The organism is Oceanobacillus senegalensis (assembly GCF_900176885.1).
GTDB classification, from domain to species: Bacteria; Bacillota; Bacilli; order Bacillales; family Amphibacillaceae; genus Oceanobacillus; species Oceanobacillus senegalensis.
Window position 1 is genome coordinate 1,668,155 of sequence record NZ_LT839648.1, and the last position, 57,671, is coordinate 1,725,825.

The window sequence follows — 57,671 nt, forward strand, 5'->3', positions numbered from 1 at the left end:
AAAGATAGAGCGGCTGCAAGACCTTTTCCATCTGCAATACCACCAGCTGCAATAACTGGAACAGATAGTTCCTTTACAATTTGTGGAACAAGCGTCATGGTAGTACTTTCATTTAAGGCATTTATCCCTGCAGCCTCATAGCCTTCACAAACAACTATGTCCGCTCCAGCCTTCTCCGCTTTTTTAGCCTGTCGTACGGATGCTGTAACACATATTACCTTAATATCGTGTTCATGAAACAAAGGAATTAACGTTGACGGATTTCCAGCAGATAAGGAAACAACAGGAACCTTATATTTAATCACTTCTTTGACAACTTGTTCGGTATCTGGATGTACAGATATGGGGATATTAACGCAACATGGCTGGTCCGTGTTTTTTACCATTGTTTCTATTTTCAACCGTACTTCTTCTACCGGGATTGTCCCTACACCAATGGTTCCCAATCCTCCTGCTTCTGAAATAGCTGACGCTAAGTTCGGATCACTTATATTTCCCATTCCTCCTTGAATAATCGGATATTTTATATTTAATATATCCGTTACTCGATTTCCCATCTCTTCACTTCCAATCAAGTTAGAATTTAATAGTTAGGGTTCTGTTTTTATCAAAGGATGATCGTAAATGTCATAATCATTATTTCTCTTCATCTCGCTGTACCCTTTTGAAAAAATTTCCTCGAAGAAGGCATTCGCAGGTTTTGCAAGGAGTTTATAATATTCACTAAATAGATTTGCTGCGGCCTCCCCGATGAAATTAGGTGGCAATAACTCTTGTGGAAGCCCTGGATCGATAAAAAGAGACTTACGGTAATAGTGAACTAATCGAGTACGTTTCACAAAACATTCCTTATCACTAACCGTACCTTTTTTTAATTCCTCTCGATCCTGATAAAATTTTTCAGTATACAGATTGATAAATAACTCATAACGTTTCTTAATATAATCCATGTCCCAACATTCCCTGACAATTTGTTGATTATCCTTGGGACCAATATTTTCAGATTCAAAGAAATGAACATAATCTTCTATTTCATATTTCTGAATGATGTCATTCACTTGCTGGGTTAGATCATTTGGTGTGACCCATAATCCATTCGATAATAGGCCAAACCCACTCCATTCCAACTCTTTTCTTAATTCATCACGAATTTGACGTTTCTCTTCTGGAATGGTATATAGAAACATTCTCCATTTCTCATCCCAGTGTGTTGGCTTCTCACTGTAAATTCTTCCTGCTGCTTCTTCCATTCTTTTTATCCCTTGTTTTGTAAGAGAATAATAACTCTTATTCCCCTCTTTGCGACTAGCTATCCAGTCTTGCTTATTCATCCTAGAGATAGCAGCTCTTACTGCTTGGGGATTATGGTCAAATGGTTCTAGTAGCTCAATTAAGCTACCAATCCAAATTTCATTCCCATAATGACGAATATAATCACCATATAATGTAAATATCATTGACCGAGTATTCGGTTTTTTGTCCATATATAAACTCCTTTTCAATCTTTCACCCTCCAATAAATTCAGGGGGCCTCTTTTCAGCAAATGCCTTTAGCGCCTCCTTTCGATCTTGAGTCGGAATCGTTAATTCATAAGCATTTGATTCTATTTGTAACCCAGTTGCTAAGTCCGTATTCATGCCATTTCTAATAGCGAATTTCGCTTGCTTCACTGCGACTGGTGCATTTTTTAAAATTTCATTGGCTAATTGTTCACATTTGCTTAATAGTTGTTCCTCGTCAATTACTTGATTTACAATTCCGTATTGATAAGCATCATCTGCCGTTAGTCGTTTAGCAGTAAAAATCAATTCCATTGCTTGGGATGGCCCAATTAAGCGAGGCAAACGCTGGGTACCTCCAGCACCGGGAATAATTCCCATACTCGTTTCGGTAAGTCCCATTATCGAGTTCCCAGCAGCGAGACGGAAATCACAGGCAAGTGCCAGTTCGAATCCCCCGCCAAATGCATAACCGTTTATTGCCGCAATGGTTGGTTGGGGAAGATTAGCAACCTGTTCAAAAACCTCACTGATTTTTTTGACATTCCTGCGTACTTCCTTATCATTTAAGGTTTTCCGTTCTTTTAAATCTGCCCCTGCACTAAAGGCTTTGGAACCTGCCCCAGTGAAAATAACTACTCGAACTTTTTGATCAATATGCAAATCCTGCAATACATCCCCTAATTCAACCAATGTTTGATAATTAAAGCAATTCAAAACATCTGGCCTATTAATCGTAATATAAGCGATATGATTCTTTATTCCACATAAGATATTATCCAAAACATATCCTCCTTACAAATTATATGTTTTCAACAACAGTTGCAATACCTTGCCCTACACCTATACACATTGTTGCTAGACCCGTTTTTACATTTCTTCTACGCATTTCATGTAAAAGCGTGGTTAAAATTCTAGCACCACTCGCCCCCAACGGATGACCAAAAGCAATTGCTCCACCATTTACATTCACAATTTCTTGATTTAGTTCTAGCTGTTTCATACACTCCAAAGATTGGGAAGCGAATGCTTCATTCAACTCAACCAAATCAATCGCATCTATAGTGATACCTGCTCGTTTGATTGCCTTTCTAGTCGCATGAATAGGTCCTAGTCCCATGTATGCTGGTTCTACCCCAGCAGTTCCACTCGATACAAAACGAGCCATTGGGATTATTCCTAATTCATCTGCTTTTTCCGCACTCATTAGTAATACCGCCGAGGCACCATCATTCACTCCTGATGCATTACCGGCAGTTACCGTACCCCCTTCAAATATGGGCCTTAACTTAGAAAGCTTTTCCATACTTGTATTTGGGCGTGGATGTTCATCTTTATCGACAGTAACTGTTTCCCCTCTTTGTTGATACGAAATGGGGATAATTTCATCTTCAAATAGATTATTTTCGACGGCTGCTTTTGCCTTCATTTGACTATGATAAGCAAATTCATCTTGTGCCTCTCTTGAAATATCATATCGTTTAGCCACGTTTTCTGCAGTTTGTGGCATACTATCTGCTCCATACATAGCTTCTAATTTTGGATTAGTAAAGCGCCATCCAATCGTTGTATCCATAAGCTCCATATTACCGCGTGGATATTCCTTTGATGGTTTAGCCATCACAAATGGAGCTCTTGTCATGCTTTCTGTACCACCAGCAATATAAATATCACCATCTCCAACCATAATTGATCGCGCCGCCATATTTACTGCATCAAGTCCGGATCCACACAAACGGTTAATTGTCGTGCCGGATACATTAATTGGAAGGTCTGCCAGTAATGCTGCCATTCTTGCAACATTTCGGTTTTCCTCCCCTGCACCATTGGCATTTCCGAAGATAACTTCTTCTATTTCTTCAACAGGTAGTTTGGGCTGTCTGTTTACAATCCCCTTAATTACCTCGGAAGCCATATCGTCTGGACGTACGTGTTTTAGTGCACCTTTATATCTACCAATTGGTGTTCGAACCGCATCAACAATAACAACATCTTTCATCATGCCTCACCACTTTCACTTTTTTTCCCTATAGTCATAGACACCAATACCGCTCTTGCGTCCAAGTCTTCCAGATTTAACATACTTTTCTAACAGTGGAGCTGGTCTGTATTTCTCTCCCAATTGACTATGTAGGTAATGAAGGTTATTCAGACGAGCATCCAGACCGACTAAATCGGCTAATTCAAGAGGACCCATAGGATAATTTAATCCTAGCTTAATCGCTTTGTCGATATCTTCTGCTGTAGCTACTCCCTCCTGTAACATGTGAAATGCTTCATTACCAACCAGACAACTAATTCTACTAGTAACGAAACCAGGAAATTCGTTTACAAGGACGGTTTCTTTTCCCATCTTATTCGCTGCCTCTTCTACCACCTGTACTGTATGATCACTGGTTTCCAATCCGCGTACAATTTCAACAAGTGGCATCTTATGAACAGGATTAAAAAAGTGCATCGCAATCACGGAAGATGGACGATTCGTATATGACCCTAATTCTGTAGGACTCATTGTGGAAGTATTTGTAGCTAAAACACAATCCGCTGGTGCAATAGCATCTATCGTTTCAAAAATATTTTTCTTTAATTCTCGTTTTTCTGGTACAGCTTCGATAATTAAATTTGCTTCTGTAGCAACTTCTTCCACATTTGTTACAAAATTTAATCGTTGTTTAGCCTCTTCGGCCTCCTTTTTTGTGAGTTTCCCTCGTACGATCCCTTTGTCAAAATTCTTATCCATTTCCACTTGCGCATTTTGTAAAACTTCTGAACTTACATCCACTAAACTGACATTATATCCACCAAGTGCACTTACATAGGCGATTCCTCGTCCCATTACACCAGCACCGATAACAACTACTTGATCCTTCATCAAATACCCTCCTTCATTGTGATAATAAAAAGCGAACCTTACCTAGTAGAAGATTCAGTTCGCTTTTTATTTCATCTATAAGCTTATACATTTAACGGATTTAGTGTTTTCGCTCCAGCATAGGAAAGGACACTCTTGGTTTCTGTATAGAGATCTAGTGTTTCAATACTTAGTTCACGGCCGAAACCAGATTGTTTATAGCCACCAAATGGTGTTCCTGGAAATGCAGAGAATGGGCAATTAATCATGACAACACCTGCTTGCAATTTGTCCGTTACTCGTTTCACTAAACCTTGATCTTTGGCCCAAATGGATGCTGCTAATCCATAATCCGTATCATTCCCAAGTTGAATGGCTTCTTTTTCATCCTTAAATTTCATGACAACAACAACAGGACCAAAGATTTCCTCTTGGGCTATAGCCATATCATTGGTTACATCCGTAATAATGGTTGGCGCATACCAGTATCCATTTTCAAATCCTTCAACATCTATCGGTTGTCCCCCAGTAACTACCGTTGCACCATCTTTCACAGCGCCTTCGACATGTTGATGTATTTTATCCAACTGACCTTGGTTAATAATTGCTCCAATTTGTGATTCTTTTGATAGAGGGTCACCTGCTATTAAGTTTTTCGTTTTCGTAACAAAACTCTCCATAAACTCATCGTAAATATCCTCATGTAAGAACAATCGAGATCTTGCTTCACAGGATTGACCTGTGTTATAAAAGATTCCAAATAAAGAACCATTAACAGCTGCTTCTATATCTGCATCTGGGAATACAAGATTTGGAGATTTCCCACCAAGTTCTAGTGTGACACGTTTTAAGGTTTGGGAAGCTTTAGACATAATATCCTTACCTGTTGATGTCTCACCAGTAAATGCAACCTTATCTACCCCTTCATGATTCGCTAAATAAGATCCTATCGTTGCACCTGGTCCTGTAACAACATTTACTACTCCCTCTGGTACTCCAGCTTCATGGCAAATTTCTGTTAAAAGAATAGCCGTAATAGGAGTTAAACTAGCTGGCTTTAAAACAACCGAACAACCTGCTGCAATAGCGGGAGCAATCTTCCACGCAGCCATCATCATCGGATAGTTCCATGGAATAATTTGTGCTGCAACGCCAACTGGTTCCTTTTGTGTATAGTTAAAGAACTGTCCTGGTACATTATTTACTTCTCCGCGATGTCCAACGATGGCACCAGCATAAAACTCAAAGTCCTCAATCGCTTGGGACACCTGCCCTTGGGCTGCAGATAATGTCTTGCCACTATTGATGACTTCTATTTCCACTAATTCCTTGAATCTACTTCTCATAATAGAAGCGATTTTATTTAGAACTCTAGCACGTTTACCAACAGGATATTTTTTCCATTTACCAAAATCGAAAGCATTACGAGCTGCCTCTACTGCTAAATCAACATCCTTTGTACCTGCTTTTGGAACATCTGCAATTGCTTCCCCTGTTGCTGGATTATAGACTGTAAATACTTCACCTGATTGTGCATCAACTAATTGCCCATTCACAATCATTTGATAGGTTTCTCTTTTTACTTCCACTGGAAATGTTTGTTTTTCTTCTGTTTTTAACATTTTATCTCCTCCTCATTAATTCCCTTTATATTGTGGTTCTCTTTTTTCAATAAATGCTTGCACACCTTCTTTATAATCCTCTGTTAAACCAGCTATCTTCTGACCGTATGCCTCGTAATCTAACATTTGACTGAAAGGAGTTTCATAGGATTGATGAATATACCGCTTTATTAATCCTATGGCCTTGGTTGGCAAACTAGCGAGTCGTTCAGCAAATAGTTGAGTTTCTTCTTCCAGGGATTCTAACGAAACAACTTTTGTTACTAATCCATATTCTTTGGCATCGTTTGCTCTTATTTTTTCACCTAACATCGTTAATTCCATTGCTTTTGCCATTCCAACAATACGAGGAAGGTAGTATAAGCTCCCTGAGTCTGGGATAAGGCCTATATTTATAAAAGCTTGAATAAACGAAGCTTTCTCTGATGCCATTCGAAAATCACATGCAAGGGCTAAACTAAATCCTGCTCCAGCTGCCGCACCATTAATTGCTGCAATAGTAGGCTTCTCCACCTTCTGGATGGCCTCCATCATGGGCTTGTAGCGATTCAGGATCATTTCTCTGTGATCTGAATCTTCGCTTAGACCACTTAAATCCTCACCGGAACAAAAAGCTCTTCCGGCACCAGTAATAACAATGGATCGAACTTCAGGATTCTCTCCAAATGATTTTAATCCTTTTATAATTTCTCGGTTCATGGTTTCTGTAAACGCATTTAACTTTTCAGGACGATTTAGTATTAGCCATCCTACATTGTTTTTTATTTGACATTGTATCGTTTCATACATCTAAAACTAACCTCCCATTCCTACTACTTACCTGTAAAGGTTGGTGAGCGTTTTTCCTTAAATGCAGTCATACCTTCCTTTTGATCTTCCGAGGCAAACAGCAGGTAGAAGTTTTTCCTTTCATATTGCATGGCCTCATGAACAGAAAGGTCTTCCGCTTTTTTAACTGTATCTTTAATGAGCCGTAATGCTAAAGGAGGTTGTTGTGCTAATCTTTTAGCAAATACCATTGTTTCATCTATTAATACTTCGTTTGGAATAATTCGATTAATTAATCCAAAACGATAGGCCTCCTTAGCATCCATTTGTTCTCCCGTCCACAGCCACTCAAGGGCTCTTCTATGTCCGATTGCTTTCGTAAGTTTTACGGTTCCACCTGCACTGGGCATAACACCGAGATTTACTTCCGGAAAACCAAATGTGCTATTTTCAGATGCAAAGACCAAGTCAGTACTTAGCATCAATTCAAGTCCCCCACCTAAAGCAAAGCCTTGAACAGCTGCTATGATTGGCTTTTTGATATCAGAGATTTTATCCCATTCTGCAAATTGATTTATTTTTTCTAGTGAGATAGGGTCATCATTTGCCATTTCATCTATATCCGCACCTGCAGCAAAGGCTCTCCCCGCACCAGAAATAACGATAACTGCCACTTCATCTGATTGATCAAAATAAGATAGACTTTCTAAAATTTCTGTTATCATTGGACGCTTTAGTGCATTTAATACGTTTGGGCGATTTAGTTCGATTCTTCCAACCTCATCCTCCACCCAAGTATGAATATATTTATAATCATTCAACTTCTTCACCGACCATCATCGTAACGAGATTTCCGGCGAATGACATTAAATCCTTTCCAGATGCTTTAGATTCTTCCGTTTTCATTGCCTTCTTCAATGATTCATGATCATCATAGTACATTTCACAAAGTAAATAGTACTTACTATCTCCTGTTGGTGAACCAACAATTCTTGTTACTTCCATTTTTCTTAAACCAGGTATTTTCTTGGTAATGGGTGTATGCACATTTTTATAATGTTCATCAAATGCCTCTTTGTCTTCTGGTTGTTTATATAAAGCTATTAGTTTTACCATTATTATTCCACCTTTTCATTTAAATTTGCGATAGGTTTCATCGCTTCAAACGGGTTATTGCATTCATCACAATAAAGAATGCTTCGGCACGCTGTTGGTCCAAAAATGTTCTCCATCGTGACATAGGTTGATCCACAATATGGACAATCAACTTCCCATGGTTCACCATGCTTATGTTCAGCCGGTGGGGGAGAAATTCCATTCAAATTTAACTTTTTTCTGCCTTCCTCACTAATACGGTTTGTTGTCCATGGTGGATGAAAACTAAACTCAACCTGGATATCTAAAGATTCGTTCCATTTGGAGATGGCTTTTCTAACTTTCTCTAACACATCTCCTTTAATCATATCCAGTGCAGGACAACCACTAAAGGTCGGTAATAACTTAACAAAGACATGGTAATCCTCTGCTTCTACTTTTTCGACCATGCCTAAGTCAACAATGCTGATAAATGGCATCTCCGGATCCGTCACATCCTGCAAAACGTGTAGAACCTCTTCTTCCAAATCAGATTGAACCTTCTGCATGTTTGCCACTTCCTTCTTTTTTCGATTACCAGCCAATCGCTTCCTTATCAGAGGTGTATACTTCACTTAAAACGGTTAATGCATCGGTTAAATCACTTGTGTGTTCCCCATTTCGCCCATCACCTTTTTCCATTCCTGGATGTCCTTCGATGGTAAAATCGACTTCATCAAATAAATCATTCATCTGTTTTATCCATTCCGATGCTAATTCTTCTTCGTGTGCAATAAGTCGATATGCACTGATTTCATCTCTATATTTCCCTAGAGAAAGGACTCCTCCAAAATTGCGATAGACCCGGTAGATAGAATTTTCCATTCTATTTCTTGCCTCTTCTGTACTAGACATTAATTGTTTAAACCATGTCTTCCAATGCATGAGGTGATAATATTGTTCCGTATGAATTTTTCTTGCAGTATGAACGAGTGGTTCATAGCTTGATTGTTTAAGTGATTCTAAACGGATATCTTTATATACATCAAAAAATAAATGACGTACAACAGTGAATGACCAATCATATTGAGGTTTATTCAAATAATTACCAGGCCCATTTACTTCCTCTAAAATAATGGCATTCCTAAATTCTTCTGGCTTTCTCCTATGGGAAATATCGTCTACATTACCCTCACCTAAATCTTCAAGGAGCGTATAGTACATAGACGCATGGCCCATGATGTCTTGATTAATGGAAGAAAAAGCGACATCTTCTTCAATGTGCGGAGCTAAACCAAGCCACTCTGATCCACGATAAGAATGAATGAAATTATCATCTGCCAATTGGTAGATTAACTCGCAAATATATTTGTTAGATTCACTCATTGACTAACACCCCCCTCTTCCTTATTTTGTTGGAAACTCTTCCATTTTTTCGGTAAGTCCGTATAACCTTTTGTTTCCCGATATGCTTTATTGTCCAATTTTTTAAATCCTTCTCTTTCCTCTTGAGTCATCTTTCTAATTTCTGAACGTTTGACGACCCACAATTCTTTTATTGGTTCCCTGCGAAAGAAATTTTCTCTAGCCATTACAAAAGCCATTTCCTGATTCGGTGCAAGTAAACTAAATCGATGTTCCAATGACAACCCATCTTTTTTTCTACTAAAAACCTCATATTCTTCATAGAACGTATCTTCCGCCATTTAAGTTTCCTCCTTTCCTAATCTTACATAATTACTGATTCAATTTTTTTACTGCTTGTTAAAGCCTCGCGTACCCATTGATTATCCATATACGATTCTTTTCTTAAATTAATTCTTGCATCTGATCTCGGTCCATTACCCGATACAACCTGTTTAAATTTATTCCAATCTGGCTCTTGATAAACCCATTCTTGTTTTTCTTCATCAAAGTGAACCGTTTCATCTGGAATAGTCAATCCTAATAACTGTATCTTCGGAACATATTTAGTGAAGAACTCCTGACGTAACTCCTCATTCGTCTTAAATCTGATTTTGTACTTCATATTTAAATCTACACTAGAATGTCCGATATCTTTTTTGGATTTAGGACCAAAAAACATTAGTAGTGGCTCCCACCAACGATTGAGGGATTCTTGTAACATTTGCTTTTGCTTAGGAGTACCTGATGCAAGGGCTAACACCAAGCTTTCTCCATGTTTTGCATGGAAAGATTCCTCTTGGCAAATTCGTTTTAGCGCTCTAGCATATGGTCCATACGATGTCTTCAGTAACATGGTTTGTGTAAGAATAGCAGCACCATCCACAAGCCATGCAATAATTGCAGCATCTGCCCATGTTGGAGAAGGCATATGGAAGACATTGTGGAACTTTAATTTCTTAGAAAATAAATCTTGAAGAAGATCCTCCCTTGTTTTACCAAATGGTTTCAATAAATCCTCCGCAACACGGAGAAGTAACTGCCCATGTCCCATTTCATCCTGTACCTTAGCCATAATGGATAGCTTTCTATTGATAGTTGGAGCCTTCGGAACCCATTCTTTCTCAGGTAAAGCACCCATAATTTCACTTACACCATGACTGGAAATCAGCTTAATTAAAGCTTTTCGATAGTCATCCGGCATCCAGTCTCCCGCTTCTATTTTTTCATCACGTTCAATTCGTTCCATAAAATGCTGATATTTTTCCTCTTCGGTTAATTCACTAAGTGAATTTAAATTCATCGTCTTTCCTCCTTATCATCATTTTGTCACTGTGGTAATGATAGAAAATGCCAATTAACTTGGAATAGAAGGGATCTTTTCTTCCCGAATAATACGAATGGCTTTCCCTTCGGATCTAGGTATTTTGCCAGGAGATTCAATTTTCGTATCAATGGTAACCAAACAATAGCTCTTTAATTTTTTCGAGATCTTATTAGAAAGCATTTTTACTTGTTCATGATTCATATCTTGCTCAATTAATTGATGGAATCGCTCATTTATTTCAACTTTTAATGTTACTTTATCCATCGCACCTTGACGTGATATCACAAGCTGATAATGAGGTACAAGCTCTTCAACTTTTAATAGAACGCTTTCAATCTCAGATGGAAAAACATTAACTCCCCGAATAATCAACATGTCATCAATGCGGCCTTTCAATCTAGACATACGAGTCGATGTTCGACCACAGGAGCATCGTTCTTTTGTAATGGAGGCAATGTCACCTGTACGATAACGAATAATTGGTAGCGCTTCCTTCGTTAAGCTAGTAAAAACTAGTTCCCCTTCTTCACCGTCTGGAACCGGTTCTAATGTTTCTGGATTGATCACTTCCACATAAAAATGATCATCAGCAATATGCAATCCCTGTTGTGCTTCTTTACATTCTATCGCCACTCCGGGACCCATCACTTCACTTAACCCATATATATCCATCGCTTTAATATTAAGACGTTCCTCTAAAGTAGCTCGCATTTCTTCAGACCATGATTCAGCACCAAAAATCCCATATTTCAAACTAGTTTTTCTAGGATCCTTACCCATCTCCTCCATCTTATCTACTATATTTAAAACATAAGATGGGGTGCCCGTAATTACTGTTGGTTTAAAATCTTCAATAAGTGTAATTTGACGTTCCGTATTTCCACCTGAAATAGGTACAGTAGCCATCCCTAATTTTTCTGATCCGTAATGGATACCAAGTCCACCTGTAAATAATCCATAACCATAAGCATTGTGAAGAATTCCTTTAGGTTCACCACCACATGCACAGATTGCCCGCGCAACTATCTCTGACCATACATTAAGATCATTTTCTGTAAATCCAACAACTGTTGGTTTACCACTTGTACCACTTGATGCATGCACACGTTTAATTTCCTCTATCGGCCTAGCAAATAATCCGAATGGATAGTTTTTGCGAAGATCACTTTTCACTGTAAAAGGAAGTTTGCGAATGTCCTCCAAAGACTGTATATCTTCTGGTTGTAGATGATTTTCTTCAAACTTCGCTCTGTAAAATGGCACATTTTCAAAAACTGAATTTACTGTCTTCTTTAACCTTTCTAATTGCAATACTTCCTTATCTTCTTTTGCAAGCGTCTCCATTTCTTTGTTAAAATACACTTCAACTAATACCTCCTAACGAATTGGCAACTTAGAAAACATTCTCGAAGTATTTCTTGTTGAGTGAAATATAATGTTCCTCATCTTCCGGTACTTCTTCTTCTGGGTAGATGGCCTGAACTGGACAAGCAGTTTCGCATGCAGCACAATCAATACATACATCTGGGTCAATAAAGTACATGTCATCTCCAGGATGGATTGCATCAACTGGGCAAACCTCTACACACTCTGCTGATTTTTCATTACGACAAGGTGAAGTGATTACAAATGCCATCTCATTTCTCCTCTCTCTCCTATTAGGATTTTATTTTTTCAAATAAACTAGTACTGTGTTGTGGCTGTTGTCTTGCTTTCGGATCAACATATGTTTTTATACTACTTATAGCAGTTGCAGCATCACTGAATCCAGTAGCAATTAATTTTACTTTTCCGTTAAATGTTACAATATCGCCCGCTGCGTATATTCCCTCTATATTGGTACGCATAGCGGAATCAACCACAATAGAATTCTTCCAAAATTCTAATCCCCATTCTTTAATTGGTCCCAAAGAGGATACAAATCCATAGTTCGTGATTAATTCATCCAGCTTTAAATGAATGTTCTCATCTTCGCCATCTTTCTGTATGGAAATCGATTGAATTCTATCGTTATCCCCGTGAATATCTACTAATTGATAAGGTGTAAGAATATTCACCCTTGATTCCTTCAATCTCTCTACACTAGCCTCATGTGCTCTAAACCGATTTCTACGATGGATAATGTTTACCTGATTTGCTATTGGTTCCAACATTAAGGCCCAATCCACAGCGGAATCACCTCCGCCTAATATACAAACATCCTTCTTTGTAAATTGTTCCATGTTATTAACATAATAATGAAGGTTACTCCCTTCATACATTCTTGATCTTTCATCCTGGATGCGCCGAGGTTCAAACGCACCTATCCCTGCTGAAATTAAAATCGTTTTTGAATAATGTACTTCTTGATTTGACACAACCTGGAAATTGCCATCTTCATTTTTTACAACATTTTCTACGGTTTGATTTAAAACAACCTTTGGATCAAATTGCATGGCCTGCTCAACTAATTGTTCGACTAAGTCCTTTGCTTTTGTTTTCGGAAACCCTCCAACATCATAAATATATTTTTCAGGATACAAGGCATTAAGCTGTCCACCTAGATGCGGTAAACTATCTATTATCTTGACTTTCAATTGTCGCATCCCACCATAGAAAGCTGCAAAAAGTCCAATCGGCCCCCCTCCTATAATGGTTACATCGTACATATCTTCATTCACGTATTTCCACCTCCTGTTATATAACGAATAAAATGTATAACGTTTTAAAAACGTCATATTTAAATCTGTTATATGTATAATAACAGGTATAATTAAGGGTGTCAATATTATAAACAATTTTATTTTTTAAAAAATTATTGTTGTTAATAATGGTTTGATAATTCAATTAATCATAATAGGCAGTAAACTTCTACTTGGAATAATTACGGAGGGAAATGAATGGAGCTACTGGGTTATTCGGAATGAACACTTCAATAGATTTAATGTAGAAAAAGTTAACTTCTAAACAAGTAAAAGAGGATACCAATAAAATTGGTATCCTTTTTCTAATAATGATTCATTTATTAACCAACAGAACCATATTTCTTTTTAGCTGTTTTAACTTTTAATCAACTCAATTCATATATCGATACTGCAACAGGCTCTTTAAAGCAGATACCTCTTCTAATAATTCTGCGCCTACATTAGTTTCTCGAACTAATTTTCTTTCTACTTCTTCGTCAACCACTCGCTTCACCGATAAAACGTCCGTTCCATTTTCTAAAAGGTTTTCTTTTGAATTAAAGTGCTTGTGCGCAACAAGCTTCATGCCATAGGAATTATATAACAACGTATATCCAGCAATTCCTGTTGTTGATTGATAAGCCTTCGAAAAGCCCCCATCAATAACAATCATTTTCCCATTTGCTTTAATTGGATTTTCACCTTCAATTTCTTTGACAGGTGTGTGACCATTGATAATATGACTATGTTCAGGATCAAGATCGAAGTCTGATAAGATTCTCCGGCATATTTCTTCATTTTCTCGTAAATAGTAGTATGGATTCTTGGTCTCTTTATGTGTTCCCTTATCCTTAATAAAATACCGTTCAAAGGTTGTCATGGCCCTTTTTCCGAATAAGGATGAATATTCTCCTGTCCATAAATACCAGACCATATCCGTCGAAAGATCATCCGTTTCTTCAGGGTGGAGAAAGGACTGTCGTAAATGATATTCAAAAATATCGAGCAAGTCACGGCCCGCATAGGTTGTATTTTCAATAACCATTTTTTCCATATTTCCTTTTTCGTCTAAAGGAATACAACCATGTATTAGTAAGTTTCCATTATATTTCAAATAGAGACTACCTTTTTTCATAAGAAATTTCATATGTCTTGCTAACTTTTCCGAATGCTGGACAGAAAATAATAATTTATTGATGACCTCCTGTTCTTCTTCTAAAAGTTCTTCCGGCTTATCAGGGTTAACTGTTGCAAAGCAAGTATTTTCTAGCGGGTACATTTTTCCCTGTAAGGTAATTTCATTTTTTTCATAATCTACCTTTTCAAGTAATAGCCTCTCTGACATATTGAAAAAGGGTCTACGCTTGATAATAGGCATTTCGAGTTTAAACTGAATGATGGCTATAGCTTGATGCATTTTCGTAATTTGCAATCGTTCTTCATCCGTTATCTTTTCATCAGAATGAATTTTCGGTCTAAAAGCAGGATTATCCTCATAATATTTCTCAGCAAGGTTAAGAAGTGGTCGAAGATTAATCCCATAGACATCCTCAATAATGTCCAAATTATCGTATCTAGCACAGATGCGAAGAATATTAGCTAGACAAACCTTAGAACCTGCGTAAGCACCTAACCAAAGTACATCATGATTTCCCCACTGGATATCTACCGAATGATAGTTGATGAGCGTATCCATAATTTTATCTGGTTCAGGACCACGATCATAAATATCGCCAACCACATGGAGGTGATCCACTACTAGTCTCTGTGTACAATAGGCTAGTCCAATAATAAGCTTATCAGCCTGCCCGAGAGAGATGACGCGCTCAACAATAACCTTGTAATATGGTTGCTTATTGGTTAATTCTTCATCTGTTTTGTATAATAACTCTTCAATAATGTACACAAACTGCTGTGGCAATGCTTTACGTAGCTTCGAACGTGTGTATTTAGAAGAAGCAAAAGAAATGAGCTTAATCATGTTCTTAATGGTATCTGAATACCACCGATGTAACTGCTCCTTATTATTCATACTATCCTTTATTAACGTTAACTTATCTTCGGGATAGTAGACCAATGTAGTTAATTCATTAATTTCTTCCTCTGATAAATCGCTTTCAAATAACTCTACTATCTTCTCTCTTACCCTACCTGATCCGTTTCGTAGCACATGTTGGAAGGATTGATATTCCCCATGTAAATCACTGACAAAATGCTCCGTGCCCTTTGGTAGATTAAGAATAGCTTCTAGATTAATAATCTCATTTATCACTTTCTCTTCACTATCAAATTTCTCAGCTAGTAAGTCTAAAAATTTTTTATTCAACATGGTGTTCCCCCTTAATGTCCATCATTGTTTTAATTGATTTCTATTCATTTTGGAAAAGTAATTAGAATGATAGACTTTCATCCCTATTATTCATCATATCACATAATATTTTGTTATTTTATATGATTTGATACTTGGATTTTAAAAATTCTAATTAAAAACCCAAGGAACTTTGTAAGAAAGATCCTTGGGTTTCATTTTCAATTGATATTTTACGATAAACAGGAAAATGAACAAAATCCCTTCATCCCACTTCACCCTTGAATAGAGGTAGGAAAATAACGATCCTTTAAACGGTTAGAAATAATTTCCAGCACAATGGCAATGAATAATATTGCATAGGTAATGAACCCTACTTCTCGTAAATCAAAATAAAAACCAGATGCCATAAATAATTCAAATCCAATACCACCTGCACCAGCTGCTGCTCCCATTGCAACTGCTACCGAAAAGTTGATTTCAAACCTCAAGAATGTCCAGGATAATAAATAGGTGAACGTTGATGGAAGTACACCATGAACAACAATATGCCACCAGTTGGAACCGGTTGAGCGTAATGCTTCAATAATTCCTGGATTAACTTCTTCCATCGCCTCTGAGAAAGCCTTTACCAAATAAGCAATCGAGTGGAACAGCATTCCTAATACCGCAGCTTCACTTCCTAGCCCTGCAGCAATCGCAAAAATAAGAACCCAAAGAACGGTTGGTACGGCTCGGATAAAGGCAACAACCACTCGAACTATTTTCGATAACCACGGTTTTGACAAATTTTCTGCTGCCATTAAGGAAAGAAAGAAAGCAATCACAGCTCCTAGTACAGTTGCTAAAACGCCTAGGCCAAGTGTAACACCAATTTGATACATTGCTTCTCCCCAACTGAAGTGATTTAAGGCTGGTTCTAGAAACATAACCCTTAAATTATACAATGTTTCCGTAAACGCCCGTTCCAGTTGCAGACCAGTATAATCAAAAAAGAAAAATGCCATAATGGTTAAAATCGTAAGTACCCATAGTGTCCATTTGACAACCAAATCAATTTTATTTCCAGCTTTGATGTTAATTCGCCCGTCCTTACTCCGCTGCATGTGCGTTGTATGTATACTATGACCTATTTCCATTACAGAATCACCTTCCGTATTTTATTGGATACTAACTCAATAACAATGACTGCAATGATAATGATAAAGGTAATCAAGGCAACGACATTATAATTCATACTCTTATAATAAAGATCAAATATGTACCCAATACCCGTTCCTGTCAAAATACCTACCAAAGTGGCACTTCTAATATTGGTCTCAATCATGAACAATATCCAGCTTAACATTTGTGGAAGGCTTTGCGGAATAACTGCTTTACTAACAATGTGAAAATATCTAGCCCCCGTAGCGGTAAGTGCCTCCACCGAATCTTGATTTGCTTCATCAATGGATTCAATAAATGCCCTTGTTAAAAAACCGAGTGTGGCAACAAACAATGCCAGAAATCCTGTCATTGAATTTTGTCCAAATGAGATTAACAGAATTAAAGACCATGCCACTACAGGTATATTACGTGAGAAAGAGGCAACAAATCGGGCAAGTATAGTAAAGATATTGTTCACCTTTGTTGTTTTTGAACCCAATAAGGCCAAAAACAAAGATACAACAGCAGCAAGAGTGGTTGCCGCAATGGATATAAAAATGGTCTCATTTAGTTTTTCTAATATCGAAGGCAATTTTTCCAATGAATCCTGTGTAACAAATAAATTAGAAAAAATCCATCCTAATGCTGCAGGTATTGTTGTCAAACTTTCCATTAGACTGAATTCGGTTATCGCTGAAGATAAAAAGGTAATGAGAATAATAATGAGTAAAAAAATCGTTGCCTGCCATTTGTTTTTGCGCATCTTCTTTTCGTTCATGAAAACTCTCCTTAAACCGTAATTAATTCTCTCATTTCCATGCCATAGATATTTTTGATTTGGTCTTCATACAGCGATTTACTAGAGCCATCAAATACAATTTCCCCTTGTTTTAGGCCGATAATCCGGTTTGCATACTCTTTTGCAACTTCAACTTGATGTAGATTAACAAGACAAGTTATCCCTAATTCCGTACTAATCGTTTTTAAATAGTCCATGATTATTTTGGAGGAGTTTGGATCTAGTGATGCAATTGGTTCATCACAGAGAATGAGTTTCGGCTCTTGTATGAGAGCTCGACAAATCCCAACACGTTGCTGCTGTCCACCACTCAATTGATCACATCGTTTATAGGCATGCTCGGCTATCCCAAGTTTTTCTAACAAGAAAAAAGCACGTTCTTTCTCTTCCTCTGTAAACCTTCCTAAAATCCCTTGTAGGGTTGATTTGTATCCGAATCGACCATGTAACACATTTTCAATGACGGTTACCCGAGGAACAAGATTGTAATGTTGAAAAATCATTCCAATATTGGTACGCAGTTTACGTAATTCTTTTTTGTTTACGGACCCAACATCCATGTCATCAAATATGACCTTTCCTTCACTAATTTCAACCATTCGATTAATACACCGTAGTAATGTGGACTTTCCAGCACCAGAAGGACCAATAATGCATAGGAACTCTCCAGAATTCACCTCAAAGTTAATATCGTTTAAAACCTTTGTTTCCGCACTATACGATTTACCAAGACCTTCAGCTTTTAATAATGGCATATCTCATATAACTCCCTTTTTAGGTAATTTTAATAATGAGGCCGGGACAAAAGTATTTTCCCACCACCAAACCCAAACATGACCGGCGCGAAAAACCGCTCCGGAAATATATTTCGCTAAGTAGGTGAATTGTTCGTCTTCTGGGTTAAAAACTTTCGTTATGTCTCAGCCTCTTTATTCCGTGTGGATTTTGGAACATTCAACTAGTTAGAAAGTTCGCGAATAGGTTCAAACCAAGCATCTTCTACAGGTGCAAATCTTTCATTGGCAGATTTAGAGAATAGTCCAGATGCCTCGGAATCTTCAGGAACGAAAATTTCTTCATTATTTGCAACCTCATCCGATGTAAATACCTCCTGAATGGTATCGAAATCCTCTTGACTTAGTACCTCTGTGTTTGCTACAAATGGTGCATTTAATACAGGTGTAACACTCATTAATGTAAACTCACTTCCAGTTACCGTGTTAAAAGGCTCAGCAGCATCATCTTTTACTCGGTATACGGCACCTACTGTATTCTCTTCCCCTTCTGCGATTTCTACGTAATTATTAACACAAGTATCACAAAATGCTGCTATATCAGCATTTCCATTTAATAGATTTACAGCTGATCCCTGGTGAGAGCCTCCAAATAGTACTTGTGAGAATAATGGCCCTTCCTCCATTAAATCTTCTTGAGTTAAGTCCTTATCCGAAAAATGTCCAATGATGGTTGATGATGGAACAACAAAACCGGATGTGGAGCTATTGGAAACAAAGGAGAATCTTTTGTCTTCAATTGTATCTAATGAAAATTCACCGTTAACTTTATAATCATCTTGCTTGTCCACATTTACTGCTAGCCAGCTATGATACAAGGCATCATCTAACGTACCAGATGGTCCTGTTGATACAGCAATCGGCTGAATGGCATCATTCTGCTCTTTTGCTTCGATATACCCTTGCGCTCCCATGAATGCAACCTCTGCATTATTATTTACAATCGTTTCAATAGCGATAGCATAATCCGTTGTTAAGTGATGTTGAACCTCTTCCCCGGTTGCCTCGGCAATTTCCGTACCAATTGCATCTCTTGCTGTTTTCAGCTCATTTCCAGATTCATTTGGATACCAAACGATATCAATGACATTATCTGCTTCTCCGGCACTACCCGCAGAACAAGCCCCCAATACTGTAGTTACTAGCAACGTCACGATTAACATCCACTTTTTCATTCTCATTTCCCCTCTCTCTTTCATTTGTTTTTGACACATGGAATGCTTTTGGCAATACTTTCGAGAATCACCAAATCACTACTCGTGTAAAATCTAATTTCATTAAATCATGACTAAATCACTAAATGTTTGAATTTACTAACTTTTAACAGTACCTTTAGGTTATTTACATTCACTAAGCATTACGTTTAAAGGACTGGTAATACTACCAATTTCAACTGGGGTACCAAAGGAACCATGATAATCTGTTCCACCTGTCATTACTAAACCGTACCTTTCTGCTAAAGTCTCTACCATGTGGAAATCCTTTCTGGTATGATCCGGATGATTCCGCTCCACCCCATCCAATCCAATCTTTACTAGTTCTGGGATTAAATCATAGGAATCCAACTGGCCGGGATGGGCAACAACAGCCATCCCATCGTCAGCTTTTATTGCAGATACAGCATCAAACACATCGACATATTCGATATCTCCTGCCGCTATCCCATTATTTTTAAAAAGTTTTTGATAAAGCTCCCTATATGGAGGGGAATCATAATCTGCATTCGTCAGGTGTCCCATAATATGCTGTTTGTAGATGGTATGACTCGGTTTTGCTGATTCCATAATGTTCTCTTCTTCCAGTTGGTAGCCTAATGTTTGAATTTGTCTAATTTGCCATAAGGAATGTTCTTGTCTTCTTTTCAGCAGGGCTTGACATAGAGCTCTAATATGCGATCCTTTTGGGTGATAGTTATACCCAAGTATATGAACCTTTCGATTTCTTTTAAAATCATATGCCGATATTTCAATGCCTGGTATAATCTCGATGCCGTATTCTCTTCCAAGTGTTAAGGACTCTTGTAATCCATCGACCGTATCATGATCAACAAAACTTAGATGTGTTAAACCATTGCGGACACCCTGCTTGATGACCTTCTCTAAGGAATCAGAACCATCCGAATAATGACTATGAACATGCAAATCAGCCTTCATGAACATCACCGACTAATAAGGCAAGCTGTCTTGTATTCATATCAAAAACCTTGTCACAAAGATTTTCCATAAATTCGATATCATGAAAAATACCAACCAATGTGGTGCCACTTTCTTTTAGCTTTTCAATTACTTGACGTACCTTAAGTTTCGATTGCTGATCAAGGCTTGCGGTTGGTTCATCTAGTAATAGTAGCCGCGGTTTTTTCACCGTTGCGATGGCAATATTCAATCTCAGTTTCTCCCCACCTGAAAAGATATTTGGAAATGTGTCCCACAGACTTGGATCAAGTTCAAAATGTGCTAATGATTTTTCTGCCTCTACCCTCACAGTCTCTTCTGTTTCATCCATTTCCCTTAATGCCTGCTCCACTAATTGTCTAGCGGTTGTCCTTGGCATGACATTTAAAAATTGTGACACATAGCCAATTTCATGTTTTCGTAAATAAATGATTTGTCTTTCCGTAGCTTTCATTAAATCAATCCGTCCAAATCGTTTGGAGTGAAAATAAATACTTCCCTGATCAGGTAAATACGTACGATAGATGCTTTTTAGAATCGTTGATTTGCCACTTCCACTTTTACCGACGATTCCAATAAATTGCCCCTTGTCTAAACTAAAATTAATTTGGGATACAGCTTGCCTAGTTGTTCCCAGTTGATGACTGGTAAATTGCTTGCCAAAGTTGTCAATTTCTAGCATGGGCATGTTTTTTCCTCCCTTCACCTAGTACGATAATTGGTTGTCGTTATGATTTCGCCGTTAACCATGGTCATGGTGAGCATCGGATAACCATCCTCCATTTGTTCAATAATAAGAATATCTGCCTTCTTGCCTGGTTTAATTGAACCGAGCTCGTGATCAAGCCGGACTGCTCTTGCTGGATTTAATGTGACCATCATAAACATTTGATGAAGGTCATTGCCATATTTTTCGTTCAGCGTAAAGATAGCATGTAATAATGCGGCCGGGTAGTAATCACTGCAAAGTATATCGGCACACTGACAATGAATAGCTTCTGCTGCGGATAAATTTCCGGAATGCGAACCTCCAAGCATCACATTTGGAGCTCCGACTATTGTCTGTAAACCTTCTTCTTTTGCTTTTTTTGCCACTTCTAATGTAATCGGAAATTCACTTATAGTTGTCCCAAATGATTTTACTAATTCTAGTTTTTTTATATTGTCATCGTCATGAGAGGCAACGGCAATACCTTTTCCGATTGCAATATTTGCCACTTCTTTTATTTTTTCAATAGTTAGCGATTCCCTGCTTTTTCGTTCGGCAATAACGACATTAACCTCGTCATCCGTTAAATCCCGATAACCCTGAAGTGTATCACGAAATACTTCAAGATCACGGTATTGGCCCTGTCCTGGTGTATGATCCATAAATGATAAAAAATGGACCTTATCTTTTTCGATATTATCAATTAGATTTTCTACCTCATCAATGTTGTCAAGTTCAAACCTGGCATGCAACCGATGCCGAATCAAATGCAATCTATGATGGGTCGCATCAATAGCATCAACCAATTTCTGCACATTTTTCGGAAATCGTATCGGTTTATGTGTTAAGACATCCTCCCGGTAAAAAGAAAGTGAATGGAAAATGGTAGTTATACCGTGGCTAATTAATATTTTCTCCGCTTCCCTTAAACTGATATCAAAGTCCATCATGCTGGTTGGCCTTGGGGAAACAATCGACTCGATATAATCTGAATGAATATCGATAAATCCCGGTGAAATATACCCACCACCCGCATCAATCAATTGAACACTTTCATCATCAATAACCATATTTTTTGGGATAATATCCTTAATCACTTCCCCCTCTACCACGACTGCATAGCCATCTAAAATTTTTTCTTCCGTTACAATTTTTCCATTATGAATGATATACAACGAAACGAGCCTCCTATAACAATGAATAAACTAGTTGCTGGGTATAAGCATGGATTGGGTCTTCTAATATTTGATCCGTTAATCCTTCTTCAATCACCTCGCCATTTAACATCACCAATGTCCGATCGGCCAACATTCGGATTACCGCTAAATCATGAGATACCACAATCATGCTAATGTGGAGCTCTCTTTGAATTTTTTTAATCAAATCAATCACGGCTGCTTGTACAGAAAGGTCAAGTCCTGTCGTTACTTCATCCAAAAATAATACTGGCGGGTTATTGGATAATGCCTTAGCAATTTGCACACGCTGCTGCATTCCCCCAGAAAAATTCTTTGGTTCTTCCTTCATGCGAAAAAGGGGAATATGTACCGTACCAAGCAGCCGCTTTCCGACAGTTTCCATCTCACCAACATTTCTGTTTCCAGCTGCTATTAATTTTTCCGCGATATTGCCAATCGACGAAAAGTTCATTTTCAGTCCATTTACTGGATTTTGATATACCATTCCATATTTATGGTTACGAATATAACGCTTTTTCTGGGATGATAAAGTAAATAAATTCTGATTCCTTAACTCCATGTCATTGAAATACACTTCACCCGATGTTACCTCTGTGTCAAAATATAAACATTGCATCAACGTGGATTTTCCACTCCCACTCTCTCCAACAATTCCTAAAATTTCACCAGGATATACTTCAAAAGAGACATTGCGACATGCATACACTGTCCCACAATGGGCGCAGTAGTTTTTGGTTAACATCCTGGTTTCGCTATCTTTACAGCTTTCACATCCTGAACCAAACTTTTTCTGAAGGTTTTGGACATATAGTAATGGCTGTTCATGCTTCAACATGCTCCACCTCTTTTCGTTCAACCGCATTTAAACGTTCGATACAGTAGCTTGTATCATTACACTGATAAAAGCTTTCACCTGTATGAGAGTCGATTAATTCATCGAGAAAAACATCTGTTGCTCCACATAAATGACAATGCTTGCCAGAAAAGTCTTCTATTACGAATGGATAATCGTCAAAAGCAAGAGACTTTACGTCTGTATATGGTGGTACCGCGTAAATCTTTTTTTCTCTTCCGGCTCCCAATAGAATTAATGCATCGGATTGGTGCATTTTATGGTTGTCAAACCTTGGAATGGGACTAGGTGCCATGACATAACGATCATTCACATAAACAGGATGATCTGCGTCAGTAGCTGTTTTTCCGTATTTCATAATCTGTTCAAACAGCATCATCCAAGCACCACTATATTCATTTTCTGCATGGAGGATTTTTGTCAGGTACTCCTTTTCCTCATACACTCTTAGCGGTTCAGGCATTGGTACCTGCAATACAAGAATCTGTTCTTCGGTTAACGGAACTTCAGGGATACGATGTCGAGACTGAATAACCGTTGCTTCCTCTGTGCGTTCTGTTACCCTTACTCCTGTTGTGGAATGTACCAATTTTTTTATACTAACCGCATTTACTGACTCGTCCGCCCCTTGATCAATCACTTTTAATACATCCTGTTTACCAATAAGGGATAATGTTAGCTGTAAGCCACCCGTTCCCCATCCCCTAGCAATCGGCATTTCCCGGGATGCAAATGGAACCTGATATCCAGGGATAGCAACTGCTTTTAAGGTTGCACGGCGGATTTCCTTTTTGGAGCTTTCATCTAGAAATGCAAAATGCAGCTTATTTTCCATCTTTCTCTCCCCCTTGTTTGACATTTCGTATACTGTCCAGTTTGGATTGGAATGTGACATAATGTGGCAGCTTTAAATGAGAAATAAACCCTGTCGACTCCACCGAATCCACATGTAGCAGTACAAATTCCTCATCATGGGTCGGAAGTGGGGCCTCTGGATGCTCTAGACATTGGTCCAAAATGCTCATTGCAATCGCCTTTGTTTCGTTTTGTCCATAGCAAATACCATAGCCAATCTCAAATTCTAGTTCATTCTCATTCTTTTCATTTTTTTTCGTCACCGGAACAAAGGATTCCACTTCCGTCATTTTCACTTCCCCTATGTAATAGTCCTCCTCACTATCTGCTCCATCTTCGTTTAATGGTGCAATATAAATTGGCAAGGAACCAACACGAACTTCACCGACCGTGGGATGAACTTGGCCATACCCTCTTAATGAAGCATATCCAAGGGATGTTACAGCACCGGTTTGCCCTCTTGACAGTACTTGTAATCTCTCACTTCTGGAAGCCGGGAATTGTAAACTTCTTTTGGTTATATCATCTGGAGGCGTATGGTCTAATTCATAAGTTTCAAAAAGGCCTTCTTCCCGTAAATATTCTACTACTTTTGGAAAATAAGTAATGTCGTCTGGTGGGTTAGTAGATTGTAATTTCTGCTGGTAATCCCTTAACCATTCATCTATTTCTGCTTTTGTTTCTTCTATTAAATTAAAATCCAATAGTCGATGGGTGTAATCATAGGTGGCTCCAAGAATTTGTCCTCCTGGTATGTCTTTAAAACTTGCTGAAATCCGGCGCTCCACAAACATAGACTCCGATTCAACGGTTTGACTATAATAAATTCTGGGTAATGTGGAACGGTAAGCGCGCAAAAGGAAGACCGCTTCCTCCATACTCCCCTCTGCTTGCTTAATAGCAAGCGCAGCCAAATATGGTGAATAGAGACTAGCCTCTGACATCACTTGATCAATATGTAGTCTCATGGTGGATAAAATGGTTTCCACATTGATGGTACCCCGTTCCTTCAAACGTTCGTATTTCAAACGCCGAATGGAAGCATCAATGGCTTTGGTTCCACCCTTTACTGCAACATATCCCATAATTTACTCCGCCTCTCCTTTTACTAAAGTGGTACGCGGTATACAGACCACTTGAGCTTGGTCATCTGTAAAAATAATATCGATACCTAATGGAAATTCCTTCGTTCTTTCCTTCCTTGCTCTCCATAATTGTTCCGAAACGTCCACATGAAGTTGAACTTGTTCTTTAATCCCTGGCCCTCGAAGGTTCCATTTCCTTCCTTCTTCTATTTGTTTTCTTTCCATTAGCCATGTTGCCGACTCCTGTGGGTCTTGGAGGCTTCCAATTTTACAGTGTTTCATCTTACTAGTTATTTCATCTTCTTCTGCACTCTGTAACACAATGACATAATCCGCTTCTGTCATTGATGTATGTCGAGCGAATGTATATTCCGAGATTTTTTTTGCTACATCCGACTGATTTTCTGGCAGAACATGAAAGGTAACCTCCGCATCGAATAACGTTAATGCCAACAGAAAAGTTGCTCTATTACATGGAAGGCGGTGATTTAACCTTTCTACATTAGTCTCAAGTGATGAAATGGTGCCTGGTCGTGACATACTATGTAGCAACTTACGATAAACCACTTGCATATCGTGTACAGAATCAATTTGCATTTTCTTACCTCCCTTTTAAACATCCATCGTTTCAAAGTTAACCTTTGTTTCAAATAACTCCGCCTGTTTCTGCGCTTTTTCTTGAATGATGGATTGTTCAGCATCCAGGAGTCGCCCTTCCCATTTCTTCGTCTCTGGCAAATTCGCCTGATATGCTGCATCAATAATGGCTAACTGTTTCGCAAGTGTCTCGTTCATTCCAACCACAATTCCTGTCCCGATTTGCTCATGAATTTCTACTTTGGCCTCCGTGATAAGAACCTCACCAACATAAAACAGGGAATTTTTAGCTGTTTCCCGCATCTTTATCATTGTTAAGCCATATCTAGGTGCAACTAATTCCTGGCAGGGGTAATATCGTATAATTTCATCAGCAAAATCCTTTGCTAAATCGGGATTACCTTGAATGAGAATTTCTGTTCGTTTTCTTCTTTTCATTTTTTACTGTAACCTCCCTTACAAATTCATCGTAACTTGTCGCCAAGTTGCCGTGTGTTAAGAGTCTATAAAATAATTGTAAATCTTGCCTTAAAAAAACAAGTACAAAACTCCTATTCGGAATTTTGTACTTGTTTTTTTATTAAGCATCCATTGTTATATCATATTTAAATCTATCACTACGGTATACTATTTTAGTATGTTCCAGGACATTTCCCGTTTCCGCATCAATACAGTCACTCTCAACTACAATTAATGGTACCATACTTTTAGAGGAAAGCATTTCTTGCTCCTCAGAGGTTGGAAAAGTTACACTAAGTAACGTTTTGTTGCTTGCAAACTGATTTATTCCATACTCTCGATAATAGGAAAACATAGAAAGAATGTTAGGGCCATCAACTACAATATTCGGAAATTTACTCCGACTGACAAACGAATAGTGAATGGCAATTGGTTCTTCATCAATATAGCGTAACCTGCCAATCTGAAACACTTCTTCTTTTTCATCAACATTTAAAATACGAAAGATAGTTGGGTCATAAGTTATTCTTTCACAGCAAATATTTTCTGTTTTTAGCTCATAACCCATGTTCTCCATTTTTTCAGTGAAACTAACTTTTCCCGTTAATGATAACTGTATTTGGATGGATTCATTGTTTAAAAAGCGTCCTTTCCCTTGCTTGGAGTAAATATATCCCCTCTCCTCCAATTTATTTAATGCATTTCTTGCAGTAAACCTGGGAACATGGTATTTATCAGCAAGTTCATTTTCAGAAGGAAGCTTTGAACCAGGACTCCTTTTTTTCATCAAAATTTCCTGCATCAAATCATCAACTATTAACGTTTCCTTATTTACAGAAATGGCAATCACCCCCACTTTAAACCAATATTACCACATCGCCACATTAGGGACATCACGTTCCTTATCCAAAAAGTATTTCATTAATCTCATTTTTACATAAACTCCATACTGTCTCAAAATTCATTTGTTACATTGACATTAGGATAGCAAAAGTGGATATAAAGAGAGGAGTGTATGAATGCGAATTGCTATCTTTTCTGACACTTATGTACCGGAAATCAATGGAGTCGCTCTAACGTTGAATCATTATACCAATTATCTTGAAAAAAAAGGAATGGAATATCGATTATTTGTTCCATCTTCAAATGAAGTTGTTCGAAGTGTTTCTACAGTTCAACGACTAACTAGTATTCCCTTTTTGTTTTATCCAGAATGCCGATTCACCCTCCCCAATCCTACTCATATTAAACAAGTACTCGACGAATTTAAACCTACTTTAATTCATATTGCTACACCATTTAACCTCGGATTATACGGACTTCACTATGGAAAAAAACATGACATTCCAATGATAGCCTCTTACCATACTCATTTTGACAACTACCTCGAATATTATTATTTAACGTTCCTCAAAAAATGGATATGGAGGTATATGAATTGGTTTCATCGCTCTTTCGAAAAAGTTTATGTTCCTTCTTTAAGTACAAAAGAAAAGTTACTATCTTTGAACATCCATCCTGAAATTGAAGTATGGGGACGTGGGGTTAACCACCAACTTTTCTCACCTACTAAACAAAAGAAAGACTTATTCAAAAATCATTACCATATCCATGATCAAAAGATTATCCTTTACGTTGGACGGATTGCACCTGAAAAAGATATTCATATTGTTTTAGAAACATTCTATTCTTTACCAGATCATGTCAAAAAAGATACACACTTAGTAATGGTTGGGGATGGTCCCCTGTATCGTACCTTGTCTGAACAACATCAAACAAATATTACTTGGACGGGATTTATGGAAGGAGAAGCTTTAGCACAGTTATACGCATCAAGTGACCTTTTCTTATTTCCATCACCAACAGAAACGTTTGGTAATGTCGTCTTAGAAGCTCTATCATCAGGATTACCTGTCATTGGTTCAAACGCAGGTGGTGTGCAAAATTTAGTAGAAGATGGGGTAACTGGTTTCTTATGTGAGCCAAAGAATGTTGAAGAGTTTGCACAACGAACAGCTGCTTTATTAGAGAATGGTTCATTACAAGCTTCCTTTTCAACTGTGGCTCGAACGTTTGCAAAAACCAAGTCATGGGATGAAATCTTTGGTCAGCTTATTGAAAGTTTTGATGAGGTATTAGAAAGAAAGAAAAGAATTTCCGCCTAGAAAAGAGAGGATACTTGGTTTTAAATGCTTAAAATTAAAAACCCAAGGAACTTCGGATGAAGGTCCTTGGGTTTTCGTTAACAACTGATTAAGTGTGGGAGATCTAACCCCTTCCCTTAACACTGTGATATCACTTCTTTATTGAGTATGAGCTTTTTCATTCGTTAGCTTTACAAATTTATTTTCATAGAAACGTTTTTTCTTAGCATTACCTGTACTTTCAAAAAATGCAATAATATCTGCAAGAGCGCTTTCCAATACATCGGCATCATTTGATTTTTCCAACTGTTCCAATGCATTTTCATAATTTCTTCCTGCAATCACTTTGTCGGGTTGCTCCTTATGCTCCATACAATAAGCATATTGCATATAAATCATTCCAAGCTCTCTTGCAGAATATGGAGGAAGCTTTCGATGAATGGCAATTGCCTTTTCATAGTATGGAATGGCTTCATCAAGTCGGGATTGTTCAAAATAATTATACGCCATCTCTGTATAAGCCTCTGCATGGACCAATTTATTAGCAAGTGTTGAATTTTCTAGCATTGGAATTGCTTCTTCTAAATAAATAAAAGCTTTTTCATATTCATTTTTGCTGCCATACATCTTTGCAATACTTACTAAGCTATTAATTTTTATTTCTGAATGACTTTCGCCTGCAAGTTCAATCGTTTTTTGCAAATCCTCAATTGCTTCATCTGTTTCATTAATCAAGGAATGCAGTGCACCGAGTTTAAAATGTAAAAAGAGTATCATTTGATTGTCTGGTTCATTTTCTTTCTGGAAATAGGTCAAGCCCTGCTTATAATACTTTATTGCCCGAACATACTTTTCTAAGTTTTCTTCCGCCTCTCCTAGTACTAGATAAGCTTGAGCTGCTTGCATAGGGTTGGGGGCTTCCTCCTTTTCAATTTGTTTCACAGCATCCGACATTATTTTTCGAGCAAGTTTATAGTCACACATGAAAGCCAAGTTACCATATAAAATTAAATCATCTATCGACTTTTCACCTGAATTCTGATACATGTTCTTGATAATATCTGCCGCCCGCTTATTTTCCCCTATTTGTGAATGACAAGTGGCATCAAGTATTGATAAAATTCTTTCTAAACTTACATCTGTTTCATGTTTTTCCCAAAATACCTTTGTTTTAGACAAGACATTTGTAAAGTGGCTCCGTTTAAATTCTTCTACGATTACATCTAAGTCCTCTTTGTTAGCCTCATTTCTATGTTCTTTGATATTTTCATCTAAATTAAAAACATCCATCGTTGACATACGATTACCCCAATCTTATCCCTTTGGTCCCATTGTAACCATTTTTTAGAAAATATAAAAATAATTAGAGGTTCCCTAAAGTAGGAAATATTCCTTTTGGGCCTCTATTTCATATTTAAGAATCTATTTTATTCTACAGTTAAAAGAATGCCTCATATTTTTAAATAGTTCAAAACACTTGGATTTTTATACTGCCAAGCTTTTTTGTATTCATATTTCTCTCTTAAACTAATATGTTTCCGTGACAGGAAGAGAAGCAATGTTATAATATATTTAGTAATTTTTGAGGAGTCACATCTAATGGAAAAAACGTTAGGAACTAAGTCGAAATTAGGATTATATCCAAAAGTGAAATTTAATTTAAAACTAAAAATGATTACACTTATTAGTCTATTAATCGTAGCCATTCTTGTTATATTTGCATTGTTCCTCAATCAATTCATTTCAAAAACGATTGAAGAGCAAGTAGGAAAACGGGCGTTAAATTTAGCGCAAGGGGTTGCGCATATACCAGAAATAAAGGAGGCTTTTGAATTAAGTAATCCGTCATCCGTTATTCAAAGGATTGTTACGCCGATTCAAGAAAAAACCGGAGCTGAATTTATTGTTATCGGGAATAGAGATGGAATAAGGTATTCCCATCCAATTTCAAGTCGAATTGGTGAAAAAATGGTAGGAGGAGATAATAAAAGGGCCTTACTCCATGGACAGTCCTATGTTTCGAAAAAAGAAGGTACGCTTGGTTTATCCATACAGGGAAAGGTGCCAATATACTCAGCTGGGGAAATCATCGGTGTCGTGTCTGTTGGATTTCTGAATGAAAATATACAGGAAATCATCAACAACCAAAGTAAATCAATCTGGTATACACTTGTTCTAATTGTCCTGCTAGGAATAATTGGTGCTATTTTTATTTCCTACTATATTAAAAAGTTACTTTTTCATATGGAGCCAGAAGAGATATCTTCCTTGTATTTACAGAACGAAGCTATTTTACAATCCACACATGAAGGGATTATAGCCATTGATCATAAAGGAAAAATTACAACATTAAATGTAGCCGCAAAACGGATTATTACAAGGGAAGATGGACAGAAGGATTATATTGGTACTTCCATTAAAGAGCTCCTTCCAGCTTTCCATAATTTTAGGGAAAGGTTTCATGGCAGAGAAATGATTCTTGGAGACAATATTGTCCTTATCAATCAAACCCCAATGCATAAGGAAGGTAACATAACTGGAGTGGTATTTACCTTTCGCAAAAAAAGCGAGCTTCAGGAAATGACTGAAGAATTATTACGAATTAAACAATACGCGAACGCACAACGTGCCCAAACACATGAGCATTCAAATAAGCTTCATATTATACTCGGTTTATTGCTAAATAACAAATTAAGAGAAGCAATTGATTTTATAAAAAAAGAAAATAATTTTCAAAGTAATACATTAAAGATTTTAACAGAAAAAGTATCTGACCCTTTAATAAATGCGTTATTACAAGGGAAATTCAATCAAGCACAAGAGCTTGGGATATCATTATCTATCCATCTAGATAGTCATCTTGTGTATCAGTTGAATGAGGCTCAGAGAGATGCCCTCTTAACTGCGTTGGGAAATGTGATTGAAAACGCCTTCGATGAAATTAAAAAATATAAAAACAGAAAAAAAGCTGTTTCTATTTTCTTTTCAGATATCGGTGATGATATTATTTTCGAAATAGAAGATTCCGGTAATGGCATCAAAGCACAGAATGAGATAAATATATTTGAACAAGGATTTTCCACAAAAAACGGGGCACACCAGGGTACAGGTTTGGCATTGTCTAGGAAAGTACTACATGATATTGGTGGAGAAATCTTTTCAGAAGAAGGAGATTTAGGAGGCGCTTGTTTCATCATAAGTGTTCCAAAGGACTAGAGGTGATAAAAATGAATAATGATTTTTCTGTACTCATCATAGAAGATGATTTTAGGGTTGCGGATGTTAATCGACAATATGTTGAAGATGTTAAAGGTTTTACTGTACAAAAAGTCGTTAATAGCGGAAAAGAAGCATTAACATATCTCGAAGAAATGAAATATACCCCCGATTTAATTTTATTAGATATTTACATACCAGATGTAGAAGGTTTAGATCTCTTTTGGCAAATCCGTAATGCTTATCATGAGGTTGATATTATCATTGTCACAGCTGCGAAAGAAGTAACGACGATACAAGGAGCGCTTCGTGGAGGTATATTTGATTTTATTGTCAAACCATTCGATAATGTACGTTTTGAGCAAACATTGAAAAGGTATAAGGATTTCCGATTCCATTTAGATACGAACATAGAATTAAATCAGAAAGAGATTGATTCTCTTAAGGACTTTAAGAAAATCCCAAGTTCAAGTTCTCATTCTAATAAAAACACAAATCACCCAAAAGGGATAGATTCTATTACGTTAAATAAGATTACTCGTTTATTTGAAGAGAAGAAAATGGAAGGAACCACTGCAGCAGAACTAAGCAAACAAATTGGAACTAGTCGCTCAACAGCACGGCGTTATTTAGAATATTTGGTGTCGATTAAAAAAATTGAAACAAAATTAATATATGGAACTGTTGGAAGACCAGAACGTAAATACATTCTTCGTGAAACTTATGAACAAAATGAATAATATACTGATTATTATACTTATGTAATAATTATTCCCCCCTTCCTATCTTCATGTTACTATCTCAGTAATCTAAAAATTTAGATATGTATTTCTACTCTACTAGAATGTGATACAACAAATAAATCAAATGCTAGTTGGTAGATAAAAACTTTAATTAATTAGGAAGGGGACAAAATATGAGTCTAAGTTTAATTGGTTTTATTATTATTTTCATTATCGTAGCATTGCTTATTAGTGGAAAGGTAACGCCGATAGTTGCAATGGTTTTACCCCCGATAATTGGTGCGCTATTAGCAGGATTTACGTTTTCAGAAATTGGTAGTTTTTTTGAACAAGGTGTTGGATCGGTCATTTCCGTAGCCGTTATGTTTATTTTTGCAATCCTCTTCTTTGGGATTTTGCAAGATACCGGTCTATTTGATCCTATGATCAACAAAATGGTAGCCCTTACAAAAGGGAATGTCATCACTGTTAGTGTCGTTACAGTTCTAATTGCAATAGTTGCTCAATTGGATGGGTCAGGTGCTTCTACATTTTTAATAACAATACCAGCACTACTACCAGTATATAATCGATTGAAAATGAATCCGTATTTGCTCCTTTTATTAATAGCTGGAAGTGCGAGTATTATGAATATGCTCCCATGGGCTGGCCCCTTAGGACGAACCGCTTCCGTTCTGGAAATGGATGTAACAGAATTATGGCAACCTCTTATTCCAATTCAACTGATAGGTATTGTCATTATGCTATTACTAGCCGTTTTCCTAGGAATGCGGGAAAAGCGTCGGATCATTAAAAAGTATGGTTCTTTAGAAATCGCTGCAACAACCGAATATGCATTAACGGAGAACGTCACCAATGATACTATAGAGCCAGCTAAGGATGAAATTAGTTTAAATCGTCCAAAATTACTATGGGTAAATGCTATTATTGCTATAGCAGTGATTGGTGTTCTTGTTTCCGGCATCATTCCCTCAGGTTTAGCTTTTATAATTGGTGTTAGTATTTTGCTACCAATCAATTATCCGAGTGTTAAGGCACAGATGGCAAGAATTCGAGCTCACGCACCTAATGCATTAACCATGGCATCGATTATTATAGCTGCAGGCCTGTTTCTAGGCATCCTTAATGGATCAGGAATGTTGATAGCAATTTCCAATGATATAGTAGGTATCCTTCCAACAATGATTGCTCCTTATTTACATTTAATTGTGGGAATTTTAGGAGTACCATTTGATTTATTATTAAGTACAGATGCTTACTATTTTGCGTTATTTCCTATCGTAGAACAAATAGCAACGGGATTTGGTATCGATTCTCTATCAACAGCTTATTCCATGATCATAGGAAATATTGTAGGTACATTTATCAGTCCTTTAGCGCCAGCAGTATGGCTAGCCTTAGGTTTATCAAATTTAGAAATGGGTCGCCACTTGCGCTATTCCCTATTTTGGATGTGGGGAATAAGTCTAGTTTTACTAGCCATCGCTGTATTTATTGGAATTATCCAAATTTAGTCTATATATTGTAAGAAAATAGGTATCAGTCCACCACCGCTTTATCACTGCAGTGGTGGGCTGAGAGCCTATACTTATTTTGTTTTTATAGCTTCTTCAACTTGTTCTATTACATTATTCAACCACTAAATAGGGAGGTTGACCGATTGCAGGAAAGTAAATTTCAGCCCTAAAGTTATCCTTTTCTTGATCAGGTATCTACCTTTATAAGAGATCATTACAATACTTTAATATAAGAAGTAAAGATTCGCATATGAATTTACCCAAGGCTGTTCCAGAAGAATTGGTATCCTGGTGAAAAGTTAAAGTTCCTTATAAAATTCATCCATATCATTCTCCCCTTTCCCCTCAATATAGGAGGTTAAGCCAAAGACAACTTTCATAGGATACAGAACTCCCCTATCCCGAATATACAAAACAGGAACGTTCTTTCTTTTCACGCAAGAAAGAAAATGTCCCTGTTCATTAACATTAAATATTGATTTTTTCTTTAATAAACGCTACAACTTCTTCGACGGTACCCATTGCTAATAATTGATTCTTATAAGCATGAAGTTCCTTCTTAGAAAGATTTCTAATCTGTGTCCTTGCTGGTAGGATGGAAGTTGCACTCATACTGAATTCATCTAATCCTAGACCAAGTAAAATAGGGATAGCAATCGGATTTCCTGCCATCTCTCCACACATTCCTACCCATTTTCCTTCTCCATGCGCAGCTTCAATTACCTGATTAACTAGGGAGAGAATTGCAGGATGGTATGGTTGATAAAGATAAGAAACCTTTTCATTCATACGATCCGCGGCCATTGTATACTGAATTAAATCATTTGTTCCAATGCTAAAAAAATCTACTTCCTTAGCAAATTGTTTTGCGGCTACAGCAGTTGATGGTATTTCAACCATCATCCCAATTTCAATATCCTCTGAAACTGGGATGTCATCTGCTTTTAACAATTCTTTTTCATCTAACAAGATTGCTTTCGCTTGGCGAAATTCTTCTAATGTTGCAATCATCGGAAACATGATTTTCAAATTCCCATATACACTAGCACGTAGTAATGCTCGTAATTGTGGACGGAATACGTCTTCATTTTCTAAACAGAATCGAATTGCACGAAAACCTAGAAATGGATTTAATTCTTCAGGTAAATCCAAATAGCTTAACTCTTTATCTCCGCCAATATCTAACGTACGAACAACTACCGGCTTGTCTTCCATTCCTTCGAGCACCTTTTTATACGCTTCAAACTGCTCATCTTCTGAAGGGAGGTCACTTTTACCCATATATAGAAATTCAGTACGGTATAATCCTACACCTTCTGCACCATTTTCTGACACGGAATCAATATCTTCAGGTGTACCAATATTTGCAGCAAGTTCTACATGGTAATCATCAGAAGAAACGGTAGGCTCATGAATTAGCTTAGCCCATTCTACCTTTTGAGCTTCATAGGCAGCTTTTTTCTCTTCATATTGTTGAACCATTTCTTCTGTTGGGTCGATGATCACATCTCCCTCGATTCCATCTATAATGATTATTGATCCGTGTTCCACTTTAGTTGTTACTGTTCTCGTTCCAACCACTGCAGGAATTTCCAATGATCTTGCCATAATTGCTGAATGAGACGTACGTCCACCGATATCTGTCGCAAAACCTTTTACATATTTTTTATTTAATTGCGCCGTATCTGACGGTGTCAAATCCTCAGCAATAACAATGGCTTCTTCCGTAATCATACTTGGGGAAACAATTGTAACACCTAAAAGGTGACTTAGAATACGTTTGGTTACATCTCTTATATCGGCAGCACGTTCTTTCATATACGCATTATCCATCGTTTCAAACATGCTAACGAACATCGTTGATACTTCCTTGAGAGCAAATTCCGCATTTACTTTTTCACCTTTAATCTTATCCTTGATGGAATTGACTAATTCTGGATCATTTAAAATCAGAAGATGGGCAGCAAAAATAGCTGCCTTATCTCCACCAAGTTCTTTTTCGGCGTGAACTTTTATTTTCTCGAGCTCTGATGCTGACTGCTCAATCGCTCCATCCAAACGTAGAATTTCTTCATCTACCATTTCTATCGAGTTCTTATCCACGTTTAATTCCGGTTCTTTTAATCGATATGCCCTTGAAATGACAATACCTGCTGAAGCACCAATACCTTTTAAAAATTGTGTCATTCCGCTAACCCCTGCTCTTTTAATGTTTGAGTAATTTTTTCCATTGTCTCCTTTTCATCTGATCCAGAGACAATGACCTTTACTTTTGCTCCTTGTGTCATTCCAAGAGACATAACACCCATAATGGATTTTAGATTAACTTTCTTCTCGTTGTACTCCAGATTAACCTCTGATGATACATTTGTTACAGACTGTACTAGTGTCGTTGCTGGTCGTGCATGAATTCCTGCTTTATCTATAATTTTAAATTCTTTTTCTAACATTTTTTAACCTCTCCTTAGTGGATGATTTATGTGAAAATAATTTGCCAGTATCTCTTCCTTAAAGTTGTTTCTTTTCTTTACATGATGATATCTCCCATATCAACTTGTCCTTTTTTCTTAAGTGATAGTGGTTGTCCACCTGTTAAATTAGTAAAAACAATTGGAGTTATCGTTGATTTAGCGTTTTGCTCAATAAATGCTAAATCTGCTTTTAATAAAGGTTGGCCAGCCTTTATTGTATCGCCTTCATTAATAAGCATTTCAAACCCTTCCCCTTGTAAATTTACGGTGTCTAGTCCAACATGAATAAGAATTTCTTTTCCACCTTCTGATTGAATTCCAATAGCATGTTTCGTTGGAAAGACCGTCATGATTTTTCCATCTACAGGAGCTACCACTATTCCGTCAGATGGTTGAATAGCAAATCCATCTCCCATCATTTTACCGGCAAATACCTCGTCTGGTACGTCGGTAATGGAAATAATTTCTCCTTTCATTGGTGAAAGAATGCTATCATTAACTTTTATTGAAACTTGATTAGCTTCTTTTACTCCTTCTTGATCAGGAGCGTCTACAGGTCTAGGCTTCTTACCTGAAATAATATCCTGCATCTGGCTTTTAATGGTGTCGGAACGAGGTCCAAATATCGCTTGAATATTATCCCCTACTTCAAGGACACCAGCAGCACCTAGTTCCTTTAATCCATCTTTATCCACGTTTCCAATATCGTTTACAGAAACACGAAGTCGAGTAATACATGCATCCAAATGCGCAATATTTTCTTGTCCACCCATTGCTTGAAGAACGTTATACGCTAGATTTCCGTGATCTTTCGTATTTTCAGATCCTTGGTCTGTACTTTCTTCTCGTCCCGGTGTCATCAAGTTAAACTTCTTAATAAAGAATCGGAACAACACGTAATAAATGACAGCAAAAACAAGTCCTGCTAGGATGACTAACCACCATGGTTCCTGTCCTGGTAATAAACCAAATAAGGCAAAATCAATTGCTCCACCTGAGAATGTATATCCAATATTGACCCCTAAGAAAGTCATCAAGACAAACGATAATCCATCGAGTACCGCATGCAAGAAGAATAACAATGGTGAAACAAACATAAATGAAAACTCAAGTGGCTCCGTAATCCCTGTTAAAAATGAGGTTAAGGCACCTGAAGCAAGCAATCCTGCAACTAATTTCTTTCTCTCCGGTCTTGCTGCATGATACATGGCCAATGCCGCTGCTGGCAGACCAAACATCATGATTGGGTATTCCCCAGTCATAAAGTTACCAGCCGTAATTTCTACCCCATCTCTCAACTGTGCAAAGAAAATCGTCATATCCCCACGCACAACCTCGCCAGCTGCTGTTGTATACGATCCAAATTCATACCAAAACGGGGCATGATAAATATGATGTAATCCAAACGGAATAAGCAGACGCTTAACAAATCCAAATAAAAATACTGCTAAATATGTTCCTTCTTCAATTAGCCAATAAGAAGCAGTGTTCATCGCATCTTGTACAGTTGGCCAAATAAATAACAAAACTAGACCAGCAACAAAGGAAACTGCAGCAGTCATAATCGGTACAAATCGTTTTCCTGCGAAGAATCCTAAGAATGACGGCATTTCAATATCATGATAGCGGTTATAGCAGAACGCTGCGATTAAACCGACTATAATCCCTCCAAACACACCTGTCTGCAGTGTGGAAATACCTAAAACGTTTGCAAAACTAGGATCATTTTCAACCATTTCTGTTGTTACCCCCAACCAGGATCCCATCACCTGATTTAATACGAGATAACCAACCAGTGCTGCCAATCCAGCTGCTCCATCACCAGCTAGACCTATCGCCACTCCAATGGCAAAGATTAATGCCAAATTACTGAATATAATATTACCCGCATCTTCCATTACCATCGCAATTAGCTGAACCCATTCAGCACTTAAAAATGGAAGATAGTTGAGCATCGTATCCTGCTGGACCGCATTACCCAACCCAAGCAAAAGACCTGCTGCAGGCAACAATGCTACCGGTAACATTAATGCCTTACCAATTTTTTGTAAGACACCAAATATCCGCTTAAACATCTACATCCCCCTCAATTTATATGCAACAAGCATGAAACAATTAAAAAAGGCATGAGTAGAGAGCATTAAAAAGAATAATTAGGAACATCCTGAATTATCTTCTTAACGTTTTTCTCCACTCATGCCTGATCGAATCAGTTACACGTAGGTAAATTATGATTCATATTTATTTGTTAGACGTTGTAAATGCATGGTTAAATAAACCGCTTCCGCATCATATACATCTTTTTTCATTGTTTGCTGCATAATTTTAATCAATTTCCAGGAAAGATTATAGCATACTGGATATTCTTCTTTCAAGAGATTTCTAATTTTTATTGGTTCCTCCACATATTCATCATTCAACACGCGTTCAATTGTATAGCGTAAATGTCGAATTAATCGAATATAATTAACACTGTCCTTTGTAATCTCTATTTGCAGCTGATTTTCAATAATCTTGATTAATTGCGTTATTAAATTGGAATATTTATTAATATCTGAGATGGTTCGATCGGAAATGGCACTGTGAATATGAAGTGCAATAAAACCAATTTCCCCTTTTGGCAAATGTATAACTAACGAGTGGTTAATAAAATCAACTACCTCTTCAGCAATCTCATACTCGGCAGGATAAAGCGCTTTCGTTTCCACCAAGAAAGGATTTTTTATCTCCATTCCTTTCATCAATCTATTTACCGCAAAAAGAATATGGTCTGTTAATGCAACATGTACTTTTTCATTTAAGATAGAATTTGATTTATTCCGTATGATTGCGATGGAATCGATAATGGTTTTTAATAAATTTTCATCAATCTGCGGAAGTAATTTCATATAACTTTGACGTTCCTTTTGACTACGAAGAACAAATAATTTTTCAACCATGTTACCAGGAATATATTCGTCTTTTTTACGGTTAAATCCGATTCCTTTTCCTATCAGGATAACCTCTTCGTCTCTATTATCCTCAGCAATTATCACATTGTTATTTAATACTTTTTTCACACAATACATAAGTCTGTCCCCTCTTAAAAAGTACCGAGATTCTCAACTACATGAAAACCTAGCAGTATTATATCACTACCATATTGGAAAGTGAAAGCTTATAGGTTCAGGGAGAATTTAAATTTCCATAAAAATCTAGTATTCAATAAATTCCACTCTCGTTTTATCCTTTTATAGCTCAAAAAAATAGACAGGGTTACTAGCTTATAGCTCCCTGTCTATTTATACATGAGTTATTCTTCTTCCTCTTTGGCTTGATGAAATAATACTTCTGGAATCATTTCAAATCCCTCAATTACTGTATTTTCATCCACTTCAATCATTAAACTAAGCTTTCCGTTAAATTGAATTTGACGTACATATCTCAAGTCTTGTGGACTAATGGAAATATCCGCTACTTTTGTCTTGATTTTAATGGATTTTGTCGTATATTTCGGAACGATGTTATTCGCTTTAAACTCATATGTTTCATCATCAATCACCGTCTTAAAAGCCTCTTCTACTTTTTCTTTATTAACATCCTCTACCCCGCTACTCTTTAATACTTTTTCTACATCCTTATAGTCTAATTTCGGTATTTCTTCCTCCTCTTCTTCATTCTCTTCTATTACTTGATGAATCTCTTCGTAAACGTTCGAAAGGGTGGACGTATTGATGCGGTCTCCAGTTACTTTTCTAACAATTTCCTCAAAAACAATTTTATCTTCTTGGGCAGTCATCATTTCTTCGGCATTTAACACTTCTTCTATGAAATGGTAATTCGGTTCATTCGCTTTTCCCGCCGAATAAAGGACATGATTAACATCTGCTGCATTATCTGTGAAGCAAGGAAATAAAAATCCGGAAATTGGTGACTTCAGATTAATAATTGGATCTACGACAAAATTATACTTAAACTCCTTTTCCACATAGTCAAAAAGTAATTCCTTTTTCGGATCTTGCGTTTTATTCATACTACATAAAATAAAGGAATTTGAATAGACTGTATCTCTATCACTTTCTTCCGATTCCTCACTACGGCGTTTCATAGGTTTCATATATTCTCCCCGGATAAAAGTAATAACAATGTCCATTTCATATTGCTTATCCTTCAACATTTTTTCTACAAGGAGAAGCATATGTGCTTTCCATTCTTCTGTATCATTACTTAATAGACCTTGGTGTAGAATGAGCTGACTATTATCTTCTACATCACGTTGAAATTTTAATTCAAATAATTTTTGGTCTAACTGGCCTGACAATACTTTCTTAAAATTCGCCAAAAATAGTTCCTTTTGTTCCTCTTCTAACAAATCAAATGGTAGACTCTGATGATGATAAATCTCACTTGACTCTCTCATAATGTACACATTAAAAATTTCGTGGATTTTTAATAAATCATTATTTACTTTGAATTGTTTACGAATATTTGCAATGTCTTTTTTATTCAACCTTATTCCACTCCTATATATCCTATCTCCATTCTCTCATTTTACCATAGTGAACATTTCATTAAAGGAATGAACAATCGAACCGTCATAAATCTAATAATCTTGTGCGCATCATTCAATAGAATCGCACATTTCAATGATTGTAATTATACCTGTCTAGCCAAGTTTAGTATAGCAACATATGTTGTAGCAAACGAAAGAAAGGAGGGATTTTCATGCGTGTTTATCATAGAAATGGCAACGATAATGGTGGGAATAACCAAGATAATGTCTTTATTCGTGCTAACAGAGTGATTGTAGTTGAAGATGGTGGTAGAGGAAACAACGGTTGCAATCGTAATAACAATCGTCCAAGGGTAATTAATGCGGATACAGTATTTGTGAGCGCAGATGATGTAAGAGTTATTGAAGATGATGGAAAGGGTCACCACGGCGGCTGCTAGTTAGACAAGCCAAGGAATAAAGTAGAGACGTATGGTATGTCTCTACTTTATTCTTTTCACCGATGCTGAAATTCATATTAGCTAGAAGGCATCTTTACCTTTTCAAAAAACAACTCTCCTTTCTACTAAGGAGAATCGTCCATACTTAGTTCAATGCCATACAAATATTTTTTACTTCCGTAAAGAACTCCATACTATGTTGACCACCTTCTCTACCAATACCACTCTTCTTAAATCCACCAAATGGGGCACGAAGATCACGGACGAACCAGCAGTTTACCCAGATTGTGCCTGCTCGAACATTATATGAAATTCGATGTGCTCGTTGAAGATTTTCTGTCCATACTACACCATTTAATCCATATTCTGTATCATTTGCTATTTGAAGCGCCTCCTCTTCTGTATCAAATGGAATAAGGGTTACCACCGGCCCAAAAATTTCCTCCTGACAAATACGTGATTTTGGATTATTGTGGACATATATGGTTGGTTCAAGGTAATAACCATTTTTCACATGGTCAGGTAGGACTGGTCGTTTCCCACCACAGACAAGTGTTGCACCTTCTTCCTTTGCAACATCAAGATAACTAGTAACTTTATTATAATGTACTTTACTAACTAATGGTCCCATGTCAATGCCCTTTTCTTGCGGATCACCAACCTTTAAATCCATTGCAGCTTTTTTAAACTTTTCTAAAAAATTATCAAAAATGGAGCGCTGTACCAAAATTCTTGACCCCGCAAGACAAACTTGCCCAGAATTCATAAATGCAGCACGAATAGAACCTGGAACTGCTTTTTCAAGATCAGCATCATCAAAAATAATATTTGCTGCCTTTCCACCTAACTCAAAAGAAACCTTTTTCAATGTATCTGCTCCGCTTTTTAAGATACTTTTTCCAGTAGTTGTTGAACCTGTAAAGGAGATTAAATCAACCTCTGGATGTGTCGTCAATGTATTACCTACCGTAGCACCCTGTCCTTGCACAACATTAACTACTCCATCAGGAATTCCTGCTTCTTTTGCAATTTCACCAAGTAAGGAAACAGATAAAGGTGTACTTTCTGCTGGCTTAATAACAGCCGTATTTCCTGCTGCAAGGCAAGGTCCAAGCTTCCATGTTGTCAGCATAAATGGGACATTCCATGGTGTAATTAATGCCGCAACACCTACTGGTTCATACCTTGTAAAGTTAATGTACGCTTCCCTCATTGGGTAGGTTTCTCCACCTTGTTCCTCCACAAAATCCGCAAAGAAACGTATATTATTTGCAGCACGAGCAACTTCATGTGCAACAGTAGATTCATAGGGTTTACCTACATCCATTGCATCATAGCGTGCAATATCTTCTTTTCTTTCTAAAATAATATCAGCCATTTTTCGAAGTTTTGCACTACGTTCTTGCACTGTTATTTTTCTCCACGGCCCAATTTCAAACGCTTCTCTTGCTACTTGGCAGGCACGTTCTACATCCTCAACTGTCGCTTCACTAACACGTGCAATTAATTCCTGTGTAGCTGGATTCGTCACATTGAATGTTTCATTATCACTGGAAGGTACGTACTCCCCGTTAATATATAGTCCGATTTCCTTCACTTCTGTTTTCATACTGGTCACTTTAACCTTCCCTCCGCTTTTTTACCGATTCACCGGCAATTCCCCAATGTTCCGGTTTTAATTCGTTAATCATTACACGAACACTCTGTTCAGGGGCCTCTAAGACTTCTGAAGCCACACTCGTCATTTCCCGAATAAGACGTTCCTTCTTTTCTGCCGATCTTCCTTCTAAAATATTGACCTGTATAAAAGGCATTTTTCTACCTCCTTTAATCTGTAAATTTAGTATGCACAGAGCCAATACCATCGAAACTAGCAGTAAATTGATCTCCAGAGGTTATTTTTATTGCCGCAGATAAAGAACCGCTTAAGACAACTTCTCCTGGTTTGATACACTTTCCTACTTTATATAATTTATTTGCTAACCAAGCTACTGCCTTAGCTGGGTGCCCCATTACAGCTGCTCTTGCACCTGTTGCAATAACTTCATCATTCCTGCTATATACCATTCCCATCAATTCTAAATCTAAATTTTCTGGACGATAGACTCGTTCTCCAATAATAAACCTGGAAGAAGAAGAATTATCACTTACAGCATCTGGGAGTGTAAACTGAAAACCATAAAAACGACTATCAATAATCTCGATGGCTGGTGCTACGTATCTAGTCGCATCCAAAACGTCTGCAACTGTCACGTGTGGCCCCTTCAACTCTTTGTTTAAAATAAATGCAATTTCCGGTTCTGCTTTAGCATGAATAAATGGAGAGATGGAAATTGCTTTTCCTTCGCACAATTTCATGCTTTCTAATAAGACACCATAAGAAGGTTCGTGAACTCCCATCATTTCTTGTTTCGCTTTACTTGTTAAACCAAGTTTCCAACCTACTACCCTGGTATTCTCTTCCTTACTTTTTATCTCCATTAAATGGTTTTGTACTTGATATGCTAATCTCTCATCAAGTTCCGGAAATCTATCGACGAATTTATTAACGGGTTTTTTGTTTCTCGGCTTCAAATAGCTTCTTCGCGATCAAATCTATAACTTCCGTTTTAATCATGCGTTCACTCCTAGCTTCAATAAGGGTATTCCTATATATAGTTGTATCTACTAAAGAAGTCTACTTTTGCAGCTTACTTGGATTTTGCTACTTCAGGAACGGTTACCGGTGTCCCTTGATTCCACCATGAATCAGGAAATGCAGTTCCAATCCAAGTATCTCCGTTTCCCGGAACATCTTTCATCTCCCATGTAACCGTTTCCCAAGTTGGATCTAATATAAGATATCCTGCATCACCAAATAATTCCACACGGTTTCCACCTGGCTCATAAACATACATACAAAAGGCTTGACTAATTCCATGCTTATTTGGTGGCACTTCAATAAATACATCATTATCTTTTAATAAATCAGCGATATCATATAAATTTTGTGGTATCCCATACCAGTAGCATAAATGATGTAATTTTCCAGGAATCTGATTTGGTTCAGGCATAAATGCAATCTCATGAACAAGATTGGATACACTCATCCAACTAGCTATCGTAGTCCCATTATCTACAATTTGTTCTCTTACACGGAATCCCAGTGCATCTGCCATAAATTTCATATTTTTACTCGTATTAGATGCCATAAGATTAATATGATCTAAACGTCTAACAGGTACACCACGTTCAGGACGTTTTGTGGAACGATTTAAAAGCTTGGTCTGTTCTCCCTCTTTAGACTTATAATATTCCACATCAAAAAGCAATTCCATAGGATGACCATCCGGTGTTGTAAATTGATAAGCGGGCCCATGCCCAATATCCCCATCAATCCAACCACGACCTAACCCGGTTGCCTTTACAGACTCCACACGTCGCTCTAGTGCTTGTGGAGAGATCGTACGCCAAGCAGCATGACCTAAGCCTGCCTCCTTAGATTCCGTAATTTTCAAGGTATTATGGTAAGTATCTTCATATGCTTTTAAATAAACAGACTGACCAGATTTTGCTGTTACATTCATTCCTAAAAATCTAGTAAAAAACTCAACACTTTCCTCTGGCTTAGGAGATAATATCTCCAGATGGGCTAATTGTGCTACATCTAAAATAGGTTCTTTAAAAATACTCATATCCAAAATCCTCCCTATTTATTAACATCAATAATTTTTATTTTGATATCGTTAGGAGAAGATAACAAGTCGTTCTATACCCTAGCAAATTGCTATCTTAACCCATTACATTACAACGCTGGAGTTTTCTATTGAAGAATATTTTCCTTTATAGAATAATAGCGGATCCGCGTCCCCTTGGAGGTTGATATCGATTACCTTTCCTATGAACAGAGCATGATCTCCTTCTACATGTTCATTGACTACTTCACAGGAAATTTGTGTAGGAGCATCCTTGATTACTGGTAAATCTCCTAACCTATCAAATGAAACGTTCCTATCCGCTTCCTTTTGACCAGCAAATATCATAGATAATTCCTTTTGACTCTGAGAGAGTATATTAACAGCATATCGATTGCTTTTTCTAATTTTTTCTAGCATACTTGCATTCTCACCGATAGAAATCACTACTAATTTCGGGTCTAATGATACAGACATGAATGCATTTGCAGTCATTCCATGCACATCACCATCCACTTCTGTTGTAATGACATTTACTCCCGTTGCAAAGTTTCCCATAGCATTTCTAAATTGACGATCGTCCATTCAAAAATCCTCCTCATAATTTCTAATAGATTAGCCATTTATGATAACCTCATAACTCAAATATCTTCTTTATTGTTTTACTAAATTGTCGATTTCAGAAGAGTTTATCCACGTATCATTTGTCCATCCGTACAAATCATAGTCACTCAAAGCTGAACCCGCAAATGCTCTGTACCTATCTGCAGCTCCTGAACCTTCCGCATGTTTTAATGCCTCTAATCGAATATTTTCCGTATTTCCAGCATAATTAATTTCATATAGCTCATGACGACCGCCAAATTCAGACCCAATGGCATCCCAAATCATCTTCAATAATTTGATACGCTGCTCTGAACTAGTATTTGTTCCACGATAGAATTTATCAATATATGGTCTCAAGTCTGAATTTAACAGGTCCTTTGAACTTGAAGGTAACTGAATCAACCCGCCTGCAACCACTTGTTCAAAGATATTTTTTACCCTAACCCACGTGTTTGGAGCTAAAACCCGATATGCATTGGCATAATAACCATTGGGAACAGCTACACCATTCATTCCCACGTCCGGTTCACTAGCCATTGCTGTTGTCAACCCCCATACCATATTACGAAGAGCTAATACTTCACCAATATTTACTTGTACGCCCCTAAATTGCTGTGTACCTGCAGCTTCTGTCGCTTTAAGCAATAACCCCGCCATAAAGTCAAGCTTAACAGCCAATCTTGTAGCTCCATGAAAAGAAAATCGATTAACAAACTTAGTTTCTGTGAAAAATTTGTTTGAAACATCAACGTTCTTATATGCAAGAACATCTTCCCAAGGGATAAATACATTATCTAGTACGATAACTGCATCATTCTCATCGAAACGGCTAGATAATGGATAGTCAAAAGGAGAGCCATTTGTTGCCGCTTGCAATTCATAAGATTGTCGACTAATCATCTTCACACCTGATGCATTCATTGGCACAAAAAAAACAAGCGCGTGGCTTTGGTCACCGTCTCCGAGATCTTTTGGTCCATAATTTGCTACAAAATTGTAATGTGTTAATGGTGCAGCTGTTCCTACCATCTTGGCACCGCTTACAACAATACCATTATCCTTTTCATCTACAGCACGAACAAAGACATCCTTGTTTTCATGTAGTGGCTTTGAACGATCTACCTGTGGATTAATAACAGTATGGTTAATAAAGGACACATCACGCGATGCTTTCCTATACCAAGATCTAGCATTATCCTCAAATCCTTTATAAAAATCAGCATAACTGTTTAAATGCCCCATAAAAGAAGCTTTATAATCAGGAGTACGTCCCATATACCCAAAGTTTAATTTAGACCACTCTGCTATGGCATCTCTAGCTTCGATAAGGTCTTTTGAACACGTAGGTGTTTTAAAGAATTTATGAGTTTTATCTCCGTATTCATTTTCGGTGACTATCTTTTTGCTTTTTTCCGGATCGTGTAGACTATCATACATTCTTGCATAAGAACGAGCCGCATTACGAAACGCTGGATGTAATGTTACGTCATCTACTTTCTCACCATTTAGATAAACTTCTCGACCATCTCTTAAACTTTCTAAATACTCTTTACCCGTTAACATATTGTTTCACCCTCCATTACTTTTAATATTTCTATATTTCTTAATCTTATTTTATTTTAAAACGCTTTCATAAACAACGACAGTTGTAGTCTGAATATAGTGAATTATTAAGCATTATATGTTAGTTGTATTCGATAAAAAAATGTCTTCACTAATGAAGACATTTTCTATCACTTTAAAATTCCAATTTTCCTATTGAAATTAACGCTTGAATGGACAACAATAGGTTATACGTTACCTCAGGATTTCTTAAATCTTTCCCAAGTAAATCTTCTATTTTCGCTATACGATATCGAAGTCCACTCAATGACAAAGCCAAGCTTTCTGCTGTATTCTCTAAATTCCCACCATTCCGTAGATATTCGTACAAAGTCCTAATCAATTCCATATTTTTGTGATCTAAATTACTAGATAATGGATGAAGGGTATACATTGCAATTTTTTCTATTTCTATTTTGTTATTGGTATTTACTAAGGGGCCCAAAATACCTAGCGAATAAAACGGAACAACTTTATTTGTATTCGTGGCTATCCTCATCGCAGTAAGGGCTTCTGAATAACTCTCGGAAGCCTTTTCAATTTGATCTGACTCCATGCTAAGGCCTGCCTGAAACGAAACAGTTGGATACAATTCAGATAGATGGTTCATGTAATGTTCGCAGGTTGAAAGAATTCCATCTTTCTTGTTTATTTCGCCATCTAGAAACAAAAAAGCAAGTTTATTTGATAGCTGTCCCATCAGAATGTTCATTCCCTTTTTCTTAAAATAAGTAGATGACTGATTCATGACCTCTTCTAAAAATGACATTTCTTCCCGATAATCCTTTTGATATGTTTTATATTGAATAACAACGATATGAAAAGGCTGAAAAAGGTTCAATCCGATAAAACCGCTACGTCTTATAATTTCTTCCTTTGAATATTCCTCACTTAATAATTGCTCTAAGAATCTCCCCTTCATCCTTTCCTCCGCTTCTGCTTCTGTTTTCTTATTTAATAAATACAGAGCACAAACAGATGATATTCGCTCTATAATTGCTCGGAGGTTATACGTATCTTCTTTCTTCGAATTTTCATAAATAAATGAGCAATAACCAATAATTCTTCCTTGAAGATAAATTGGGGTAACTAATCGTGTATGATGATCTATTTGAAGTGTTTGGGTATGATGGAAAGATGACTCTACCGATTGAACATAATCTTTAAATAATTGATTTACTTTAAATAACATTTCATCTGGAATACCAGATGATGCCAATTGATGGAACTCTTGATCTTCTACTATAATAGCTGTCCCTGTATAATCATGGACAATATCCATCATAGCACTTAAATCCTTCCCCTTTAAAATTTCTTCTGTCAATTTATTATATATAATTGATACATTCTTTAAATTATTTCTTTCTTCCAATAATTTCTCGTATGTTAATTCCAGTTCTTTTATCACTGGTTGTTCTTTGTAGTACTGAAGTTCATCACTCATTTCATCTGTCCAATAATCAATGGTTCTTCCAACCCATCTACATTCCTTATCACCTTTACCAACACAAGATATTTCGTTAAATAGGACCGTTTGATTGCAAATTTCACTAAGGTATCCGTTTCCATACCCAACAGACATATAACAAACAGGTTCCTCTGCCTTACCAAAATGGTGAATATGTTCTTCCGCTTCAAAGGAACTTTTCCATATCCCCTCTATATAAGTAGATATTTTATTTTCCTCTTCTATCACTTCAATTTTATTAAGCGTGGCGATAACATGTCCTTGTATTTGGTGAAAGATAGGTCCTTTTTTTATAATAGATTCAACCGATTCATTTTTAAATTTTTCTAACACCATTTTTGCATCTCTACGACCTAGATCTGTGCCATAACGCATTAGAAAGCCCTTAACTCTTTCTTTACCGATATTTCGATACAGATCCTTTCTTAATATACCAAAGGATGATGTGGGGGTTAACACTGATCTACTATTCCCTGAGTAAATCAATCCATCTTCCGTAAATCCTATGTTATCTAGAGGGCTAAGGCTTTTATTCACATGCAAATATAATCCACTCCCTTGCTATCATTACCTCTTTATTTTTTATTAATGAATATCAATGCGATATACTGTTACATTATAATGAATATTCTGTATTATATCAAAACTCCAAATTACCCATTTTCTATTAACACATGTAGGAATATAGAAATATTTTTCTTATATTTTATCTTCACATATTTCGTCCTGAAAGTTGAAAAATTCCACGTTCCCCCCCAGTAATTTGACCGTTTCTGTATTTGAAAAATATTCATAAAATGTATAAAACGAATCATAATCTCCATGAGAAAGGAGGAATACTGTGCCTTGCTTACCAGGTTATCGTTACTGTGGTCCCGGATGTAGTGGTCCGGGTGCACCAACCAATCAATTGGATTTCTATTGTATGCAGCATGACGCTTGTTATCGGAAAAACAAACTAAATAAACATAAACATTGTGATCAACTTTTTTTAAAACAACTTGAACCTTTTACCCGTCATCCAGGAAAAATAGGTAAAGATGCCAGGTTCATGTATCGAATAATGAAATTAAAACAGGGACTAATATAAATTCCTGATAAAAACCTGCATACAAAAGGGGTAAGACAGAAAAATACCTCCTGTCATACCCTTTAATTTTCATATGCTCCATATTCGCCAACCTAAGATGTTTAAAAGGATAAATAATTCTACCATATAAATATGCAAATCCGAACTGTAAACCAGATGCTAAATAAACAAAAAGATATTTTTATCCACATCCTATTTGTTGTAAATTCCAATCAAAAGGAAGTAACAACAAAATAAAAGCCGGCCAAACCCACTTTGAGTTTGCCCAGCTAAACATTTTTTTCTTATAAAAACCTTAATAACTTGTAATATACTGCTCTCTTTCCCAAGGATGTACTTGAGTACGGAACATATCCCACTCAATCTCTTTAGCTTCAATAAAGTGCTCAAATAAGTGTTCACCTAGAGAATTAGCAATGATTTCGTCCTTCTTCAGGCCTTCTAATGCATCGTATAGGTTGGTAGGTAAATCCAGAATACCAGCCTCTTCGCGCTCTTCTTTCGACATCACGTAAATATTCCGATCTACTGGTGCTGGTGGAGTTTGCTTGTTTTCAATTCCATCTAAACCAGCTGCTAATAACGTTGCTAATGCTAGGTATGGATTAGCAGAAGGATCAACACTACGAGCTTCTACTCGTGTACTGATTCCACGCGACTTCGGTATACGTAAAAGCGGACTTCTGTTCGAACCAGACCAGGCAACATAACTAGGTGCTTCATAACCAGGTACTAGACGTTTATATGAATTAACCGTTGGGTTTGTAACTGCCGTAAATCCTAGTGAATGCTTCATAACCCCAGCTATGAATTGATAGGCAGTATCACTTAACTCCATATCACCCGTTTGATCATAGAATGCATTTTCCCCATTTCGGAACAAGGACATATTTATATGCATTCCGGAACCACTAACACCGAATAATGGCTTAGGCATAAATGTTGCATGTAAATTATGTTTTCTAGCGATTGTTTTTACAACTAGTTTAAAGGTTTGAATATCATCTGCATGTTTTACAGCATCCGAATATTTAAAATCAATTTCGTGCTGACCTGGGGCTACCTCATGATGAGATGCTTCAATTTCAAATCCCATTTCTTCTAACTCTAATACAATATCACGTCGACAATTTTCCCCTAAATCTGTTGGGGCTAGATCAAAATACCCCCCCTGGTCATTTAATTCAAGGGATGGATAACCTTTTTCGTCCAATTTGAATAAGAAGAATTCTGGTTCTGCACCGATATTAAATGCATCAAATCCAAGTTCTTCCATTTTCTTTAGATTACGTTTAAGGTTATATCTTGGATCTCCCTCAAATGGAGTTCCATCTGTATTATAAATATCGCAAATAAAACGGGCTACTTTCCCCTTTTCAGATGTCCAAGGGAAAATGACAAATGTGTCGATATCAGGATATAAATGCATATCTGATTCTTCAATACGTACAAATCCTTCAATGGAAGACCCATCAAACATCATTTTATTATCTAAAGCCTTCTCCAATTGACTTACCGGAATCTCCACATTTTTTATCGTACCTAGCATATCCGTAAATTGTAATCGAATAAATTTAACATTTTCTTCTTTAATCTGTTTTACAACGTCTTCCCTGGTGTATCTTCCCAAAGTATTTCCTCCTAGTAGAGATTTATTAAGTATAGGTTAAAAGAAAATATACCTAACAAGCATATATAAGTATGATTCCCTTTTTTAACGGTTTATAAAAAAGCGTGAAAGTTCTCCTTGCCTTAGGTTAGATTGACCTAGATTTCCGGGGTGTTTTAATTCATTCTTCAAAATTTCTCTTAATTCTTTATCAGTTAATGCCTCTTTCTTTTGGTTATCCCGTTGTTTCTCTTTTATCTCACTCGATTCATTCAGCACGAGTTTAATCCCTGCTAGGTTAAGTCCTTTATCTAAAAGGTTTTTAATTTCTAGCAATCTATCAACATCATTGAATGAAAATAGTCGTTGGTTCCCAGACGTTCTTTCGGGAAAAACCAATTCATTTTCTTCATAGTATCTAATCTGTCTTGCACTTAATTCCGTCAACTTCATCACTATGCCGATTGAAAACAAGGGCATCGAACGACGCTGTATATCATTCAAATCATTCCCCCCCTGCTTCTTTACTTGTATTAGTATAGTATGTGTTAGGTTACATGTCAATATGATGTAAGGTTTCCTAACATACACTTTCGATAGTTAAGTATCCCTTATCAATAAGGTGTTTTACAGATTCAACTAATGCAATTTTTACGTGGGCATAAGTAAGGCCACCTTGGACATAGGCGGTATATGGTTCACGAATTGGGCCATCTGCTGATAATTCAATACTTGACCCTTGGATAAATGTCCCGGCAGCCATAATAACATCATCCTCGTATCCTGGCATTTCACTAGGATATGGTGTCACATAAGCATTTACTGGTGAATTTTTTTGTATAGCCTGACAGAAAGCTATCATCTGATCTGCCTTTTGGAAGGTAACGGATTGAATTAAATCGGTTCGCCTATCTAAATAATGTGGTGCCGTTTGAAAACCAACTAATTCTAAAAATCTGGATGTAAAAACGGCTCCTTTAAGTGCCTCTCCAACGACATGTGGTGCTAAGAAGAAACCTTGATACATTTCTTGAAGCATGTTAAATGTAGCACCAGTTTCCTTTCCCAAACCTGGTGCAGTTAAACGATTAGCGCATTGTTCAATAAGATTAGATTTCCCTACAATATATCCGCCAGCTCTTACAATTCCCCCACCAGGATTCTTTATTAAAGAACCAGCCATAATATCTGCACCAACATGTAGCGGTTCTTTCTCCTCTACAAACTCACCATAGCAGTTATCTACAAAGATGATGATTTCCTCATTAATTTCCTTAATAAATTTAACCATTTCCTCTATTTCCTCTATAGTAAAGGATGGACGACTGTCATATCCTTTCGAGCGCTGTATCCCAATAACCTTTGTCTTATCCGAAATAGCTGCAGCAACTTCCTTATAATTAACGGCTCCTTCCCCTGTTAAAGCAACCTGATTAAATAAAATCTGATAATCCATTAAGGAACCGGCATTATTCCCTCTAATACCTATCACTTCTTCTAACGTGTCATAAGGCTTACCAGTAATATAAATTAATTCCTCATTCGGTCGGAGTAACCCAAATAGCGTTGTAGAAATGGCATGGGTACCAGAAACGATTTGTGGTCTTACTAGCGCATCCTCCCCACCAAACACTTCCGCATAAACATCCTCTAACCCTTCACGCCCAAGATCATCATAGCCATATCCACTTGTAGAATGGAAATGGCTATCACTAATTCGATGATGAACAAATGCATCTAAAACACGTTTCTGATTTTTTTCAACGATTTGATTAATCCCCTGTTGAATTGGAAGACAATCTGCTTCCGCTTTCTGTATAATTTTTTCAATCATTCTTCTCAAAAACTCCTTAATTCTTAGTTATGTAGATTAATGGATCATTTATATTTTTATACCCTTGTATGATATACTTATTTTCATCCTCATCAAACTGTTTGTCTGTCACAATTGTATTACGTTCCAACTTCACTAACGCATTACCATTTTCTGGCTCAATCTCAACAGAATATTCTTCCCAAAGCTCCCGTAATACCGATTCTATTTTATACAGAAGCTTCTCTAAGTCCTCTGACTCGTATGCACTAATAAAAATATACGGATGTTGTAATGGAATAACATCCTCCTCTGTGAGGTCCCTTTTATTATAAACCGTAAGCATTGGAATGGACTTTGCATCTAGTTCCTCTAACAGTTTCATCACTGTTTTCTGCTGTTCTACCTGGTTTTCCTGTGATACGTCCACAACATGAAGTAAAAAATCTGCCTCATTCACTTCTTCTAAAGTAGATCGGAATGATGCAATTAATGCTGTTGGAAGATCCTGAATAAAACCTACTGTATCCGTGAGGAGTGCCTGAAATCCAGATGGTAAATTAATTTTCCTTGTTAAAGGGTCTAATGTAGCAAATAATTGATTTTCTTCCAGAGAGTCACTGGATGTTAAACGATTAAATATCGTGGATTTTCCAGCATTCGTATACCCTACAATTGCAATTTGAAACGCGGCATTCAATTTCCTCCGTTTCCGATATTGCTCGCGCTGCTTGACCACTAGCTTTAATCTCCGTTTTATTTCTGTAATCCGGTTCCTAATATGGCGTCTATCAGATTCTAGTTTCGTTTCCCCTGGGCCCCTTGTTCCAATTCCTCCACCAAGTCGAGACAGCTCCACACCTTGTCCACCAAGTCTAGGTAACATATACTCCAACTGTGCTAATTCCACCTGAAGCTTCCCTTCCTTTGTCTTAGCGCGCCCAGCGAAAATATCCAAAATAAGCTGACTACGGTCAATGATGCGAACACCAAAATAGTTATTTAAATTTCTTAGCTGTCCAGGTGATAATTCATCATTAGAAATGATCAAATCTATATCAAAATTCTTTACATCTCTTTTGATTTCTTCCATTTTGCCTTCACCAATATAGGTTGCTGGGTGAATCCTAGTCCGGTTTTGTGTAATCACTCTTTCTACAGTTCCGCCTGCCGTTTTACCTAAAGATATTAATTCCTCTAAAGATGACTGAAATCGTTCATCCTTTTGTTCTGGCTTTTTTACCGCAATAATAAGAATTCTTTCCTCCGACATAAACCTACCTCTTTCTCATTAATCATCTTATACCTATGTTTACCTAATAACACCGATTTCATCATACCAATTACACTTTAACTTTTAAAATAAGCTGTTTTTGTAGACTCCTGTGGGAGGAAGACCTCAGAGGGACTCTGGATAGCCCAAGAAGGATTGGCCAGCCGTCCACGGAAAGCGTATTGTATTTCCGTAGCGGTAATAACGCACCATATTACGGACAAATACTGCACACATCCTTTAAATATAAAGTAAAAAAACAACAGAACATACGAAGTGAGTTTAAAATAATTCCCCCAATACATAGGACTGGAGGAATTATTTGTTTATGTGGATGCATGAGAGAAATGATTCAGTTGTAAATCCTTCGCTGTTAAATGTATTAAATCGTTTTCTGAGTACCGATTCTCTTCCAAAAGACGGACAGCATGCAAACGGATGGAATGTTCAATAACGTTACGAATATATCGGGCATTGGCAAAGTTTCGAAGTTGTTCCTGTGTTTTTTTATATAAATGATTTCTCAGTTCCCATTCCGCTTCTTTGGTTAACTGATATTCGCGTTGAGCTGCCATTTGCTTAGCTATTTGTAATAATTCATTTACCTCATAATCTTCAAAGTTAAGAATAAATGGAAACCTTGACTTTAGACCTGGATTCAGCCGTAAAAAGCGATCCATCTCATATGGGTATCCAGCTAAAATAAGTACAAAATCGTTGTGATTATCCTCCATGTGTTTTACCAGCGTATCTATAGCTTCCTTCCCAAAGTCCTTCTCACCACCTCGGGCAAGTGAATACGCTTCATCTATAAATAATACACCACCCATGGCTTTCTGGATAATGGAACGAGTTTTTTGTGCGGTTTGACCAATATATTCACCAACTAAATCCGCTCGTTCCGCTTCAATGAAATGGCCTTTCGATAATAGATTCATATCGTAATATAACTTAGCAAGTTTCCTAGCTACTGTCGTTTTACCTGTTCCTGGGTTTCCTCTAAATAGCATATGCAAAACCTGTTTATTATTTTTTAGGCCTAACTCTCTTCGCTTTTCATTAATTAATACCGTAGCATAAATCTCTTTTATCGTAGTTTTCAATTTATGCATACCGATAAAGGATGAAAATTCATCATCTATATTTTGAAATGGATTATTTTTATGGTAGCGCATCTGATTTTCTTCTGCTTTTACCTTTTTATTTTCATGTAATATGATATTAATTTGACTATTTTTATATCGGTTCTTTTGCGATTCCACAACATCACCCCTTTAGACAGTAGCATTATACGCAATTACAGAATAGTTGTGACAAATGCCTACAGAATCTAAAGTGGAAAGCACCTACTTTGTACGGGGAATCAGCAATGTCGCTTTCATTTCTTGTGTGATGAGTATGTAAACGAAAGATCATCTCAGATAATTTTTACTGTATATTATCTTGAGACCCCTTATGAAGACCATTTCCACATTACACCAAAATCCGGTCTATAGAGTCCTTATTAGTTCTGTTTCTTACTAAATTAAAAAACGGGCGTTATCATCCGCCCGTTTATAGCCTATTCTTTTTCAAGTGTAATGTTCTTAGCTGGCGCAAAAGTGGAAATCGCATGCTTAAAAATCAACTGCTGCTTTCCTTCTGTTTCCACTAGTACAGTGAAATTATCAAAAGCTTTCACGACACCCCTTAATTGATAACCATTAGTGAGAATGACGGTAACTGAGATATGATTTTTGCGCAACTGGTTTAAGTACTGATCTTGAATGTTTACAGTTTGTGCCATCGTGCTTCCTCCTCTTTTCTATCTATAATTATAAATTCTATTTATTTTTTAAAATTCCTGCTAAATCATCTAAAATCTTATGAATCTTTTCTTCACCATTTGGAGGCGTCATATCATACCAGTTTATTTTCATCTTATTTTTAAACCATGTAAACTGACGTTTAGCAAACCTTCTTGAATTTCGTTTTAAAATAGTAATAGATTCTTCTAACGACTGCTCTCCCTTAAAATATGGTATAAATTCTTTATATCCTATGGCTTTCATGGATTGACAATTCTCATACCCTTTTTCAAATAGTTCTTTGACCTCTTGAACTAACCCTTCTTCTATCATCAATTCTACTCGATGGTTAATTCGTTCATAGAGTTTTTCTCTTTCCATTTCTAGCCCAATAAGAACTAAATGATACGGTGAATCTAATGCTTGTTTTTGCTGATATTCTGTCATCGTCATTCCAGTTGATTCATAGATTTCTAATGCACGAATCACTCGCCTATGATTATTGGGATGTACTTTTTCTGCTTGGTTCGGATCAATTTCTTTTAATTCATTATATAGAGAAAGAGAACCTTCTTCATTCAGTCTATTTTCTAATCTTTTCGTAATAGACTCATCTCTTTTTTGATTAGAAAAATTATAGTTATATAAACCGGCTTGTATGTATAGACCACTGCCTCCAACAATAATGGGTAGTTTATTTCGATTGGAAACCTCATCAATATACATTTGAACATAGGATTGAAAATCAGCAACCGAAAATTCCTCGTTCGGTTGCTTCAAATCAATCATATGATGGCGGATACCTTGCATTTCCTCTTTCTTAATCTTAGCGGTACCGATATCCATTCCTTTATATATCTGCATCGAATCGCCACTTATAATTTCTCCTTGAAACCTTTTGGCAATCTCGATACTTAGAGCAGTTTTTCCTACAGCTGTAGGACCCATAATGGCGATTACGGTTTTTTTCATTAGTATTCCCCTAGTTACAATTATTTATTCCTGTTCATCATAGGCCAGGTAACTATTAAGCATCCAAACATATTTTTCAAGTTTACCTTGAATAGAGATTAACAAATCATTGGTTGGTTCATCATGATGCTTTTCAGCTAATGGTAGACCAGTTTCCTGAATTTCATCAATGATTTGCTTATAATCTTTCGTTAACTGTTGAATCATTTCATTTTCTTTATCATCTGCATTTGCTTCTGTTAATGTTGTTTCTTTTAAATACTTTTCCATTGTAGCAAGTGGTTTTCCATCAATAGCCAATACTCGTTCTGCTATATCATCTAAATCACTTGCAACCATTTCGTACATCTCCTCAAATTTTTCGTGTAATGTGAAAAAATGTCTTCCCTGCACAAACCAGTGATATCGATGTAATTTCACATACAGCACAAAATAGTTTGATAACTGTTGATTTAAGAAATTGATTAATTCTTGATTCTTATTTTCCATATTAGCACACCTCTTTTTTCTATAAAGTCTTCCCATGGTGAGGTGCTAATTATACTCATTACATCACTCGTTTGAACA

At 36.9% G+C, this 57,671-nt stretch carries 59 protein-coding genes (2 of these 59 running past the window's edge); 6 read left to right on the plus strand and 53 right to left on the minus strand.

Going from position 1 to position 57,671, the window contains the following annotated elements; translation table 11 throughout:
- The 30 genes from CAO17_RS07935 to CAO17_RS08080 form a co-directional block, all read right to left on the minus strand.
- Positions 1-557 carry the 5' portion of an NAD(P)H-dependent flavin oxidoreductase gene (locus tag CAO17_RS07935; RefSeq protein WP_085992295.1) on the minus strand. The gene continues 394 nt to the left of window position 1, outside the view, so only the first 557 of its 951 coding nucleotides appear in the window; the start codon lies at positions 555-557; the stop codon falls past the left edge of the window.
- Positions 558-590: 33 nt separating this feature from the next.
- The gene (gene paaX / locus CAO17_RS07940) at positions 591-1,484 is read right to left on the minus strand and encodes a phenylacetic acid degradation operon negative regulatory protein PaaX (protein WP_085992296.1); all 894 of its coding nucleotides are present in this window, start codon (positions 1,482-1,484) and stop codon (positions 591-593) included.
- Positions 1,485-1,506: 22 nt separating this feature from the next.
- Positions 1,507-2,283, minus strand: coding sequence for an enoyl-CoA hydratase-related protein (locus CAO17_RS07945; RefSeq protein WP_085992297.1), 777 nt, complete (start codon positions 2,281-2,283; stop codon positions 1,507-1,509).
- Between the two features lie 19 nt (positions 2,284-2,302).
- Complete coding sequence (locus CAO17_RS07950) at positions 2,303-3,499, minus strand: thiolase family protein (RefSeq protein ID WP_085994436.1); 1,197 nt, start codon at positions 3,497-3,499, stop codon at positions 2,303-2,305.
- 15 nt (positions 3,500-3,514) lie between these two features.
- Positions 3,515-4,372: a 3-hydroxyacyl-CoA dehydrogenase gene (locus CAO17_RS07955; protein ID WP_085992298.1), complete on the minus strand. Its 858-nt coding sequence runs from the start codon at positions 4,370-4,372 to the stop codon at positions 3,515-3,517.
- Between the two features lie 83 nt (positions 4,373-4,455).
- Positions 4,456-5,973: an aldehyde dehydrogenase family protein gene (locus tag CAO17_RS07960; protein ID WP_085992299.1), complete on the minus strand. Its 1,518-nt coding sequence runs from the start codon at positions 5,971-5,973 to the stop codon at positions 4,456-4,458.
- A 15-nt stretch (positions 5,974-5,988) separates the two neighbouring features.
- On the minus strand, positions 5,989-6,762 hold the full coding sequence (locus CAO17_RS07965; protein ID WP_085992300.1) for an enoyl-CoA hydratase-related protein: 774 nt from the start codon (positions 6,760-6,762) through the stop codon (positions 5,989-5,991).
- 23 nt (positions 6,763-6,785) lie between these two features.
- A complete protein-coding gene (locus CAO17_RS07970) occupies positions 6,786-7,562 on the minus strand; it encodes an enoyl-CoA hydratase/isomerase family protein (RefSeq protein ID WP_085992301.1) in 777 nt (258 codons plus the stop codon).
- Positions 7,555-7,857, minus strand: coding sequence for an EthD family reductase (locus tag CAO17_RS07975; protein WP_085992302.1), 303 nt, complete (start codon positions 7,855-7,857; stop codon positions 7,555-7,557). Before CAO17_RS07975 ends, CAO17_RS07970 begins: the two co-directional genes overlap by 8 nt.
- Before the next feature lie 2 nt (positions 7,858-7,859).
- Complete coding sequence (gene paaD / locus CAO17_RS07980) at positions 7,860-8,384, minus strand: 1,2-phenylacetyl-CoA epoxidase subunit PaaD (protein ID WP_085994437.1); 525 nt, start codon at positions 8,382-8,384, stop codon at positions 7,860-7,862.
- A 25-nt stretch (positions 8,385-8,409) separates the two neighbouring features.
- Positions 8,410-9,201: a 1,2-phenylacetyl-CoA epoxidase subunit PaaC gene (gene paaC, locus CAO17_RS07985; protein ID WP_085992303.1), complete on the minus strand. Its 792-nt coding sequence runs from the start codon at positions 9,199-9,201 to the stop codon at positions 8,410-8,412.
- The gene (paaB, locus tag CAO17_RS07990) at positions 9,198-9,521 is read right to left on the minus strand and encodes a 1,2-phenylacetyl-CoA epoxidase subunit PaaB (protein WP_085992304.1); all 324 of its coding nucleotides are present in this window, start codon (positions 9,519-9,521) and stop codon (positions 9,198-9,200) included. Before paaB ends, paaC begins: the two co-directional genes overlap by 4 nt.
- 23 nt (positions 9,522-9,544) lie before the next feature.
- Positions 9,545-10,522 (minus strand): 1,2-phenylacetyl-CoA epoxidase subunit PaaA, encoded by a 978-nt coding sequence (gene paaA / locus CAO17_RS07995; RefSeq protein ID WP_085992305.1) that lies wholly within the window; start codon positions 10,520-10,522, stop codon positions 9,545-9,547.
- A gap of 54 nt (positions 10,523-10,576) precedes the next feature.
- Entirely contained in the window at positions 10,577-11,890 is a 1,314-nt protein-coding gene (gene paaK / locus CAO17_RS08000; RefSeq protein WP_085994438.1) for a phenylacetate--CoA ligase PaaK, read from the minus strand.
- Positions 11,891-11,939: 49 nt separating this feature from the next.
- A complete protein-coding gene (locus tag CAO17_RS08005) occupies positions 11,940-12,182 on the minus strand; it encodes a DUF362 domain-containing protein (RefSeq protein ID WP_085992306.1) in 243 nt (80 codons plus the stop codon).
- 22 nt (positions 12,183-12,204) lie between these two features.
- A complete protein-coding gene (locus CAO17_RS08010; RefSeq protein ID WP_085992307.1) occupies positions 12,205-13,206 on the minus strand; it encodes an NAD(P)/FAD-dependent oxidoreductase in 1,002 nt (333 codons plus the stop codon).
- 394 nt (positions 13,207-13,600) lie between these two features.
- Positions 13,601-15,535, minus strand: coding sequence for a fructose-1,6-bisphosphatase (locus CAO17_RS08015; protein WP_085994439.1), 1,935 nt, complete (start codon positions 15,533-15,535; stop codon positions 13,601-13,603).
- A 257-nt stretch (positions 15,536-15,792) separates the two neighbouring features.
- Positions 15,793-16,623 carry an ABC transporter permease subunit gene (locus CAO17_RS08020; protein ID WP_245831805.1) on the minus strand — a complete coding sequence of 277 codons (831 nt, stop codon included), beginning with the start codon at positions 16,621-16,623 and terminating at the stop codon, positions 15,793-15,795.
- A gap of 32 nt (positions 16,624-16,655) precedes the next feature.
- Entirely contained in the window at positions 16,656-17,441 is a 786-nt protein-coding gene (gene phnE, locus CAO17_RS08025) for a phosphonate ABC transporter, permease protein PhnE (protein ID WP_085992309.1), read from the minus strand.
- Between the two features lie 11 nt (positions 17,442-17,452).
- Positions 17,453-18,217 carry a phosphonate ABC transporter ATP-binding protein gene (gene phnC, locus CAO17_RS08030; RefSeq protein WP_085992310.1) on the minus strand — a complete coding sequence of 255 codons (765 nt, stop codon included), beginning with the start codon at positions 18,215-18,217 and terminating at the stop codon, positions 17,453-17,455.
- Positions 18,218-18,420: 203 nt separating this feature from the next.
- On the minus strand, positions 18,421-19,431 hold the full coding sequence (locus CAO17_RS08035; protein WP_143833736.1) for a PhnD/SsuA/transferrin family substrate-binding protein: 1,011 nt from the start codon (positions 19,429-19,431) through the stop codon (positions 18,421-18,423).
- Positions 19,432-19,593: 162 nt separating this feature from the next.
- A complete protein-coding gene (locus CAO17_RS08040) occupies positions 19,594-20,409 on the minus strand; it encodes a PHP domain-containing protein (RefSeq protein WP_085992312.1) in 816 nt (271 codons plus the stop codon).
- Positions 20,399-21,118 carry a phosphonate C-P lyase system protein PhnL gene (locus tag CAO17_RS08045; RefSeq protein ID WP_085992313.1) on the minus strand — a complete coding sequence of 240 codons (720 nt, stop codon included), beginning with the start codon at positions 21,116-21,118 and terminating at the stop codon, positions 20,399-20,401. Before CAO17_RS08045 ends, CAO17_RS08040 begins: the two co-directional genes overlap by 11 nt.
- Before the next feature lie 14 nt (positions 21,119-21,132).
- On the minus strand, positions 21,133-22,314 hold the full coding sequence (gene phnM / locus CAO17_RS08050; protein ID WP_085992314.1) for a phosphonate metabolism protein PhnM: 1,182 nt from the start codon (positions 22,312-22,314) through the stop codon (positions 21,133-21,135).
- Between the two features lie 13 nt (positions 22,315-22,327).
- Positions 22,328-23,173, minus strand: a complete 846-nt coding sequence (locus CAO17_RS08055; protein ID WP_085992315.1) for an ATP-binding cassette domain-containing protein — start codon at positions 23,171-23,173, stop codon at positions 22,328-22,330.
- Complete coding sequence (locus CAO17_RS08060; protein ID WP_085992316.1) at positions 23,160-24,026, minus strand: alpha-D-ribose 1-methylphosphonate 5-phosphate C-P-lyase PhnJ; 867 nt, start codon at positions 24,024-24,026, stop codon at positions 23,160-23,162. The genes CAO17_RS08055 and CAO17_RS08060 overlap by 14 nt, the downstream gene beginning before the upstream one ends.
- Positions 24,016-25,131: a carbon-phosphorus lyase complex subunit PhnI gene (locus tag CAO17_RS08065; RefSeq protein ID WP_085992317.1), complete on the minus strand. Its 1,116-nt coding sequence runs from the start codon at positions 25,129-25,131 to the stop codon at positions 24,016-24,018. Before CAO17_RS08065 ends, CAO17_RS08060 begins: the two co-directional genes overlap by 11 nt.
- A 3-nt stretch (positions 25,132-25,134) precedes the next feature.
- Positions 25,135-25,728: a phosphonate C-P lyase system protein PhnH gene (phnH, locus tag CAO17_RS08070; RefSeq protein WP_085992318.1), complete on the minus strand. Its 594-nt coding sequence runs from the start codon at positions 25,726-25,728 to the stop codon at positions 25,135-25,137.
- Positions 25,729-25,743: 15 nt separating this feature from the next.
- Positions 25,744-26,166 (minus strand): phosphonate C-P lyase system protein PhnG, encoded by a 423-nt coding sequence (phnG, locus tag CAO17_RS08075; protein WP_085992319.1) that lies wholly within the window; start codon positions 26,164-26,166, stop codon positions 25,744-25,746.
- A 142-nt stretch (positions 26,167-26,308) separates the two neighbouring features.
- The gene (locus CAO17_RS08080) at positions 26,309-27,037 is read right to left on the minus strand and encodes a GntR family transcriptional regulator (RefSeq protein ID WP_342744195.1); all 729 of its coding nucleotides are present in this window, start codon (positions 27,035-27,037) and stop codon (positions 26,309-26,311) included.
- 169 nt (positions 27,038-27,206) lie between these two features.
- Between CAO17_RS08080 and CAO17_RS08085 the strand changes: the two genes are divergently transcribed.
- A complete protein-coding gene (locus CAO17_RS08085) occupies positions 27,207-28,352 on the plus strand; it encodes a glycosyltransferase family 4 protein (RefSeq protein WP_085992320.1) in 1,146 nt (381 codons plus the stop codon).
- Positions 28,353-28,490: 138 nt separating this feature from the next.
- Here the strand turns inward: CAO17_RS08085 and CAO17_RS08090 are convergent, their stop codons facing one another.
- Positions 28,491-29,621: a tetratricopeptide repeat protein gene (locus CAO17_RS08090; protein ID WP_218775547.1), complete on the minus strand. Its 1,131-nt coding sequence runs from the start codon at positions 29,619-29,621 to the stop codon at positions 28,491-28,493.
- 309 nt (positions 29,622-29,930) lie between these two features.
- Between CAO17_RS08090 and CAO17_RS08095 the strand changes: the two genes are divergently transcribed.
- From CAO17_RS08095 to CAO17_RS08105, 3 genes are all read left to right on the plus strand, one after another.
- Complete coding sequence (locus CAO17_RS08095) at positions 29,931-31,547, plus strand: ATP-binding protein (RefSeq protein WP_085992322.1); 1,617 nt, start codon at positions 29,931-29,933, stop codon at positions 31,545-31,547.
- A gap of 11 nt (positions 31,548-31,558) precedes the next feature.
- Positions 31,559-32,287 carry a response regulator gene (locus CAO17_RS08100; protein WP_085994441.1) on the plus strand — a complete coding sequence of 243 codons (729 nt, stop codon included), beginning with the start codon at positions 31,559-31,561 and terminating at the stop codon, positions 32,285-32,287.
- Between the two features lie 176 nt (positions 32,288-32,463).
- Positions 32,464-33,804 (plus strand): CitMHS family transporter, encoded by a 1,341-nt coding sequence (locus CAO17_RS08105; protein WP_085992323.1) that lies wholly within the window; start codon positions 32,464-32,466, stop codon positions 33,802-33,804.
- 302 nt (positions 33,805-34,106) lie between these two features.
- Here CAO17_RS08105 and CAO17_RS21370 read toward each other — a convergent pair whose 3' ends face one another.
- The 6 genes from CAO17_RS21370 to CAO17_RS08130 form a co-directional block, all read right to left on the minus strand.
- Positions 34,107-34,244, minus strand: coding sequence for a hypothetical protein (locus tag CAO17_RS21370; RefSeq protein WP_218775548.1), 138 nt, complete (start codon positions 34,242-34,244; stop codon positions 34,107-34,109).
- A gap of 31 nt (positions 34,245-34,275) precedes the next feature.
- The gene (ptsP, locus tag CAO17_RS08110; protein WP_085992324.1) at positions 34,276-35,994 is read right to left on the minus strand and encodes a phosphoenolpyruvate--protein phosphotransferase; all 1,719 of its coding nucleotides are present in this window, start codon (positions 35,992-35,994) and stop codon (positions 34,276-34,278) included.
- Positions 35,991-36,257 (minus strand): phosphocarrier protein HPr, encoded by a 267-nt coding sequence (locus CAO17_RS08115; protein ID WP_085992325.1) that lies wholly within the window; start codon positions 36,255-36,257, stop codon positions 35,991-35,993. Before CAO17_RS08115 ends, ptsP begins: the two co-directional genes overlap by 4 nt.
- Before the next feature lie 77 nt (positions 36,258-36,334).
- On the minus strand, positions 36,335-38,353 hold the full coding sequence (ptsG, locus tag CAO17_RS08120) for a glucose-specific PTS transporter subunit IIBC (protein WP_085992326.1): 2,019 nt from the start codon (positions 38,351-38,353) through the stop codon (positions 36,335-36,337).
- A gap of 153 nt (positions 38,354-38,506) precedes the next feature.
- Positions 38,507-39,346: a glucose PTS transporter transcription antiterminator GlcT gene (gene glcT, locus CAO17_RS08125; protein ID WP_085992327.1), complete on the minus strand. Its 840-nt coding sequence runs from the start codon at positions 39,344-39,346 to the stop codon at positions 38,507-38,509.
- Positions 39,347-39,570: 224 nt separating this feature from the next.
- Positions 39,571-40,767, minus strand: a complete 1,197-nt coding sequence (locus CAO17_RS08130; RefSeq protein WP_085992328.1) for a DUF4317 domain-containing protein — start codon at positions 40,765-40,767, stop codon at positions 39,571-39,573.
- Between the two features lie 215 nt (positions 40,768-40,982).
- Between CAO17_RS08130 and CAO17_RS08135 the strand changes: the two genes are divergently transcribed.
- Positions 40,983-41,210: a hypothetical protein gene (locus CAO17_RS08135; protein WP_085992329.1), complete on the plus strand. Its 228-nt coding sequence runs from the start codon at positions 40,983-40,985 to the stop codon at positions 41,208-41,210.
- 145 nt (positions 41,211-41,355) lie between these two features.
- Here the strand turns inward: CAO17_RS08135 and CAO17_RS08140 are convergent, their stop codons facing one another.
- From CAO17_RS08140 to CAO17_RS08170, 7 genes are all read right to left on the minus strand, one after another.
- The gene (locus CAO17_RS08140; protein ID WP_179152019.1) at positions 41,356-42,819 is read right to left on the minus strand and encodes an aldehyde dehydrogenase; all 1,464 of its coding nucleotides are present in this window, start codon (positions 42,817-42,819) and stop codon (positions 41,356-41,358) included.
- 10 nt (positions 42,820-42,829) lie between these two features.
- Positions 42,830-43,024: a 2-hydroxymuconate tautomerase gene (locus tag CAO17_RS08145; protein WP_245831807.1), complete on the minus strand. Its 195-nt coding sequence runs from the start codon at positions 43,022-43,024 to the stop codon at positions 42,830-42,832.
- Between the two features lie 13 nt (positions 43,025-43,037).
- Positions 43,038-43,784, minus strand: coding sequence for a 2-keto-4-pentenoate hydratase (locus CAO17_RS08150; RefSeq protein WP_245831809.1), 747 nt, complete (start codon positions 43,782-43,784; stop codon positions 43,038-43,040).
- A gap of 116 nt (positions 43,785-43,900) precedes the next feature.
- Entirely contained in the window at positions 43,901-44,884 is a 984-nt protein-coding gene (locus tag CAO17_RS08155; RefSeq protein WP_085992332.1) for a catechol 2,3-dioxygenase, read from the minus strand.
- Positions 44,885-44,989: 105 nt separating this feature from the next.
- Positions 44,990-45,469 carry a flavin reductase family protein gene (locus tag CAO17_RS08160; RefSeq protein ID WP_085992333.1) on the minus strand — a complete coding sequence of 160 codons (480 nt, stop codon included), beginning with the start codon at positions 45,467-45,469 and terminating at the stop codon, positions 44,990-44,992.
- 69 nt (positions 45,470-45,538) lie between these two features.
- Positions 45,539-47,053, minus strand: a complete 1,515-nt coding sequence (locus CAO17_RS08165) for a 4-hydroxyphenylacetate 3-hydroxylase family protein (RefSeq protein WP_085992334.1) — start codon at positions 47,051-47,053, stop codon at positions 45,539-45,541.
- 175 nt (positions 47,054-47,228) lie between these two features.
- Complete coding sequence (locus CAO17_RS08170; RefSeq protein WP_245831940.1) at positions 47,229-49,097, minus strand: XylR N-terminal domain-containing protein; 1,869 nt, start codon at positions 49,095-49,097, stop codon at positions 47,229-47,231.
- 304 nt (positions 49,098-49,401) lie between these two features.
- Between CAO17_RS08170 and CAO17_RS08175 the strand changes: the two genes are divergently transcribed.
- Positions 49,402-49,650 carry a Parvovirus coat protein VP1-like protein gene (locus CAO17_RS08175; protein ID WP_085992336.1) on the plus strand — a complete coding sequence of 83 codons (249 nt, stop codon included), beginning with the start codon at positions 49,402-49,404 and terminating at the stop codon, positions 49,648-49,650.
- Between the two features lie 295 nt (positions 49,651-49,945).
- Here CAO17_RS08175 and glnA read toward each other — a convergent pair whose 3' ends face one another.
- From glnA to mutL, 9 genes are all read right to left on the minus strand, one after another.
- Entirely contained in the window at positions 49,946-51,280 is a 1,335-nt protein-coding gene (glnA, locus tag CAO17_RS08180; RefSeq protein ID WP_085992337.1) for a type I glutamate--ammonia ligase, read from the minus strand.
- Positions 51,281-51,364: 84 nt separating this feature from the next.
- Positions 51,365-51,763 (minus strand): MerR family transcriptional regulator, encoded by a 399-nt coding sequence (locus tag CAO17_RS08185; RefSeq protein ID WP_085992338.1) that lies wholly within the window; start codon positions 51,761-51,763, stop codon positions 51,365-51,367.
- Positions 51,764-51,839: 76 nt separating this feature from the next.
- Positions 51,840-53,093, minus strand: a complete 1,254-nt coding sequence (locus tag CAO17_RS08190; RefSeq protein ID WP_143833737.1) for a methionine gamma-lyase family protein — start codon at positions 53,091-53,093, stop codon at positions 51,840-51,842.
- A gap of 16 nt (positions 53,094-53,109) precedes the next feature.
- Positions 53,110-54,345 (minus strand): GTPase HflX, encoded by a 1,236-nt coding sequence (hflX, locus tag CAO17_RS08195; protein ID WP_085992340.1) that lies wholly within the window; start codon positions 54,343-54,345, stop codon positions 53,110-53,112.
- Between the two features lie 326 nt (positions 54,346-54,671).
- Positions 54,672-55,607: a stage V sporulation protein K gene (gene spoVK / locus CAO17_RS08200; RefSeq protein WP_245831810.1), complete on the minus strand. Its 936-nt coding sequence runs from the start codon at positions 55,605-55,607 to the stop codon at positions 54,672-54,674.
- Between the two features lie 299 nt (positions 55,608-55,906).
- The gene (gene hfq / locus CAO17_RS08205; RefSeq protein WP_085992341.1) at positions 55,907-56,131 is read right to left on the minus strand and encodes an RNA chaperone Hfq; all 225 of its coding nucleotides are present in this window, start codon (positions 56,129-56,131) and stop codon (positions 55,907-55,909) included.
- A gap of 37 nt (positions 56,132-56,168) precedes the next feature.
- Complete coding sequence (gene miaA / locus CAO17_RS08210) at positions 56,169-57,104, minus strand: tRNA (adenosine(37)-N6)-dimethylallyltransferase MiaA (protein WP_085992342.1); 936 nt, start codon at positions 57,102-57,104, stop codon at positions 56,169-56,171.
- Between the two features lie 24 nt (positions 57,105-57,128).
- Positions 57,129-57,593 (minus strand): Dps family protein, encoded by a 465-nt coding sequence (locus CAO17_RS08215; RefSeq protein WP_085992343.1) that lies wholly within the window; start codon positions 57,591-57,593, stop codon positions 57,129-57,131.
- A 58-nt stretch (positions 57,594-57,651) separates the two neighbouring features.
- A protein-coding gene (mutL, locus tag CAO17_RS08220; protein ID WP_085992344.1) for a DNA mismatch repair endonuclease MutL crosses the window boundary here: on the minus strand, positions 57,652-57,671 show its 3' end. It continues 1,849 nt past the right edge of the window; only the last 20 of its 1,869 coding nucleotides appear in the window; its start codon lies off the right edge, out of view — the gene reads right to left on this strand; the stop codon is at positions 57,652-57,654.

Excerpts from the sequence above, each read along its gene's own strand:
- paaX (WP_085992296.1), bottom strand. The coding sequence starts at position 1,484 with ATGGACAAAAAACCGAATACTCGGTCAATGATATTTACATTATATGGT.
- CAO17_RS07950 (WP_085994436.1), bottom strand. The coding sequence starts at position 3,499 with ATGAAAGATGTTGTTATTGTTGATGCGGTTCGAACACCAATTGGTAGA.
- CAO17_RS07955 (WP_085992298.1), bottom strand. The coding sequence starts at position 4,372 with ATGAAGGATCAAGTAGTTGTTATCGGTGCTGGTGTAATGGGACGAGGA.
- CAO17_RS07960 (WP_085992299.1), bottom strand. The coding sequence starts at position 5,973 with ATGTTAAAAACAGAAGAAAAACAAACATTTCCAGTGGAAGTAAAAAGA.
- CAO17_RS07965 (WP_085992300.1), bottom strand. The coding sequence starts at position 6,762 with ATGTATGAAACGATACAATGTCAAATAAAAAACAATGTAGGATGGCTA.
- CAO17_RS07975 (WP_085992302.1), bottom strand. The coding sequence starts at position 7,857 with ATGGTAAAACTAATAGCTTTATATAAACAACCAGAAGACAAAGAGGCA.
- paaD (WP_085994437.1), bottom strand. The coding sequence starts at position 8,384 with ATGCAGAAGGTTCAATCTGATTTGGAAGAAGAGGTTCTACACGTTTTG.
- paaC (WP_085992303.1), bottom strand. The coding sequence starts at position 9,201 with ATGAGTGAATCTAACAAATATATTTGCGAGTTAATCTACCAATTGGCA.
- paaB (WP_085992304.1), bottom strand. The coding sequence starts at position 9,521 with ATGGCGGAAGATACGTTCTATGAAGAATATGAGGTTTTTAGTAGAAAA.
- paaA (WP_085992305.1), bottom strand. The coding sequence starts at position 10,522 with ATGAATTTAAATTCACTTAGTGAATTAACCGAAGAGGAAAAATATCAG.
- paaK (WP_085994438.1), bottom strand. The coding sequence starts at position 11,890 with ATGGAGACGCTTGCAAAAGAAGATAAGGAAGTATTGCAATTAGAAAGG.
- CAO17_RS08005 (WP_085992306.1), bottom strand. The coding sequence starts at position 12,182 with ATGGCATTTGTAATCACTTCACCTTGTCGTAATGAAAAATCAGCAGAG.
- CAO17_RS08020 (WP_245831805.1), bottom strand. The coding sequence starts at position 16,623 with ATGCAGCGGAGTAAGGACGGGCGAATTAACATCAAAGCTGGAAATAAA.
- phnE (WP_085992309.1), bottom strand. The coding sequence starts at position 17,441 with ATGAACGAAAAGAAGATGCGCAAAAACAAATGGCAGGCAACGATTTTT.
- phnC (WP_085992310.1), bottom strand. The coding sequence starts at position 18,217 with ATGCCATTATTAAAAGCTGAAGGTCTTGGTAAATCGTATAGTGCGGAA.
- CAO17_RS08035 (WP_143833736.1), bottom strand. The coding sequence starts at position 19,431 with ATGAAAAAGTGGATGTTAATCGTGACGTTGCTAGTAACTACAGTATTG.
- CAO17_RS08040 (WP_085992312.1), bottom strand. The coding sequence starts at position 20,409 with ATGAAGGCTGATTTGCATGTTCATAGTCATTATTCGGATGGTTCTGAT.
- CAO17_RS08045 (WP_085992313.1), bottom strand. The coding sequence starts at position 21,118 with ATGCCCATGCTAGAAATTGACAACTTTGGCAAGCAATTTACCAGTCAT.
- CAO17_RS08055 (WP_085992315.1), bottom strand. The coding sequence starts at position 23,173 with ATGTTGAAGCATGAACAGCCATTACTATATGTCCAAAACCTTCAGAAA.
- CAO17_RS08060 (WP_085992316.1), bottom strand. The coding sequence starts at position 24,026 with ATGGAAAATAAGCTGCATTTTGCATTTCTAGATGAAAGCTCCAAAAAG.
- CAO17_RS08065 (WP_085992317.1), bottom strand. The coding sequence starts at position 25,131 with ATGGGATATGTTGCAGTAAAGGGTGGAACCAAAGCCATTGATGCTTCC.
- phnH (WP_085992318.1), bottom strand. The coding sequence starts at position 25,728 with ATGCAAATTGATTCTGTACACGATATGCAAGTGGTTTATCGTAAGTTG.
- phnG (WP_085992319.1), bottom strand. The coding sequence starts at position 26,166 with ATGAAAAGAAGAAAACGAACAGAAATTCTCATTCAAGGTAATCCCGAT.
- CAO17_RS08085 (WP_085992320.1), top strand. The coding sequence starts at position 27,207 with ATGCGAATTGCTATCTTTTCTGACACTTATGTACCGGAAATCAATGGA.
- CAO17_RS08090 (WP_218775547.1), bottom strand. The coding sequence starts at position 29,621 with ATGGATGTTTTTAATTTAGATGAAAATATCAAAGAACATAGAAATGAG.
- CAO17_RS08095 (WP_085992322.1), top strand. The coding sequence starts at position 29,931 with ATGGAAAAAACGTTAGGAACTAAGTCGAAATTAGGATTATATCCAAAA.
- CAO17_RS08100 (WP_085994441.1), top strand. The coding sequence starts at position 31,559 with ATGAATAATGATTTTTCTGTACTCATCATAGAAGATGATTTTAGGGTT.
- CAO17_RS08105 (WP_085992323.1), top strand. The coding sequence starts at position 32,464 with ATGAGTCTAAGTTTAATTGGTTTTATTATTATTTTCATTATCGTAGCA.
- ptsP (WP_085992324.1), bottom strand. The coding sequence starts at position 35,994 with ATGACACAATTTTTAAAAGGTATTGGTGCTTCAGCAGGTATTGTCATT.
- CAO17_RS08115 (WP_085992325.1), bottom strand. The coding sequence starts at position 36,257 with ATGTTAGAAAAAGAATTTAAAATTATAGATAAAGCAGGAATTCATGCA.
- ptsG (WP_085992326.1), bottom strand. The coding sequence starts at position 38,353 with ATGTTTAAGCGGATATTTGGTGTCTTACAAAAAATTGGTAAGGCATTA.
- glcT (WP_085992327.1), bottom strand. The coding sequence starts at position 39,346 with ATGTATTGTGTGAAAAAAGTATTAAATAACAATGTGATAATTGCTGAG.
- CAO17_RS08135 (WP_085992329.1), top strand. The coding sequence starts at position 40,983 with ATGCGTGTTTATCATAGAAATGGCAACGATAATGGTGGGAATAACCAA.
- CAO17_RS08140 (WP_179152019.1), bottom strand. The coding sequence starts at position 42,819 with ATGAAAACAGAAGTGAAGGAAATCGGACTATATATTAACGGGGAGTAC.
- CAO17_RS08145 (WP_245831807.1), bottom strand. The coding sequence starts at position 43,024 with ATGCCTTTTATACAGGTCAATATTTTAGAAGGAAGATCGGCAGAAAAG.
- CAO17_RS08155 (WP_085992332.1), bottom strand. The coding sequence starts at position 44,884 with ATGAGTATTTTTAAAGAACCTATTTTAGATGTAGCACAATTAGCCCAT.
- CAO17_RS08160 (WP_085992333.1), bottom strand. The coding sequence starts at position 45,469 with ATGGACGATCGTCAATTTAGAAATGCTATGGGAAACTTTGCAACGGGA.
- CAO17_RS08165 (WP_085992334.1), bottom strand. The coding sequence starts at position 47,053 with ATGTTAACGGGTAAAGAGTATTTAGAAAGTTTAAGAGATGGTCGAGAA.
- CAO17_RS08190 (WP_143833737.1), bottom strand. The coding sequence starts at position 53,093 with ATGATTGAAAAAATTATACAGAAAGCGGAAGCAGATTGTCTTCCAATT.
- hflX (WP_085992340.1), bottom strand. The coding sequence starts at position 54,345 with ATGTCGGAGGAAAGAATTCTTATTATTGCGGTAAAAAAGCCAGAACAA.
- hfq (WP_085992341.1), bottom strand. The coding sequence starts at position 56,131 with ATGGCACAAACTGTAAACATTCAAGATCAGTACTTAAACCAGTTGCGC.
- miaA (WP_085992342.1), bottom strand. The coding sequence starts at position 57,104 with ATGAAAAAAACCGTAATCGCCATTATGGGTCCTACAGCTGTAGGAAAA.
- CAO17_RS08215 (WP_085992343.1), bottom strand. The coding sequence starts at position 57,593 with ATGGAAAATAAGAATCAAGAATTAATCAATTTCTTAAATCAACAGTTA.